The organism is Streptomyces sp. NPDC052114 (assembly GCF_040680155.1).
GTDB lineage: Bacteria > Actinomycetota > Actinomycetes > Streptomycetales > Streptomycetaceae > Streptomyces.
In genome coordinates this window covers 1-56,093 of sequence record NZ_JBFAWC010000032.1, presented here as the reverse complement: position 1 = coordinate 56,093, position 56,093 = coordinate 1, and the positions used below count along the sequence as shown (strand labels likewise).

The window sequence follows — 56,093 nt, the reverse complement described above, 5'->3', positions numbered from 1 at the left end:
ACACGACCTCGCCCAGCTCCAGACCGCGCAGCGCGCCGGTGACGACGTCGTCGGCGCTCATGCGCGGGACGCCGCTGAGGTCGAGCCCCTGGCGCTCGTGGAACTCGGTGGCCACGACGCCGGGGCAGACGACCTCGACCCGCACGCCGGTGCCTTCGAGTTCGGCGCTGAGCGCCTGCGACATGGCGACGAGGTGGGCGAGGGTGCCCGCGTAGACGGCACGGCGGGGCATCTGCTCATGCGGCGCGGGGCCGCTGAAGGCGATCATGCCCGCCACGTTGATGATGGCGCCCCGGCCGCGTTCGACCATCCCGCCCACCGCGGCGCGCATGAGCTGGGTGGGCGCGAGGACCTTCACGTCGACCAGCTCGCGGGCCTTGTCCGCAGGCAGGTCGGCGAGCGGCATGTAGTGGGACACGCCCGCGTTGTTGACCAGCAGGGTCAGCGGCTCGGTCGCGCAGATCCGGGCGAGCCCGTCGATGCCCTCGTCCGTGGACAGGTCGGCCACGACCGGCCGGACCTCGATCTCGGGGTGCGCGGCGGCGAACTCCGCCAGGCGCTCCTGACGCCGTCCGACGACGACCAGGTCGTACCCGTCGGCGGCCAGCCGCTGGGCGAACGCCTTGCCGATCCCGGAGGTTGCCCCGGTGACGAGGGCGAGGTTGCTCATGAGGGCTGCTCCCATGCGTCGAGGGCACCGGCGTGGGCCGCGGGACGCGGGGTGCGTCGGCGGTGGTGCCCGGGACCACGGTCACACCGGCTTCGCGCGCACGCTCCGCCATGGGCGCCGCGTCGTCGAGAATGCCCTCGTTCGTGCCCGCCCGGAGCAGCGTGGCGGGACCCCGGTCGGACCCGCGGGCGCGCGGGGCTGGCGGGACGGCCGGCGGTCACCCCCGGGCGGTGGCCTCGGCGCGCAGACGTTTCTTGTCGGGCTTGCCCGCGTCGGTGAGCGGCAGGGCGTCGGTGAAGTCGACGCGGTCGGGTTCGTACATCGGGCCCCTGCCCTCGCGTACCCAGGCGCGCAGGTCGTCCACGGAGACGGTGGCGTCGGGGGCGGTGACGACCGTGACGTGGATGCGCTCGAACCCGCCGTCGCCCTTGACGCCGTAGACCGCGCTCTGCCGTACGGCGGGGTGGGTGTGCAGGAAGTCCTCCAGTTCGGTGGTGTACACGTGGCCGCCCACCACCGCGATCATGTCCTTCACCCGGTCGACGACGGTGAGGTAACCGCGCTCGTCGAGGGTGCCGAGGTCGCCGGTGTACACCCAGCCGTCCCGTATGACCTGGGCGGTCAGTGCGGGATCCTTCCAGTAGCCCTCCATCGTCCCGTCCGAACGCACGCAGATCTCCCCGACCCCACCGGCGGGCAGCACCACGTCGTGGGGGTCGCGGATCTCGACCTCGACGCCCGGCACCGGGCGCCCGGCCGTGCGCAGGACGTCCGGGCGGTCGGGGTCGTGCTCGGCGGCGGGCAGCACGCTCACCGCCCCGGCCTCGAACTGGCCGTACCCCTGTTGCAGGACGCGGCCGAAGCGGCGCACCGCCTCGGCGATGCGGACCGGGGAGGAGGGTGTGCCGCCGTAGGTGATCTGCCGGAGGCTGGAGGTGTCGGTGCCCTCGGCGTCCGGGTGGTCGAGCACTTGGTACAGGAGCGGGGGCAGCAGCATCATGTTCGTGATCCGCTCGCGCGCGATCGTGGCCAGGATCTCGGCCGGGTCGAACGCGTAGTGCAGCACGACCGTGCCGCCCGCGGAGAGCGTGCCGTCCGCGATGAACCCGGCGGCGTGGGACAGGGGCGTGCACACGAGGTCCCGCCGCCCCGCCCCGCTGAACAGCTCCCGCGTCCGGGCGACGCTGTCCTGCATCCGGCCGAAGGTGCTCCGGACTCCCTTGGGATGCCCGGTCGTTCCCCCCGAGTGCCGGATGAAGCACAGGTCCTCGGGGCGCGCGGCACCGGCCAGTGGCGCGTCCTGCTGTTTCTCGGCCAGGGCGAGCAGGTCAGTGCCCAGCCCGCATGCCGTGCCCCCGTCCGGACTGTCCGCCGTGACCCCGTCGCGCGTCGTCGAGCCGTCCGGCGCGTCCCCGAGGACCAGGACGTGCTCCACCGGCGGCACTCTCCGCAGCAGCCGCGCGGCGCGCTCCGCGAGACGCGGATCGACGACGAAGGCGTACGTCTCGACGTCGGCCATCATCTGGGCCTGCACGTCCGCCGCGAGTCGGTTGTAGAGGTGGTTGAAGTGCGCGCCCAGCAGGTTGACCGCGTACCGCACGGCGATCGTCTCGGGCAGGTTCCCGCACAGCAGTGTCACCGTGCGGCCCGGACCGACGCCCCGCTCGCGCAGGGCGCGTGCCAGCCGGTACACCAGGGAGCGGAACTCCGCGGCCTCCAGCCGCCGTTCACCGCTGACCAGGATCTCCAGCCCGGGACCGTCGGCCAGACCGTCGAGAATGATCTCCACATAGTTGCGGAACCGTGGCTCGGACACCGGCATCGCGCTTCGTACCCCCTCGATCCGGACGCGCCCACGGGTCCGCGCGCCATGACGAACAGCCCGGCCGAGGATAGGGCGCCACCCTCACGGCACCGCAAGATCACAACGAGCCACGTCGGTCAGCCGGTCAAGGCCAGCAGAGCGCGCGCCAGTTCACGCGCCTCCAGGTCCGGGTGCGGTGTTCCGTCGCACGGGAAGCCGGACATGACGCGGCGGGGCGACTCGGCGATGCGTTCCACCGCGGGGCGGGCGGCCTCGGGGAGGAGCCGCATGGCCTTGAGCGTGCGCAGCGCCCCCAGGTGCGGCTCGTGCAACTCGCCGTGGCGGGCGAGCTGGTCGGCGACCACCGGTGCCAAGTCGTCGGCGCGTCCAGTGACGTGCCAGATGGCGGCGGCCGCGTCCGCGCGGCTCTCCCGCGCCGGCGCGCTGAGCCGCTCCTCCAGGAGAGGCATCAGATCCGCGGCGGGGGAGCCGAGTTCTCGTGCCACCCTGACGGCCGCGGTCCGTCGCGCCACGGCGTCGGGCGATGCCCTCACCGCCGCAAGCGCCGGCCCCGCGTCGCCGTCGACCCGGGCGAGCGCGAGCGCCGCCGTCAGATCACCGGCCCCGGCCCGTACGCGCAGGGCCCGCGCCGCGACCGGGCCCGCCGCGGGACCGAGTGCGGCCAGCACGTCGGCCGACGCGGGCAGCAGGCGTACGAGATCGTCGACGCGGTCGGCCGCGAGCGCGGGGAAGCGGCGGAGCACGTCCAGCCACTCCGTACGGAGCGGCCCGGTGGCCACGCGCAGGGCCACCGGCTCCGCGGCGGCGCCGAACGTCTCCACCGCGGCGGTCACGGCCACGCCGGGGGCGCCCAGCGGGACCAGTTGCAGGGAGGCCGCCTCTTCCGGCAGTTCGTCCATCAGCCGGAGGACGAGGTCGAGCGCGTCGGACAGGCGCAGCCGCACGGCCACGAGGGTGGCAGCGACGCGCAGGGCGGGAGTGCCGGACCGCAGATGGCCGGCGAGCCACGGGACGGAAGCGGAGTGCTCCGCGGCCTCCCCCGCAGGGATCGCGGCACCCACACGAGCCACCCGGCACAGGTCCTCGGCGTCCGTGGCGGCCCGCGCGAGCCAGGGCAGGACGGCGCGCTCGCGGTCGCGCCACGTCTGGGTGAGTTCCCAGGCCAGCGGCGCTCCCCGCGCGACGGCGCGCAGTGTCGCGTCCGGGTCGTCCAACAGGCGTTCCTGGAAAGGGATGTACGCGCTCGGCCAGGGGTGGGCGCAGTCGTCGTCGGACGACGCGGCGTGGGCGTCGAGCGCGGACTCCACGAGGGCGGGGGACAGCGGCAGCGGTGCCGTACGCAGCAGATCCGTGGCCGCGGCCCTGCGCACCGCCGGCTCCGCAGCGGTCAGCAGCGCCTGGTTGCGTGCCGTGCGGGGGCCGGGGGAGACGTCGAGCAACCCGAGCGCGGTCACGAGGTCGGCGCGTACGTCGGCGTCCTCCTCGGTCTCGAACCGGGCCCGCAGCAGCGGGAGCAGCGGCACCGACGCCTCCTCGCCTGCGGCGACGAGCCACACGAGCGTGCGCCGCACGGCCGGGTCGTCGTCGGCCGCGAGACCGAGCAGAGTGGGCAGTGTCCCGGCCACCGCGCGCCGCACCTGCCGGTACTCGCGGCCCGACCCGGTCGCCGCGCCGTGCAGCAGCCACAGCATCGACAGCCGGTCACCGGTCCCGTCCAGGGCGAGCCGCGCGACGAAGGGCACGGCGGCGACGGTCGCGGAGTAGACCGACCCCTGATGGCAGAGGGAGGAGAACAACTCCTCGACGGCGTCCTCCCGGACCCGCGCATCCGCCGAACCGGCCGCCCGCAGCAGCCCGGGCACGTCGTCCGCCGTCCCGTACGCGTGCTCCAGCGCGGCCCAGTCGATGTCGTCGATCTCCTCCACCATGCGGGCAACCCTATGGCCACGGATGCGGCTCCGAGTTGCCCCGCAAGCGCCCCGGCCTGCCCCGGCCCGCGCTCCTCAGGCGGTGCGCCGAAGGTGGGCCGTGAGGTGGTGCTGCAACGGCCGGCCGACGGCCGCGAGGTGGTGCTCGAAGGTGAGGGTGTCGGCGCCGGTCAGGGTGTAGCGACGGTGCGTGGCGTCGACGGTCTTGGCGGTGGGGGTGAGCGCCACCTGGTCGGTGGGGAGGTCGACGGTGTCCTGTGCGGCCTGCCCGACGGCGATCTCGGTGATGCCGGTGGGCTGCGTGATCAGGGCCTCCACCCGGCCGTCGGGCTGGAGCCGCCACCACCCGCTCTCGCGGGCCGACGGCCGCAGCGGCGCGCCGTCGGCGTCGAGCAGCCACGCCCGTGCCTCGTAGTGCAGGAAGGGGCGGCCGTCGTGGCTGAAGGTGACCTCCTGCGCGTAGTCGAAGTCGGCGTCCAGGGTCGGGTATCCGCCGTGTCCGGTGCCGTTCCAGGTGCCGAGGAACCCGAGCACGGGGGCGAGGAGCGGGTGCGGCGCGGGTGCCTGGTCGGGCCGACGGCTGTCGGGGAAGGGGAAGGGCTGCGACGGTACGGGGCTGAACACGGGGCGCGCTCCTGGCGGGTTCGGGTGAAGGGGCCGCAGGGCAGCCTAGGGACTTTCTGACGGAGTGTGGTGCGGGGCTGCCCCCCGGCTCTGTGGTGCGGGGCTGCCCCCCGGCTCTGTGGTGCGGGGCCGGCCCCCGGCTCCGCCGGAGCCACCTCCGGATCCGGTCGGCCGCGGCTCGGGGCGCGGCGTCGCGAACAGCGCGGCTCGGCTGACAGGCCGTTGTTCCAGCTGACAGGCCTTTGTTTTACTGGGGCGATCCGGACCCACGCGAGGAACACAAGGAACACAAGGAACAGGAGCCCCCGTGCCCGAGCAGGAGATTTCACGCGTCTCCATGACGACCGAGGAGATCCAGGCGGCCAACCTCGGCGCGGCCCCCAAGCTGAACGGCCAGGTCACCCTGCGCGAGCACGACCCGCGGTGGTCGCGGGTGTTCGAGGCGGAGGCCGCGTCGATGGGGGAGCGGCTCGGAGTCCTCGACCACCGCATCGAGCACGTCGGCTCGACCTCCGTCCCGGGGCTGCCCGCCAAGCCGGTCATCGACATGCTCCTGATCGTCCCCGACTCCGGTGACGAAGCCGCCTATGTCCCCGCCCTCGAACCGCTCGGCTTCACGCTCGCCATCCGCGAACCGGACTGGTACGAGCACCGCCTCCTGCGCAAGCGGTTCCCGGACGAACGTGCCCACAGCGCCGAGACCGTCAACCTGCACGTCCTGCCGGCGGGCTGCCCCGAGATCGACCGGATGCTGCTCTTCCGCGACCGGCTGCGCACCCACGACGGCGACCGCACGCTCTACGCCGACACCAAGCGCACCCTGTCCCGGCAGACCTGGGAGTACATGCAGAACTATGCCGACGCCAAGTCGGAGGTCGTCGCGGGCATTCTGGAGCGGGCCGCTGCCGCGGAGGCGGCTACCGCTGCCGCTGCGGATACCGCCGCCGGTACCGCCGCCGATTGACCCACGTCACGGCGCATGAGGCCCGGACGCCCGGCCCGCGACGGTGTCGGCCGGTCGTCAGCCAGGACGTCGGCCGGTAGTCGGCCGGTCGGCGGGCGGCCGTCGCGCGGCTCTCAGGGTGCCGTCCACGGCCGCAGCTTCTCCGGGTTCCGCACCGCCCACAGCCGCTTGATCCGGTCACCCGCGAAGTCGAACGCCACCACGGTCCTGGTGGCACCGGCCTGCTGGACCACCAGACCCGGCTGGCCGTTGACCGTGCGCTCCAGGAGCGTGAGGTCGGGGGCCAGCCCGATGACGGCGATCAGCCAGCGGGCGATCTCTTCGCCGCCTTCCGTGCGGGGCGCGGCGGCGACCAGGCCTCCGCCGTCGGAGAGACCGGTGGCGTCGGGGTCGAGGAGGCCGATCAGCGCCTCGATGTCCTTCGCCTCCCACGCCTGCTTGAAGTCCCTGACGAGCGAGGCGCGCCGGGCCGCCGGAGTCGCCGGCGTGGGCGATGCGCGGAGACGGCGACGGGCCGAGGAGGCCAACTGGCGGCAGGCCACCGGTGTCCGGCCGACGATCTCGGCGACCTCCGCGAAGGGGTAGCGGAACACGTCGTGCAGGATGAACGCCACGCGCTCGGCGGGCGTCATCGATTCCAGTACGACGAGGAACGCCATGTTGATCGACTCGTCGAGCGTGACGCGGTCCGCCGGGTCGGCCGCGCTGCCGCCCGCCTGCCCGGCTTCCCACTCCGCCTGGTCGGGCACCGGTTCCGGCAGCCATTCGCCCACGTAGCTCTCGCGCCGGACCCGCGCCGAGCCGAGCAGGTCGAGACAGATGCGGCTCGCCACCTTCCACAGCCAGCCGCCGGGTGAGGCGATGGCCTTCCGCTGGGCGCCGGACATCGCGTACCAGCGGGCGTACGTCTCCTGTACGACGTCCTCGGCGTCGGCCAGCGAACCGAGCATCCGGTACGCGAGGTTGATGAGCTGCCGCCGCTCGCTCATGATCGCGCCCAGGCCTTGGTCGCACCGGGTGTCACGTGGCTCGGGTCGGGTCGTCATGCTCTCGCTGCTCCCTCGGTCGCTTCCTGCCGGTCATGTCCCGCGACGCGCTCTCGCGTCACGTTCTTCCGTCACACATACGACGGGACAGCCCGCCGGAATGTGAGGTGACGTCACGACCTCACATTCCGGCGGGCTGCCCCGTCGTACTGGACGAACGCATCCCGTATCCACGGACACAGAGGAGATCCCCATGGATGCCCGTCTCGACTTCAAGAACAACCCCGTCGGAGCCAAGGGCCTGAAGCACCTCGTCTCCGCGGGCATGGTGCTCGCGGACGCGACACTGCCGGCCACGACACGGGAGCTGGTCCTGCTCCGCGCCAGCCAGATCAACGGCTGCGGATTCTGCGTCGACATGCACACCAAGGACGCCGCGCACGCGGGGGAGACCGCCCAGCGGCTCCACCTGGTGGCGGTGTGGCGGGAGGCCACGGTGTACACCGAGGCCGAACGGGCCGCCCTCGCGCTGGTGGAGGAGGGCACCCGCATCGCCGACACGGCCGGTGGCGTGCCCGACGACGTCTGGGCGGACGCGGCCAAGCACTACGACGAGGATCAGCTCTCCGCCCTGGTGCTGACCATCTCCGTCATCAACGCCCTCAACCGCGTGAACGTCCTCACGCAGCAGCCCGCGGGCGCCTACCAGCCCGGCCAGTTCGGCTGAACCGATCCAGCCGGCTCGATTCGCCCGACCCGATCCGGCGGAGCCGAGGAACACTGACGGACGCGAGCGACGACCGGTTCGGGGGTCCGGTCGTCGCTCGCGGCGCAGGCTCGGGGCGGGGGCCCACAGGCAACGAGGGGTGTCCCCGGCGCCGGGCCGGACCCGGGGGGTGTCGCCATGATCACTGATACGAGATCAACGGGTACGTGATCATGAAGATGGGCATGGATGGTGCGCCAATGATCATCTAGCAAGGAGCACGACCCCCACATGGCAGCCACCCCCAGCATCTCCACCACTACTGCCACCACCACGTCCCCCACATCCGCCCCGGCCTCGACCCCGCTCGCGCCCGGAGCCCTCCCGCTGATCGGCCACGGCCTCCAACTGTTCCGGCGACCAATGCCGTTCATGGACTCACTGCGCGAGCACGGACCCGTGGTGCGCATACGATTGGCCCGCACCCCGGCCTATGTGGTGACCGATCCGGCCCTCACCAAGGAGGTGCTGGTCACCGGCGCGGCGGACTACGCCAAGGGCGGGCGCATCATCGACGCGCTCCGCGTCTTCTTCGGCGACGGGCTCGCGACGGTCGCCGACGGCGACACGCACATGAAGAACCGCCGCCTGATGCAGCCCATGTTCAACCGCGCCCACATAGCCACCCGCGGCGACGTGATGATCGAGCAGGTGCGGGAGATCGTCGACTCCTGGCCGGAGGGCGGTCCCAGGGACACGCTCGCCGACATGACGGAGCTGACCCTCGCGGCCTTCCTCGGCGCCCTGTTCGGCGCGGACCTGCCCGCGCATCTGCAGGACGAGTTCCTCGCGCTCATGCCGCCGATCATGCGGGGTACCCTCCGGCAGACGATCCTGCCCGGCTGGGTCAACCGGCTCCCGCTGCCCGCCAACCGCGCCCACGCCGAGCGAGTGGCGCGGCTGCGCCGTCTCATCGACCAGGCCATCGACCACCGCACCGCGACGCTGGACGCACAGAAGTCCGCACCCGCGGCGGCGAACGGTCGGGGTGACGACCCGGCCGAGGCCCGCTGCCCGCACGCCGCCACCACGGAAACGGCCGAGGACACGGGCACCCGCACCGGCACGGACACGGGACTCTTCGACACCCTGCTCACGGCCCCCGAGCCCCTCTCCCGGCGCCAGCTCCAGGACGAGGCCATCACGCTGCTCACCGGGGCCATCGAGACCACCAGCACCACGCTGGCCTGGGCGCTGTACGAGATCGACAAGGATCCCGGGATCCGGCACCGCCTCCAGGAAGAGCTCGCGACCGTCTGCGGCGGTGAAGGGCCCCTCCGTCACGAGCACCTGGACCAACTCGCCTACACCCGCGCGATCCTGCAGGAGTCCATGCGCCAGTACGGACCGGCGTGGCTGGTCACCCGGACGGCGACCCGCACCCTCACCCTCGGAGGCCACCGCATACCCGAGGGCGCGGACGTGGTCTACAGCCCCTATCTCCACCAGCACGACCCCGCGGTCTTCCCCGATCCGGCCCGCTTCGACCCCGACCGCTGGAGCGACCGCCCCGACGCGGCCACACGCGGGTCCTTCCTGGCCTTCGGCGCCGGCCGCCGCAACTGCATCGGTGAGGCCTTCGCCTGGACGGAACTCCTGATCGTGCTCGCCACGATCGCCCGGAGCTGGCCCGGACTCACCCTCGCCCCGGGCTCCTCGGCGCCGCGACCGCAGGCGGTGGTGACCGTCAAGCCGGACAACCTGTCGATGGTTCCCCGCCGCTGAGGAGCGGGCCTCGCGTCAAGAGGTGGGCCCGGCACGCCGGTACATCCTCGCGACCGCCGCGCACTGCAGCGCCATGGACACCGCCATGGCGCCGCAGATGCCCGGCAGGCCCGAGCCCGACAGGACGTACGCGAGCGCCAGTTGCGCCACCACGCCGCACGCGGTGATGCGCGCGAGGGCGGGGGAGGCGCCGCTGCCCTCGAAGACTCCGCCCAGCGCGATGAAGCAGGAGAGGAGGACCAAGTACGGGCCCAGACAGCGGAGATAGAGCCCGCCCGCCTCGGCCACCTCGCCCGCGCCGCCGAAGGCCCGCATGATCCAGGGGCCTGCGGCGAGCAGGAGCAGCGTCGCCGCGAATCCGAGCGCGGCGGCGACGAGCAGCGCCTGCCGTCCGACGGCCCGTCGTTCGTCGCGCCCGGCGCCCAGCAGGTGGGCGGTGTGGATGGCCGCCGCCTGGCGTACCGCGTAGAAGGCCATGGTCGCGACGTACGTGGCCTTCGTCGCGATGCCGTACGCGGCGAGCTCGTCGACGCCGATCCGGGCGACCACGGCGACGAGGGCCAGCGAGCCCGCCATCCGCGCGAGGAAGTCGGCCGACATGGGGACGCCGGTCGCGGCGGTTCTGCGGGCGTCGGTGAGGAGAGATCCGCGCCGGTCAGGGGGAGCCCCGGCCGCCCGCTTCAGCGCGGTGTTGCCGCGCAGTGCCACGAGGCCGCAGGCGAGCGCCGCCGTCCGGCCCAGCACCGTGGCGATCGCCGCGCCCCGCACGCCGAGCCCGCACCCGAGGATGAGCACGGGGTCCAGCACGAGGATCAGCCCGTTCGCGAGCACCGCGAGCCGCATCGGGGTCCGGGTGTCGCCCGCGCCCTTGAGGATGCCGTCGACGACATGGGTCGCGAAGAACACCGCGATCCCCGGCAGCGCGATGGAGAAGTAGTCGATGGCGAGGGCCAGTTCGGCGCCGTCGCCGCCTCCGAGGACGAGGCGGGCGAGCGGCTCGCGGCACACGTGGCCGCCGATGGCGACGACCGGCGTGACCATCGCCCACAGGACCCAGCCGCCGCGCACGGCGGAGCGCACCGCCGCGCCGTCGCGTGCGCCGCTGGCCCGTGCGACCCGTACGGTCGTGCCTGCTCCCGCGACGAGGACGACGCCGAGCAGCAGGTTCTCGACGTTGGTGGCGACGGCGACCGCGGCGACGGCCGCGCCGCCCAGCCGGGCCACCCAGATCATGTTGATGATCCCGGCCATGACCCCCGAGAGCAGCTCGAAGTAGACCGGGCACGCGAGTGACACGAGTCTGCGCCGGTGATCCGCCCGCGTGGGGCGAGGGATGTCCGCCGGGCCGCGCGCGGATCCGACGCTCCCGTGTCCCGGATTCACGCGCCGCCGCCCGGGCTGGACGTGCCCCTGCCCGGGCTGGACGCCCCCGCGCCCCGGTTCCGCCCGCCCGCGCCGCCGCTCCGCTCGCCCGCGCCCATGTTCCGCTGCCCCCACAGCCGCCCCCTCGCCTGTCCCGCTTTTCGCTGTACCTCGAATCGAGGCACAGCGAAAAGAGATAGCATGGCGGCACAGGGCGGGCAAGGGCCCGATGGGGCGGGCGCGGGAAGGGGTGGTCCGGCACATGCTGGAGCTGTCGATTCTGGGATTCCTCCACGAGGAGCCCCTGCACGGATACGAGTTGAAGGCCCGCATCCAGAGCCTCAGCGGCCACATCCGCCCGGTCAGTGACGGGGCGCTCTATCCGGCGATCACGCGCCTGGTGAGGGCGGGCCTGGTCGACCAGCGCACCGAACCCGGCAGTGGCGCCGCGCCCCGCAGGACCCTGTCCCTCACCGAGGCGGGCCGCGGTGACCTGTACGCCAGGCTCCGCGACCCCAAGGACGCCGAAATCACCGACGGGCAGCGCTTCTTCGCCCTGCTGGCGTTCCTGCGCCACCTGCCCGACCGGACGGAACAGGCCGCGGTCCTGCGGCGCAGGCGGGACTTCCTCGATGCCCCGTCGAGCTTCTTCTACCGCGACGGCGAGCCGGTGCGGGCCGAGGAGGCGCCGGACCTCTTCCGCCAGGGCATGCTCCGCATCGCCCGTGCCACGACCGTCGAGGAGAAGGCGTGGCTGGACGAGGCGATCGGCAGCCTGGAGGGCCCGGACCGCACCGGAGCCGAGTGACTCAGTAGCCGATCGTGAAGCGGCGCTGGACGAAGCGCGGCAGTTCGACCTCGTCGAGCAGGGCCACGGCGGCGTCCTCCGTCGAGATGCGGCTGCGGCCCTCGGCGTCCAGGACCTGCTGGTCGCCGCCGATCCGGAAACGGCCGGTCCGCTCGCCGGGGAAGATCTCCTCGGCGGGGCTGAAGTAGGTCCACAGCCGGTCGGACAGGCGCAGGACGTCCAGCGCGTCACGGTGGCCGCGCACGGCCGCCGCGTACTCCCGGGGCAGTCCGAGTCCGTCGAGGCTCCGGTGGACGATCTCGTCCGAGTCCGCGTGCACGGTCCCCGGTTCGATCTCCAGACTGCCGGCGCCGCCGATCACGACGAGCCGGGTCCTGGGGCGGCTCTCCAGCGCCTTGAGCAGGGACCGCGCCGCGGTGGCGTAGACCGTGGGGTCGGCGATCGAGCGCGTGACGGTGTCCGTGAAGTCCTTGGCGGCGTTGCCGGGCTGGTACCCGCTGATCAGTACGTCGAGGCCGGGCAGGGCGGCGGCCACGGCCGCCGGGTCGAAGAGGTCGAGGCTCTCCCAAGTGATGCCGTCGCGCTGCTCGTCGGCCGCGGCCCGCGTGGCGTCACGGCTGAACGCCGTGACCCTGTGGCCCCGTTCGAGCGCTTCGGCGACGACCCTGCTGCCGATGGTCCCGGTGGCTCCGATGACTCCGATGTGCATGGTTCTCCCCTGTTCGTGCGGGCATGGGTGAGTGGCGTCGGCTCGACCCATGGGCGGCGAGCGACTTCACGGCCGTGACTATACGCCGTGAAGTTTGGTGCACGCCGTACAGTTCGGATACGGCGACCAAGGAAGGTGACGCTGTAGAGTGCTCGAATGGCGAGTACGGGAAGCACAGCGCGGCGCGAGCGGCTGCGGGCCGAGACGACGGCCGAGATCAAGGACGTGGCACTGAAGTTGATGGCCACGGGTGGCCCCGACGCCATCACCCTGCGGGCCATCGCCCGCGAGATGGGCATGACCGCCAACGCCCTCTACGGCTACTTCGCCACCCGCGACGACCTGGTCTCCGCGCTCGTCAAGGACGTGTACACCGCCCTCGCCGACGCCGTGGACGCCGCCTGGGAGGCCGCCCCCGCCAAGGACCCGGCCGCCCGCATCCGCGCCTGGGCCGACGCCTTCCGCGCCTGGGCGCTGGCCAACCCGGAGGGCTTCCGGCTGATCTACGGCGACCCCGTGCCCGGCTACCGCGCCCCCGCGGGCGGCGCCGCCCCGGACGCCGCGCGCCGCGTCTGCACGGGCCTCGCCGCACTCGCGGCCGCCGCCTGGCCCCACGCCGGACACCTCTACGAGGGCGAGGACTTCGACTGGTCCGACTTCGACGCCGGACTCCTCGACAAGGTGCGCACCGCGTTCCCGGAACTGCCGCCCGCCGCCGTCGCCCTCGCCCTGCGCATCTGGGGCCATCTGCACGGACTCGTGTCGCTGGAGGTCTACGGCCACCTGCGCACCCAGACGTCCAGCCCGGACAAGCTCTTCCACGCGGAACTCACCCAGCTCATCCGGGTGTGGGGCATCGGCCCGGGGACCTCCTCGTGAGCGGCGCCGCGCACGACCTGCGGATCAGGCCGGGCGGGCCGGCGGACGCCCCCGCGATCCTGGACCTGCTCGACGCGGCCGTGGCCTGGATGAACGGCCGCGGCAACACCGAACAGTGGGGCACCACACCGTTCTCCAGGACGCCGGACGGACCGGCACGCGTCGAGCGGTACACGACCGAGAACGCCCCGTACGTCGCGGAGCTGGACGGCACCCCGGCCGGCGCCCTCGTCCTCGACCACGGGCCGAGCCCCCAACTGCCGATCGCGCCGGCCGGGGAACCCGAGCGGTACGTCCGGCTGCTGGTCTCCGACCGTCGGCACACCGGCCTCGGCATCGGGGCGGCGCTGCTGGCCCACGCCGTCGAGGAGACCCGCCGGGCCGGCGTGCGGCTGTTGCGGGTCGACTGCTGGGCGGGCGGCGGGGGCGAACTGGTCCTGTTCTACGAGCGGAACGGCTTCACGCCCACCGAACGTTTCCTCTCCGGACAGTGGCCGGGCCAGGTGCTGGCCCGGCGCGTGGACGGACCGGTGGACGGGCCGATGGACCGTCCGGTGGCCTGACCGGTGGACTGACGCCGCGGAGAACAGCGGGCCGGGAGGCGCATGGCGCCCGGGATTTCCCCCGCGTTCGACCGTCTGACCGGCGCCACCGTGGGGCACGGTAGTACCCGATGATTCCCGGACCGGCCCAGCGGCGGTTCAGGACGGCACCGGACGACAGCACCGGACAACAGGGGAGAACGATGCGGACACCGATGACGGTCATGGACTTCCTCGACCGGGCGGAGCTGGGCTTCGCCGCCGACCCCGGCGTGATCGACGAGCCGCTGCAGCCCGGCCCCGCGGTACCGGAGTCGACGTACGGACGCCTCGGCGAGCGCGTCAGGGCCTGGCAGGCGGGCTTCGACGCGCTGGGCGTCGGCGAGGGCGAGCGGGTGGCGGTCGTGAGCCACAACTCCGCCCGCCTCCTCGAGCTGCTGTTCGCCGTGCCGATGAGCGGCCGGATCTGCGTGCCGGTCAACTTCCGGCTCTCCCCCGAGGAAGTCGCGTACGTGGTACGGCAGAGCGGCGCCTCGGTCCTGCTCGTCGACCCGGAACTGGACGACGCGCTGTCGGGCGTCAAGGCACCTCACCGCTTCGTGCTCGGCGAGCGGACCGAGACCGAACTGATGCGGTTCGGCGTCGAGCCGCGCCCCTGGGCGCACCCCGACGAGGACGCCACCGCGACGATCAACTACACCTCGGGAACCACCGCCCGCCCCAAGGGAGTCCAGCTCACCCACCGCAACATCTGGGTCAACGCGCTGACCATGGGCCTCCACACCCGCGCCTGGGAGCGCGACGTCTACCTGCACACGCTGCCGATGTTCCACTGCAACGGCTGGGGCATGCCGTACGCGATGGCCGGGCTCGGCGCGAAGCAGGTGGTGCTCCGCAAGGTCGACGGCACCGAGATCCTGCGCCGAGTGGAGGAGCACGGCGTCACGCTGATGTGCGGCGCTCCCGCGGTGTGGAACGCGGTGCTCGACGCGGCGACGGCCTGGCAGGGCGAGGTGCCGGGCCGTGACCGCGTCCGGATCGTCTGCGCGGGCGCGCCCCCGCCGAGCAGGATGATCCAGCGGGTGGAGGCCGAACTGGGCTGGGAGTTCACCCAGATCTACGGCCTCACCGAGACGTCGCCGCTGCTCACCTTCAACCGGACCAGGGCCGCGGACGCCGACCTGCCCGCCGAGGAGCGGGCGCGCAAGCTCTCCCGCGCCGGGCTGCCCGCGCTCGGGGTCACCCTGAAGGTCTCCGACGCGGGCGAGGTCCTGGCCCGCTCGAACGTCGTGCTCGACGGTTACTGGGAGAAGCCCGAGGAGACCGCGGCGGCGCTGGAGGACGGCTGGTTCCACACCGGGGACGGCGGCACGCTCGACGCGGCGGACGGGCGGCTGACCATCTCCGACCGCAAGAAGGACGTCATCATCACGGGCGGCGAGAACGTCTCGTCGATCGAGGTCGAGGACACGATCTTCAGCCACCCGGCGGTCGCCGAGGTCGCGGTCATCGGCGTGCCGCACGAGAAGTGGGGCGAGACGATCAAGGCCCTGGTGGTCCTCGTGGAGGGGGCGAGCGCAGGGGAGGCGGACATCATCGCCCACTGCAAGGAGCGGATGGCCGGGTACAAGGCGCCGACGAGCGTCGAGTTCCGCGACGCCATCCCGCGCACGGCCACCGGAAAGATCCAGAAGTTCAAGCTGCGGGAGCCGTACTGGAAGGGCCGGAGCCGGGGCGTCAACTGACGCCGGACCGGCCCCGTCGCTGCGTGCCTCCGCCCCGCGCGTACGTCAGACGGGCAGCCGCCCGAGCAGCGCCGTGAAGTCGCTGCCGGGCGGCAGCGTCCCGAAGGCGAGCCCCTGGTCCCCGGCGAGCCGCGAGGCGCAGAACGCGTCGGCCACCGCGGCGGGCGCGTGCCGTACGAGCAGCGAACCCTGGAGCACGAGCGCCGCGCGCTCGACCACCCGGCGGGCCCGCAGCGGCGCGTCCTCGGTCAGCACCAGCTCGCCGCTCAACTCCCGCCAGGCGGCGTCCAGTCGGCGATCGGCGCCGGTCGCCGCCTCGACCTCAGAACGGAACGCCTCCAACGACGCGGGCTCACGTGCCAGCGCCCGCAGCATGTCGAGGGCGTTCACGTTGCCTGCCCCCTCCCAGATGCCGTTGAGCGGCGCGTCGCGGTAGAGGCGGGGCATGCCGGACGCCTCGTCGTAGCCGTTGCCGCCGAGGCACTCCAGCGCCTCGGCCACCGCGGCGGGCTGGCGCTTGCACACCCAGTACTTGCCGACGGCCGTGGCGAGGCGGAGGAAGGCACGCTCCCCGTCGTCGCCGCGCTGTGCCCGGTCGGCCGCCCCCGCAAGGCGCAGCGCGAGCGTGGTCGCGGCCTCGGACTCCAGGGCGAGGTCGGCGAGCACATTGCGCATCAGCGGCTGGTCGATCAGCTCGGCGCCGAACACCGAACGGTGACGGGCGTGGTGGGCGGCCTGGGCGAGCGCGGCCCGGGTCCCCGAGGCGGAGCCGAGCACGCAGTCCAGACGCGTCATGGTGACCATCTCGATGATGGTGCGTACGCCCTTGCCCTCGGCGCCGACGAGCCAGGCGACGGTGTCGTCGAACTCGGGCTCGCTGCTGGCGTTCGAACGGTTGCCGAGCTTGTCCTTGAGCCGCTGGATGCGGAACGTGTTGCGGCTACCGTCGGGCAGTACGCGCGGGACGAGGAAGCAGGAGAGCCCGCCCGGCGCCTGCGCAAGGACCAGGAAGAGGTCGTTCATCGGCGCGCTGGTGAACCACTTGTGCCCGCGCAACCGCCAGGTCCCGTCGCCCTGTTCGACGGCCGCGGTGGTGTTGGCGCGCACATCCGTGCCGCCCTGCTTCTCCGTCATGCCCATCCCGGCGAGCAGACCGCGCTTGTCGCCGGGGGCGCGCAGTCCCGGATCGTAGACGCGGCTGGTGAGCAGCGGCTCGTACGCCTTGGCGAGGTCGGGGGAGTGGCGCAGGGCGGGGACCACGGCGTACGTCATCGAGACCGGGCAGCCGTGGCCGGACTCGGCGCTGCTCCAGACCATGAACCCGGCGGCTCGCGCCACGTGCGCGCCCGGCCGCTCGTCCGCCCAGGCGGCGCCCGCGAGCCCCTCGCTGATCGCCACGTCCATCAGCGCGTGGTACGCCGGGTGGAAGTCGACCTCGTCGACGCGGTGGCCGTAGCGGTCGTGGGTGCGCAGCTCCGGCTCGTGGCGGTTGGCCTCCTCGGCCCAGCGCTGCACTTCCTCGCTGCCCGTGCGGCGGCCTATGCGGTGCAGGTCGTCCAGGTACCAGGCGGCGCCCTCGCGGCGCACGCCCTCGATCAGGACCGGGTCGTCGGCGACGTCGTGGCCCGTCAACGGCGGTGCCTGGTTGGTGACGTGGTGCGTCTCGGCGGGGCGGCTGCTCGGTGCGGGAGCCGTGGGCGTCGTGGGAGGTGCGGGCGTCGCGGTCATCGGGTCTCCTCCGAGAGGGCGGTCGGGCGGTCAGGCGGGCGGTGCGCCCGCACAGCGCAGGGCCATGGCGGTGAGTTCGGCGAGCAGCTCGTCGGTGGTGCGCCCGTCGGCGGTGTCCGCCCCGTGGCCGCCCAGCGGGTCGACGAGGACCTCGCCGATCGCGCCGGTGAGCGCCGCCGCGGTGATCTCCCCGTCCTGGGCGGGGAGCAGTCCCGTCGCCATGCCCTCGTGGACGACCTCGGCGAACAGTGCGCGGTAGCGGCGCCGGAACTCCAGCCGCTCCGCGCCGACCGCGGGCTCGGCGGGGGCCGCGAGCAGCGCGTAGGCCAGGCCGCGGTTCTCCAGGGCGCGGCGCGCGAAGACCTCGACGCCGCGGCCGATCCGCTCGACCGGGGTGCCGGGGCCGTGCAGCACTTCGCCGAGCACCTCCACCTCACACCCGGCGGCCCGCCGGAACACCTCGACGGCGAGGGCCGCCTTGGAGGGGAAGTGCTGGTACACCGAACCGGCCGCGATCCCGGCCGAGTCCGCGACCGCGGTCACCGAGGCCTGCGCCCAGCCCACCTCGGCGACGACGTCGGTCGCGCAGGCGACGAGACGCTCGCGGGTCGCTTCGAGGCGCTGGAGCTCGGCGGGGGTCTTGCGGTAGGCCATGCAAGAAGTGAACCATCATTCAGATCATCGCACCAGAGCTGTGGTCGCGGCCGACCGCATCAGCCGGTCGAGGACGTCAGCCGGTCAAGGACGTCAGATAGTCGTCGAGCAGCTCGGCCTGGTGCTGGGGCGTGAAGGTCTCCGGAGCGAACAGGGACTGGACGACGAGGCCGAGCGCGAAGGACTGGGCCCCGGCCGCGATGCGCTCCGGGTCGCCGGCGGGCAGTTCCCCGAGCCGCTGGGCCGTGGCGACCAGGTCGCGCAGCTTCGCCCGGCTCTGCGCGTACTTGCCGGCGTAGTCGTCGCTCAGGGCGGGGTCCGCGAGCGCGGTGTCCCAGGAGGAGACCCAGATGCGGTTGCTCGCCGCGGCCTCGGCGGTCAGCGGCAGGATGCCGAGCAGGGCGGCCCGCACGGCGGACAGGCCGTCCGCGCCGGTCGGCCGGGGGCGGGCGGCGGTGCGCTCGGCCAGCAGGTCGAGCGCGTACCGGACCAGGTCCCGCTTGGCGGGGAAGTAGTGCGTGAGAAGGCCGGTGGTGGCGTCGAGCTCGGCGGCGACGGCCCGCAGCGTCAGCCCGCCGAAGCCGCGCGTGGCCATCACCCGCCAGACCGCCTCGGAGACGTCGCGGCGACGCGCCTCGTGATCACCCTTGGTACGTGGCATGCTGCTACCGTACATAGCCATAACAGTTGTTGTGTGAATGTGGGGTCACCTTGTTCTCCTTGCCGCTGCGGGACGACGCCTGTCTGCGCCCGCTGGAGCCCTGGCACGCCGAAGAGTTCGCCGCCCATCTGGACCGGGCGCGCGAGCACATCAGGCCGTGGGTCGGGGCGGGATTCGTCACCGAGGGCGTCGACGGCGCGCGCGGCACGCTGCGCCGGTACGCCGAGCGCCAGGCCGCGGACGGCGCGCGCCTCTACGGCATCTGGCTCGACGGCACGCTGGTCGGCGGAGTCATGTTCACGGACTTCGACGCCGCCCACGGCACCTGCGAGGTCGGCTGCTGGCTGGAGCCCGCGGCCGAGGGGCACGGGCTGGTCACGCGGGCGTGCCGCACCCTGCTGGACTGGGCGTTCACCGTACGGGGAGTGCATCGCGCGGAATGGCTCTGCCGTGCCGACAACGACCGCAGCTCCGCGGTGGCCGAGCGGCTCGGCATGACGCTCGAAGGCGTGCGTCGCGAGGCCTGGCCGTACGAGGGGGCCCGGCACGACAAGCAGATGTGGGCGGTGCTCGCCCACGAGTGGAAGACCGGTCAGGCCTGACGGACCCTCAGCGCGCCGCGCCCAGCCTGCGCTTGCGGGTGCTCTTGGCCGGCGCCTTCTCCTGGTCGCTCTCGGCCCACAGGGTGCGTACGTGGCCGAGATGGCGGGACATGCACTTCTCGGCGCCCTTGGCGTCCCCGGCCAGCATCAGGTCGAGCAGTTCCAGGTGCTCTTCCGCCGACGGCAGCAGTTCGCCGCGCTCGTCCAGGCCGGTCAGGCCGTACAGCCGCGAACGCTTGCGCAGATCGCCGACGGTCTCCACGAGCCGGTCGTTGCCGGACAGCGCGAGCAGCGAGAGGTGGAAGCGCCGGTCGGCCTCCAGGTAGCCGATCAGGTCGTGGGCGCGCGCGGCGCGCACGATTTCCTCGGCGACCGGCCGCAGCGCCTCCAGGTCCTCGCGGGCCGCGGTGCGGGCGACCAGGCCGATCATGGGGACTTCGATGAGGGCGCGGATCTGCGTGTACTGGTCGAGGTCGCGTTCGTTGACCTCGGTGACCCGGAAGCCCTTGTTGCGGACGGGCTCGACCATGCCCTCGCGGGCGAGGTCGAGCATCGCCTCGCGCACCGGCGTCGCCGAGACCCCGAGCTCCTCGGCGAGCGCGGGTGCCGAGTAGACCTCGCCGGGCTTGAGTTCACCGGAGATCAGGGCCGCGCGCAGGGCGTGGGCCACCTGGTCGCGCAGACGCTCGCGGGTCGTGATGAGGTCGCGCTGTGACAGGTGGCCCATGGCGGTGGTGTTCCCTTCGTGCCTGCGCCCCGCGCCGTCGTGGCCGAGCGGATCACCAGCGTACAATGTCACGTTGTCTTTGCAGGTGGGCGTGCAGGACACAAGGTATAGGTACGGCCCGCGGTGTAGAACTCCAAGGCGGCGCGGCCCTGTTCGCGCGGTCCGATGCTCGAGTTCTTGGCGCCTCCGAAGGGCAGATGGAAGTCGACGCCGGTCGTCGGGGCGTTGACACGGATCATGCCGGTGTCCAACCGGTCCAGGCCGTGCAGGGCACGGTCGAGCGAGGCGGTGTGCACGGACGTGACGAGGCCGTACGGAACGGAGTTGGTGATCCGCACCGCGTGCTCCAGGTCGTCGGCGGGGACCAGCGCGGCCAGCGGCCCGAAGACCTCCTCGCGCAGGAGCGGGTGTTCACGGGGCACCTTCTCCACGAGGGTTGGTGCCGCGTACCAGCCGCGACCACCGTCGGGGGCGGGGGCCTCGGCCACCTCGGGCAGGTCGGCCCGTGCCCGGCGCACCCGCTCGCGGGCCTGTTCGCCGATGAGCGGACCGCACGCCGTCGAGGGGTCGGACGGCTCGCCCACGGGCAGGGCGCGCACGGCCTCCGCGAGAGCCTCCCGCAGGGGGTCGTACGCGGCGCCGACCGCGATCACCCTGCTGGTGGCCGTGCACTTCTGCCCCGCGTAACCGCCGAGCGCCCCCGCGATGTGCGCGGCCGCCTGGGCCATGTCCGCGTCGGGCAGTACGACGGCCGCGTTCAGCCCGCCCATCTCGGCCTGGACGGGAACACCGCGCGCCATGGCGTCGCGGGCGACCGCACGGCCCACGTGCGTCGACCCGGTGAACGACACGGCGTCCGCGGTCGACACCACCGCCTCGCCCTCGCCCGCCCCGCCGGGCACGACGGTGAACACCCGGTCGGGCAGAGCCCGTTGGAGTATCTCGGCGAGGCGCAGGGCGCACGCTGTCGCCTCTGGCGCGGGCTTGAGGACGACCGTGTTGCCCGCCGCGAGGGCCGGGGCCGCCTTCCAGCTCGGAATCGCGTAAGGGAAGTTCCAGGGCGTGATCAGACCGGCGACGCCATGCGGTCTGCGCCGGGTGACGAGCAGCCCCGCCCCCGCGGCCGTCTCGTGGACGGAGCCGATCTCGTCGTAGGGCGCCTGGGCGTAGTACCGCCAGATGGCGACTGTCCGCGCCACCTCGGCGCGTGCCTCGGTGACCGGCTTGCCGACCTCGCGTACGGCCAGCGCGGTCAGCTCCTCGGCGGCGGCCTCGATGCCGTCCGCGACCGCGCCGAGAGCGGCGGCCCGCGCGGCGGCGCCGCCCTCCGACCAGGCCGCCTGGGCGACGCGGGCCTCCTCGACCGCGGCGACGGTGGCGAACGCGCCGGTCGGGGCGGTGTCCAGGACGACGTCGGAGGGGTCCGCCGGATTGCGCGAGACGACCCTGGAGTGGGCGGTGTTCACAGGACGAAGCCTCCGGGGAAGGGGTCGTCGGGGTCGAGGAAGTACTGCGCGGTGCCCGTGATCCAGGCGCGCCCGGTGACGCGGGGCACGACCGCCGGGGCCCCGCCCACCGTCGTCTCCTCGATCAGCCGGCCGGTGAACCGCGTCCCGATGAAGGACTCGTTGACGAAGTCGCGGCCCAGCGGCAGTTCGCCGCGGGCGTGCAGCTGCGCCATGCGCGCGGAGGTGCCGGTGCCGCACGGCGAGCGGTCGAACCAGCCGGGGTGGATGGCCATGGCGTGCCGCGAGTGGTGGGCGTCGGAGCCCGGCGCCGTCAGATGGACGTGCTTGAGGCCGGCGATCTCGGGCCTCTCCGGGTGCACGGGACGGTCCGGAGAGGCGTTGACGGCGTCCATGACCGCGAGGCCCGCCGCCAGCAGCTCGTCCTTGTGGCCGAGGTCGAACGGCAGCCCCAGAGCGTCGAGTTCGACGAACGCGTAGAAGTTCCCGCCGAACGCGAGGTCGTACGTCACCGTCCCGAGGTCCGGCACCGCCACCTTGCGGTCCAGGCCCACGCAGAACGCGGGCACGTTGGTGAAGGACGCGGACTCGGCGACGCCGTCGGTGACCTGGACGTCGACGGCGACCAGGCCCGCCGGGGTGTCCAGGGTGACCCGCGTGACGGGTTCCGTCACGGCGACCATTCCCGTCTCGACGAGGACGGTGGCCACCCCGATCGTGCCGTGCCCGCACATCGGGAGCAGGCCGGAGACCTCGATGTACAGGACGCCGTAGTCGGCGTCGGGGCGGGTGGGGGGCTGGAGGATGGCGCCGCTCATCGCGGAGTGGCCGCGCGGTTCGTGCATGAGCAGCGTGCGGAGGGGGTCCGAGTGCTCCATGAAGTGCAGCCTGCGCTCGGCCATCGTGGCCCCGGGTATCACCCCGACGCCGCCGGTGACGACCCGCGTCGGCATGCCCTCGGTGTGGGAGTCGACGGCGTGGAAGACGTGGCGCGTACGCATCGTGTGATTCCGTCCCCTCAGCGGTGGCCGTCGGCGACGGCCTTCTCGGACGCGGACCGCACGGCCTGTTCCGCCGCCCCGGTCAGGGGCAGCCGCGGCGGCCGGGTCGGTCCGCCGTGGCGCCCGGCGAGGTCCATGGACACCTTGATGGCCTGCACGAACTCGATCCTGGAGTCCCAGCGCAGCAGCGAGTGCAGCGACTTGTACAGCGGCAGGGCCCGCTCCAGGTCGCCGGAGGTCGCCGCGCGGTACAGCTCGGCGCACGAGACGGGGAAGGCGTTCGGATAGCCGGCCACCCAGCCGACCGCTCCCGCGACCGCGAGTTCGAGCAGCACGTCGTCGGCGCCGACCAGCAGGTCCAACTCGGGTGCCAGCTCGGCGAGTTCGTAGGCGCGGCGGACGTCGCCGCTGAACTCCTTGACGGCCACGATGTGCCCGGCGGCGTGCAGCTCGGCCAGGAGCGGGGGCACCAGGTCGACCTTGGTGTCGATCGGGTTGTTGTACGCGACCACCGGCAGCCCCACCGAGGCGACCTCGGCGTAGTGGGCGCGCACCGCCGCGTGGTCGGCCCGGTACGCGTTGGGCGGCAGGAGCAGCACGCTGCCGCAGCCCGCCTCGGCGGCCAGCTCGGTCCACCGCGCGGACTCGGCGCTGCCGTACGCGGCGACGCCCGGCATGACACGGGCGCCGTCGCCCGCCGCCTCGACCGCGGTCCGCATCACTTGGACGCGTTCCTCGGGCGTGAGCGTCTGGTACTCGCCGAGCGAGCCGTTGGGGACGACGCCGTCGCAGCCGCCGTCGATCAGGAAGCGCACGTGCTCGGCGTAGGCGTCGTGGTCGACGGAGAGGTCGTCGCGCAGGGGCAGCGCGGTGGCGACCATGATGCCGCGCCACGGGCGGGCGGTGCTCCAGGAGGCGGTGCTGTTCATGAGTGCTCCAACGGGTGCGGTGGTGGGCGGGTGTGGACGTGCGGGGGTCAGTTCGGGTCGGCGGATGTGCCGGGCCGGGGCGGTGGTTCGGTCTCCGCGGGGAGAGCGGCCAGGGCCGACAGGGGGACCGGCGCGGCGAGGGGGCGGCGGTCGGGGGCGGGCGCGGCGCCGGGCGCTCCCGGCGCGGAGGCCAGGCACGAGACGGCCGTCGAGCAGATCCGGCCCTGGCACCAGCCCATCCCGGCGCGGGTGAGCAGCTTGACCGTGCGGTTGTCGCGCGCGCCGAGCTCCGCGACGGCCTCGCGGACGTGGTCCGCGGTGACCTCCTCGCACCGGCACACCTCGGTGTCGCCGGTGAGCCAGTCGGTCCAGCCGGGACCCGGGGCGTGCACGGCGGCCATCGCGTCGGCGAAGGACCGCATGCGGGTGACGCGGCGGCGCAGCCGGGCCGTGCGGGCGGGCGGAACGGCTCCGGCCCCGAGCCGGGCCGCGGCCATCAGGCCCGCCAGCTCGCCCTCGGCCAGGGCGAGTGCCGCGCCGCCCACGCCACGGCTCTCGCCGGCCGCCCACACCGTGGGCACCGAGGTCCGCAGATTCCGGTCGGTGGCGAGCGCGTACGCGCCGTCGACGGAACGTCGCACCTCGCACCCGAGGCCGGTGGCCAGGTCGAGCTGCGGCACCAGACCGTGCCCGACGGCCACGGCGTCGCAGGCGACGCGGCGCGCGGTGCCCGGAATCGGCCGCCAGTGCGCGTCGACACGGGAGACGGTGACGGCCTCGACGCGGTCCGTGCCGTGGGCCTCGGTGACCGCGCTGCGGGTGAGCAGCGGTACCCGGTGGCGCAGCAGCGCCGAGCCGTGGGTGACGGCCTCCGCGGCCTTGCCCGGGTTGGCGGCCAGGGCGCCGACGTGGCGGGCGTAGCCGAGGTATCCGGTGGCCTCGACGACCGCGGGGACGTCGGCTCCCGCCGTGGTCAGCGAGGTCGCGGCGGCCAGCAGGAGCGGGCCGCTGCCCGCGACGACGATCCGCCGCCCCGGCAGGACGAGCCCCGACTTGAGCATGGCCTGGGCGCCACCGGCACTGATCACGCCGGGCAACGTCCATCCAGGGAAGGGCAGTTGGCGCTCCACGGCGCCCGCGGCGATCAGCAGACCACGGGCCGTCAGCCGTACCGGAGTGCGGTCCGTGCCGTCCGGTCCGGTGAGGGCATGGACGGTCCACCCTGCGCTGTCGCCCGAGCCGACCACGCTCCACACGTGGTGCCGGGACAGGTGGGTGACGTTCGGGCAGCGGGCCAGCCGGCCGAGGAGCCGGGTGTACGCGGCCCAGGCGTGGTGCAGGGCCTGGGGCCTGCGGGCGCCGAGGCCGGGCGCGGGGGTGCGGTAGAACTGCCCGCCGGTCAGCTCGGCCGAGTCCACCAGGGCGACGCGCAGCCCCAGTTCGCCGCAGGCCACGGCCCCGGCCAGGCCCGCGGGGCCCGCGCCGACGACGACGAGGTCGAAGGCGCGCGCGGCTGCCACGGGTTCAGACGGCGAGGTCGGCATGGCCGGAGCCCTCCTGGGTGGTGACCGCGTCGCCGGGCCGGGCGGGCAGAAGGCAGGCGCGGCGGTTGGGCGTGCCGTTCACCGTCGCCAGGCAGTCGTGGCACTGCCCGATGCCGCAGAACGCGCCGCGAGGGCGGCCCTGTCGCCGGGTGGTGCGCCAGGCGAGGATGCCGGCGGCCCACAGGGCGGCGGCGATGGACTGGCCGGGCAGGGCGGGGACGGTCCGGCCGTCGAAGGTGATCTCGAAGGCGGGCCCTGGGGAGGCGTCGACCACGTCACGGGGTGTGCGTCGGCGAACCCTGGGGGATGCCGTGGCGTCGGTCGTGCGGCGCGACCTCACCTGTTCCACCCGCCCTCGGGCTCACGCGTCAGAGGTGTCATCAGGCTCAGGCTCCAGGGGAGTCGGGACAGGGGGAGACGGGGAAGCGTTCGGGACGGAAGGGGTGTGCGTCCACCGGGGGCTTCTTGCCCGTGAGCGCGGCGGCGATCAGCGCCCCCGTCGCGGGCGCGAGACCGATGCCGGCGCCCTCGTGCCCGCAGGCGTGCAGCAGGCCCGGGACGCGGGGGTCGGGGCCGATGGCGGGCAGGTGATCGGGGAGATACGGGCGGAAACCCGCGTACGTACGCATCGCCCGCACCCCGGCGAGCACCGGGAAGAGGGCGGTCGCCTGGGCGGCGAGGCGCCGCAGGACCTCCACGGAAAGGGTGCGGTCGAACCCGACGCGCTCGCGGCTCGCGCCGATCAGCACCGGCCCGGCCGGGGTGCCCTCGACCACTCCGGAGGTCTGGAGTGCCGCGGAACCGCTGGCGACGTCGGCGACGTAGTCCGCCGCGTAGACCTTGTGGCGGACGACGCGCGGCAGGGGCTCGGTGACCAGGACGTAGCCGCGCCGGGGGAGGACCGGCAGGTGGACCCCCGCCAGACGGGCCACGTCACCGCCCCAGGTCCCCGCCGCGTTCACCACCTGCGGTGCGTCGAGGCGGGTGCCGGACGCGGTGGTCACGCCGCGCACCGATCCGTCCGCGGCCGTGCGCACGGCGGTGATCTCTTCGCCGCAGTGGAGCCCGGCGCCCGACGCGCGCAGCAAGTGGGCGGCAGCGAGGGCGGGTTGGACCTGGGCGTCCTGGGGATAGTGGAAGCCGCCTGCCATGCCGTCGGCCAGGTGCGGCTCCAGGTCGCGCAGCCGGTCCGAGGGGACCTCGCGGGCGTCCACCCCGGCGTCGGCCTGTGCGGCGGCGAACGTGCGCAGGGCGGCCAGGCGGGTCTCGTCGGAGGCGACGACGACACCGCCCTTGGTCTCGAACTCGACGGCCGACGGCAGCTCTTCGGCGAGTTCGCACCACAGCGCGTTCGAATGGAGCGCGAGGTGCAGCTCGGCGCCCGGTTCCTTGTCGGAGACCAGGAGATTGCCCTCGCCCGCGCCGGTGGTGCCGCCCGCCACGGGGCCGCGGTCCACGACGGTGACGGACAGGCCCGCGCGAGCGGCGTAGTAGGCGCAGGCCGCGCCTACTACGCCGGCTCCGATGACGATCACGTCCGGGGTGCGGCTGCCCGGCGTGCGGTTGACGAGCGAGGGGGTTCTCGTGGGCACGTCAGTAATATTTCACATGGCACTCGGACTGCCAAGGGGGCGGTGGGAGTTGCCTTCCCTCAAAGCTGCGGGAGTTGCCTTCCCCCAGATGGGAACTCCCGGCTCTTCGGCCGCTCCGGTCGCTCCGGACTGTGTGAAAGGTTCATCACGCCGTGGGGCGGACCTCCCGGCCCAGCCAGGCCGCCAACTCGTCGTACGCGTCCGACCCTTCGGGGGCCGGGCGCACCGGCGCGAAGGGCGCCGGGCCGCCGCGACGCTCGGGCGGCAGGGCCCGGCGCGCGAAGGCGAGGGAGAACTCGGCGGGTTCCGGGGCGAGGTCGGGCTTGGCGTCGAGGGCCCGGCGCAGGTCCCAGGTGTGGGCGGCGATCTCCATGATGACCGCGCTCAGCGCGCCGTGCAGCGGCATGGCCGCGAAGCCGGGGTCGACCGTGCGCTCCAGGGCCTCGTCGTCCAGGTCCTGCCCGGCCGCGACGAGGCGCTCCGCGGCCGCCGCGGCCGCAGCCGCCCAGTCGTCGCCCGGGACCTCCGTGAAGTCCTCCAGTTTCGGGTCGGCGGACGCGCCCTCGGCGAGCTCCGCGTAGGCGTGCGTGCCGGTCAGCACGTGGCCGATGAGGGCGCGTACGTCGAACTCGCCACAGGGCGTGGGGTCGCCGAGGCGGCCGGGCTCGACGGTGGCGACGAGCGCGGTGAACTGATCGGCCGTGCGGCGCAGCAGGGGGCGGGGGTCGATGGCGGTGTTCATCAGGGCTTGCTCCTGTCCGTGGGCGTTCCGCTGGATGCGGGTGCAGAGGGAGCATCGCGCCATAACCTGACAACTACCGTCAGGTTTTGTGGAGGCCGTCAGGTGACGGGACGGGACTCCACTGCGGCGGGAGATCTCCTCTTCCGGGCGGGGCGGGGCGGGGCCGGGCCGGGGCGTGTCCGGGGCGGATTCCGGGCGAAGACGGGGTCGGGCCGCTCTTCCGCCTCCACATTTTCTGAGAGGGCGTCATGATGAGGTGTGGCAACGGTAGTTGAGGCCTTGAGGATGCGGGACAGCCCGAGGGGGACGAGTGGGCGAGGGTGAGGAAGGCGGCGGTGTCCTGGGGCTGCGGGCCTGGGTGGCCGCCGCCACGGAGCGGGCGGTGCGGCTGTTCCCGTTCACGGGAGGAGCGACGCCGACCGCCACGGAGTACGACGAATCCGTGGCCGAACTGACCGCGCTCGTCGACCTGCTGGACCACGATCCGGTGTTGCGCGGCGCCGTGACCGTGCGACTCGGCTCCGTGCTGACCATGCGGTACCTCGCGGGGGAGGGCGCCGCGGCGGACCGGGAGCGCGCGCGGCACCTGCTGAAGGACGCGCGGGATCCGGGTTCGACGGTCGGGGCGGGCACGCAGGCGCAGGACCGGAGGTGGGCGGCGCTCTTCCTCCTGCTGCTGATCATGCCCGTACGGGAGATGGGAGGCGGCGTCGACAAGGCGCCGTCGTTCTCGGCCCTGTTCGACTGGCACACGCGGCAGGGGGCCGGGGGAGCGGTCGGCGCCGCGGCCGAGATGCGGGAGCTGACGGCGGAGGTCGCCGAGCTGCCGCTGCCGCCGGAGGCGCTGCGGCAGATCCAGCAGGTGGGCGCGGTGATGTCCGCGTTCTCGGGGACCGGTGACCTCAGTGGCATGGGCGACCTCGTCGGCAGCCTTCCGGACGGGTTTCCGTACGCGGACGAACTACGGCTGATGATGGACATGGTGGGGGGACCGGGACCGGGGTCCGCGTCGCCGCCGACGCCGACGCCCGCACCCGCTCCCACGTCCGCCCCGGCCGTCCCCGCCCCCGGAGCCGAGGCCGCGGACGCCGACACCGCGACCGACTCCGAATCCGCCGCCGTCACCACCGCGCTCAACGCCATCGTCCCCACGGTCTTCTCCGCGATGGAGGCCGCCCGGAGCGGCGCCCCCGAAGTCCTCAACGAGGCCATCGCGCGGCTGCGCGCCGCGCACGGGGAACTGCCGCCCGGACACGAGATGGCCTCGCTCACCGAGGCCCTCATCGGATCCCTGCTGCATCTGGGGCAAGGCGTCGGCGGCAACCTTCAGGACCAGTCCGTGGCCCGCGCGTACACACGGGAGATGGTCGAGAAGTTCGCCGGGCTCACCGGGTCGCCGGACGCCGCGACCGCCGAGTTCAGCATGCTGACCGAGCTTTTCACCCTCATCGACCAGGTGCGCCAGGCGGACGAGACGGGTGACGCGGAACTCGCGCGCGAGCTGGTCGTCACACTGGAAGCCCTCGTCGACGCCACCCCGCAGGACCACGACTTCCGCCTCCAGGTCCTGCTGGGCGCCGGGCAGGCCTGCACCACGCTCGGCAGTCTCACCGGCGACACCGACATGCTGCTGCGTGGCGTCGCCCACCAGGAGCAGGCGGCAGCGGCGGGCGGGACGGGGGCCGCCATCGCCAAGGAGTGGCTCACCTCGCTCGCGACCAGTCAGGGCGCGATCCGCGCCGCCCTCACCCGGGACCCGTCCCTCATCCAGGACCGGCCCCCGCCGCCCGGCGCACCGACGGGTGACCACTGGACCTTCGCGCTCGCTCTGGTCACCCGGCACGGCCTCACACAGGACCCGGCCGACCTGGACGCGGCCCTCGCGGCGCTGGAGCGGGTCCGCGACGGCGTACGGAAAGGCGATATGCCGCACTTCGCCGCGGACGCCCTGTGGAAGTTGGCGGAGGGGTACCGCACCCGCTGGGCCCGTACCGAGGACCCCGCGGACCTCACCGCGGCGACGGACGCAGCCATGGAGGCCCTGCACTCACTCGCTGCCGACGTCGCTCTTCAACTCGGCGCGGAACACGGACTGTTGGCGGCTCGTTCCGGCGCCGAGCGCGGCGTGCAGGCCGCGATCTGGGCGGCTTCGCAGGGGCGGGTCGAGGAGGCGGTGGCCGCGCTGGAGCTGGGGCGCGCCCTGGTGTTGCGGGCGGCGTCCGCGTCGCGCGCCGTCCCGGAACTGCTCCGGGCGCGCGGCCACCACGACCTCGCCGAGGCCTGGCGCGCGGCCTCCCGCGACGGCCGCGCGGGCGATTCCCGCGCGGAGCTCCCCGCCGAACTCCCCAGCACCCTGCGCCGCCGCGCCCTCGAAGCGCTCGGCTACCGGAGCCAAGGCCTGTTCACCACACCCACGGTGGGCGAGCTGCGGGACGGCGTCCGAGTAGGCGACGCGGACGCGCTGGTCTACCTGCTCGCGGGCGAGGGCGAGACACCCGGCATGGCGGTCGTCGTGGGCCCGGACACCGGGTCCGGCGTGCGCGCGCTGCCGCTCCTCTCAAAGAGCGGGAGCGGCCCGCTGGAGCGCTACCTCACCGCGGCCGCCGCGCGCTCCGAGAGCCCGCGCGACCCGGTCGCCCACCAGGCATGGGAGGAGGCCCTGTCCGCCCTGTGCGACTGGGCGTACCCCGCGGTCCTGGTGCCCGTCCTGACCGGCGTCGCCGAACGGCTCGCCGCCAACGACCGGCGCCGCAGGGGCCGTCCGGGTCCGCCCCGCATCGTGCTCGTGCCGTGCGGCCGCCTCGGCGTCGTCCCCTGGCACGCGGCGCGCCTGCCCGCCGCCGCGCCCGCCGACTACGCCTGCCAGATCGTGGCCGTCACCTACGCCGCGTCAGGCGGCCAGTTCCTGCGCACCGTGCGCCGCGCGCGCCGCGATCCCGCAACTGCCCCGGCCGCGCTGGTCGCGGACCCGCGCCAGGAGCTGACGCGCGCCGAACAGGAGGCCACCGCGCTGTACGAGGCGTTCTACCCGCAGGCCCGGCTGTACGGCGAGTTCTACGAACCGCCCGCGGAACCGGCCGCCACCGGCACCCCCGACGACCTCCTCGCGTTCCTGCGGGAGTCACCCGCACTGCTGCACGTGGCCTCGCACGGTTCGGCCGGCGTCCGGCCCACCGTCTCGGCCCTGCACCTCGCCTTCCCCGACGGTGCCGAGGACCCACCGGCCGGGGACGGCCCGGGGAGGAGCGACCCCGACGCCGGGATGCTGACCGTGACCCGGCTGCTCGACGCGACCACCGGAGAACAGGACGCCACGGACGGGCCGTTGGTGGTCCTCAGTGCCTGCGAGACGGACCTGAGCACCCGCGACCACGACGAGGCGCTGACCCTGACGACGGCCTTCGTTTCGGGCGGCGCCCGGGATGTGGTGGGCTCGCGGTGGACCACCCAGGACGCCGCGTCCGCGCTGATGATGGCCGTGTTCCACCACTACCTCCACGTCGAGGGGCACAGCCCCGCCGACGCGCTGCGGGCGGCGCAGATGTGGATGCTCGACCCGGACCGCAAGAACCCGGGTTCGCTGCGCGGGGCGCTGCTGCGCGAGATGGACCGGCCTGGCCTGGAACGCCTGCCGGTCTGGGCGGCGTTCATCCACCAAGGGCACCCGGGCCCGGAAAGGCGGACGGCGTGAGCGCCCAGCGGCACCTCCTCGATCTGGTCGCCGAGCACCGCGACACCATCCGCGCGCACCTCGGGGAGCAGCCGCACGCGCTGCTGCTCGCCCGCGTGCGGGCGCTCGCCGAGACGGCCCCGGACGACAACAGGGCGGTCCGCAGGGCCCTCCAGGGTGTCCGACTCGCCCTCCTCCCGCTGCCGTTCGACCATCCGGTACGGCTCGCGGTGGACTCCGAGCGCCTCGCGGGGCCGCCGGTCGGTCCGGCCGCGGTGGGGGAGGCGCGCAAACTCCTCGCACGGCTCGCCGGTCCGCCCGACACCTCCGTCACCACGACGGAGATCGTCGAGACGTCGCGGCGCGCCCTGCTCACGGCGCCCTCCCTCTCCGAGGGCGAGGCGCGCGCCCGCTGCGACGGTGCCGTGCCGTCCGAGCTGATCCGGCTGCCCGATCCCGAACGGGGGCCGCGCTACCCGGACTTCCAGTTCGTCCGCGACGGCAGGCCGTACGCCGTCGTCCTCAGGGTCAACCGCACCCTCCTCGCCGACATCGACCCCTGGGGCGCCGCCGCGTGGTGGCTCGGCGGCAACACCTGGCTCGGCGGACCACCGGCCTCCTTCGTCGGCGAGCTCCCGGACGAGGAGCTGTGCGGCGCCGCCCGCGCGCTGGTGGAGGGCGACGGATGACCGGCACCGTGGCGCCGTCCGCATACGCGATGTCCCCTCGCCGCCGCACGCTCCCTGCCGGTACGCGGCTGTGGCGGATGCACCGCGCCAAGCGGCCGGCCGAGCAGTTCAACCCGGTGTCCGTGGACCCGCACTTCGGCGGCAACCGCTTCGACGGCACGTCCTACGACCCGTACTCCTACCTGTACGTCGCCGAGGGCCCGACCACGGCGCTCGCCGAAACGCTCCTGCGCTCCCTGGAGTTCGACGTCGCGACCCGCATGCGTCTGATCCCCTACGCGGCCGTGCACGGCAAGTCGCTGAGCCTGCTGACGATCCGGCGCGAGCTCCCCCTGGTCTCGCTGATCACCGAGGCCGACCTGGCCGCCGTCTGCCAGGACTCCTGGCTCCTGGAGGCGGAGGGGGACCGGTACGCGAAGACCCGGCGGTGGGCGAGCGAGATCCGCGCGCAGGCCCCCGACACCGCCGGACTCGTCTGGCAGTCGCGGCGCAACCGGCCCTGCCTGGCACTGGTCCTCTTCGGTGACCGCTGCGGCGACGACATGCTCGCGGAAGAGCCGGGCGGTCGCGTGGCGGACCTGGGTTCGCCCGCGGGCGTCGCGGAGGCCAACCGCCTGCTCGCGCCCCTGCGGGCGGCGATCGTGCCGCCGCCGGGCTTCGAACAGTCCTTGACCGCGGCGAAGACGCCTCCTTCGTGACGAGTCCGCCCGTCAGGGCTCCCCGGCGCGGGTGTGCGGCGGGGAGTGTTCCGCGGTCGCCCGGCTATGGGGAGGGAGTAGGGAGCGGGCGCGCGGCCGTGCTCGGGAGCCGGCCGGTGCGGCGGGCCCATACGTCGAAGGCCATGGTCATGAAGGGCAGTACGGAGGCCAGCAAGGCGTAGAGCGTCGTCCGGCCCAGCCGCCACTTGAGCCGGACCGCCACCAGGACGGTCAGGAGTACGTAGGCGATGAAGGCGGCGCCGTGGAGCGCACCGAAGATCCTTACGCCGAGTTCGGTGGTCCTGGGGACGTACTTGACGTACATCCCGATCAGCAGTCCGGCCCAGGTGCAGGCTTCGACGACCGCGACCCAGGTGAAGGCGCGCAGCAGGCGCCCCGTCCGGACGGCGGGGCCCGTCCTTGGTCCGGCAGGAGGTCGCGCGGCGTTGGCGGAAAGGGCCCTCGTGCGCGTGGGCCACAAGGCGTGGTCGCCGAGGAGGCGGACGAGGGCGGGGACCAGGAGGGGACGGATGACAAAGGTGTCCAGCAGGATGCCGAACGCCATGGCGAAGCCGAACTGGAAGAGTTCGCGGATCGGCTGGGTCATCAGGACCGCGAAGGTCGCCGCGAGAATGAGACCCGCGGAGGAGACGACGCCACCGGTGCGTGTGAGGGCGGCGCTGATGGCCTCGGCCGGGGGCAGGGCGCGCAGTTCCTGCTTGAACCGGCTCATGATGAAGATGTTGTAGTCGACGCCGAGCGCGACGAGGAAGACGAAGATGTAGGCGGTGACGCGGTTGCCGATGCCTTCGTCGCCGAGGACGGTCAGGGTGAAGAAGGTGGTGGCGCCCAGGGTGGCCAGGAACGACAGGATGAGGGTCGCGGCCAGGTAGAGCGGCGCGAGGAGTGAGCGCAGCAGGAGGGCGAGGACCGCTGTCACGATCGCCAGGACCAGGAGCACGATGAGCCTCGTGTCCCGGTCGAGGGCGGAGCGGATGTCGGCGTTCTGCGCCGTCTCCCCGCCCACGAGCACCGTGGCGTCCTTCACGTCGGCGGCGTCGGCCGCGTGCCGCGTGGCCTCCTTGAGGGGACCGATCGCGTCGAGTGCCTCCGAGCTGTACGGGTCGAAGCCGAGGACGACGTCGTAGAAGAGCGTCCTGCCGTCCTCGCCGAAGCGGGGTTCTCCGATGCGGCTGACGCCGTCCGTGTCGGCCAGTGCGGCCGCGATGTCGGCGGGGCCGGAGCCGGCGCGCAGGTCGTCCCGGGAGCGGACGACGACGGTGCCGGGTGCGATCTCGCCGGGGCCGAATTCCTGCTGGATGATGTGCTGTCCGCGCTCCGACTCGGTGGTGGTCCGGAAGCCGCTGAGGGTGTTGAAGGTTTCCTGATAGCCCAGCAGTCCGGCGCTCATCGCGACCAGCAGGACCACCACCGCCGAGGCGACCCGGGCCGGGGCCCGGGTGACGAGCGCGGCGACGCGGTGCCAGACGCCCGCACCGCGACTGCGTTCGGCGGCCTTGGCCACGCCTCCCGGCCAGAAGACGCCCTTGCCCAGCAGGACGATCAGGGCGGGGATGAAGGTGAACGCGACCAGCGCCATGACCGCGACGCCGAGTGCCAGGTAGGGGCCGAAGCCGCGCAGCGCGGGGGAGGCGGCCACCAGCAGGGCGAACATGGCGAGCACGATGGTCGAGGCGCCGGCGAGGACGGATTCGGCGGTCCGGCGCACCGCGGTGCGCATCGCGCGCGGACGGTCCGGCTCCTGGAGGAGGACCTCACGGTAGCGGGCGGTGATGATCAGCGCGTAGTCCGTGCCCACTCCGAACAGCAGCACGGTCATGATCGAAGCGGTCTGGGAACTGACCGTGATCATTCCGGCGTCCGCGAGGAGCGCGCCGATCGTCTCCGACACACGCATCGCCACCCCGACGGCGAGGAGGGGCACCAGGGCCATCAGGGGCGAGCGGTAGATGGCCAGGAGGATGACGAGGACGAGCAGAACGGTGGCCAGGAGCATGAGCTTGTCGCCACCGCTGAAGACCTTCACGGTGTCGGTGGCGATGCCGGCGGGGCCTGTCACGGCGACGTCGGCGGAGCCCGCACGGTCGGACGCCAGGGACCGTACGTCGTCGACGGCTCTCTGGAAGGACTCGTCCGAGGGGCTTCCCGTCATGCGTACGACGATCAGCTGGGCGCGGCGGTCCGGCGAGACCAGCTCTGCCGCGGCGTCGGGAGCGGTGACCGTGGAGACCACGTCCGCGACCTGGTCGGGCCGGGGGGTACCGGACAGGGCCGAGGTGATGCGGGCGGCCGCCTTCGCGGCGCTCGCCGCGGCGTCGGCCCCCTGACCGCGCACCACGATCACGGCCGGTGTCCCGTCCTGGCCCGGAAGCTGCGTACGGATGAGTTCGCGGGCCTTCATCGAATCGGCGGCGGCGGGCGGGAGGTTGGCGGAGGCATTGTCCTCGACGGATTCCAGGGTCGGGGCGGCTCCGGCGAGGAGGCCCGCGATCAACACCCAGAAAGCCACCACCACGGCAGCGCGTTTTCTCGATCCCAGAAGACATCGGAGCATGCGGGAGTACATCGGTTGCACCAGGGAGCCTTCGGCAGAAGGGGCAGGGACAGATCTTAGAGACAGGGGTGTCGCTAAGATGGCGTCAAGCTAGCACGGGGTTCCTGGGTGCTCCGGGCGCGGGGATAGATTGGAGGGAAACGGCGCAGCGCCCGAGGCGGAGCGGAGAGAATGCCCAGAATCGAAGCCGACAGTGTCCGCGAGCACCGAGCCCAGCGACTCGCTCAACTGATCGACGCGGCCGAGGCGGTCCTGAACGAGGGCGGCGTGGAGAGCCTCACCGCCGGCGCTGTCGCAGCACGGGCCGGCATCGCCCGTAACAGCATCTACCGCTACTTCGACTCCATCGAGGATCTGCTCGAACTCGTCGTCACCCGTGAGTTCCCCGCGTGGATCGAGGCCGTGGACCGTGCCATCGAGAGGGAAACCTCCCCCCAGGGGAAAGCGGCCGCCTATGTCAGGGCCAACCTCGAACAAGCCGCGCGCGGCACTCACGGCTGGCGGGCCTCGCTCTCCCGCGGCTCGCTCTCCCCGTCGGCGCGGGAACGCGTCAGAGATCTGCACACCTCGTTGCACGAGGCCCTCGGCCGGATCGTCCGCGAACTGGGAGACCCCCAGCCGGAGCTGACCGTCGCCGTGCTGCAGGCCGTCGTCGACGCCTGTATCCGCAGAATCGACCAAGGCGACGAACTGGCGACCGTGTCCGACTTCGCGACAGGAGCCGTACAGCGGCTGCTGTCACACGACCGTCCTTGATCCCGGTCGAGCGCGCATCGACCCCGGTCGAGTGCGCGTCGAGGGCGATCACCCGGACGGATATTCATTGGCACGTCCGACACCGTGTGATTACCCTTGGCGTCATGGCACGAGGTATCTGGTCGCAGAAGGTCCGCTCCGCCCGCTGACGGCGGCGCCTTCTCCCTGTTGATTCAGCGCTCGCCGTCCCGCTTCCCGCCGGGCGGCCACTGACCGCTGCCCGGCTCCCTGCGAGCTGCGGAGCACCCGTTGAACCCCACCACCTCCACCCACCCGGCCACGCCCCTGCCCACCGAAGCGGGCGGCAGCGCACACCTCCGTGCCGAGGACGTCACCGTCACCCGAGGGTCCCGGCGCGTCCTGGACGGCGTCTCCCTCACCGTGTCCCCCCGGTCGCGGATCGCCGTCGTCGGAGAGAACGGCCGCGGCAAGACGACCCTCCTGCACGTACTCGCCGGCCTGCTCACGCCCGACGAGGGCGTCGTCCACCGCGTCGGCACGATCGGCCTGGCCCGCCAGGAGCTGTCCGTGCGCGACGGCGAGACCGTCGGCGCCCTCACCTCCGAGGCGCTGGCCGCGTCGCTCACCGCCCTGGCCGCGCTGGACGAGGCGACGCTCGGCCTGGCCGAGGGCGACCCCGCCGCCGACGACCGCTACGCCGCCGCGCTCGACGCCGCCACCCGGCTCGACGCCTGGGACGCCGAACGCCGCGTCGACGTGGCCCTCGCGTCGCTCGGCGCCTGCACCGACCGCGACCGGCCGCTGTCGACGCTGTCGGTCGGACAGCGCTACCGCGTCCGGCTCGCGTGCCTGCTCGGCGCGCACCACGACGTCCTGCTGCTCGACGAGCCGACCAACCACCTCGACGCGGGCGGCCTGGCCTTCCTGACCCGCAGACTGCGCGAACACGCGGGCGGCCTCGCGGTCGTCAGCCACGACCGGGCGCTGCTGCGCGACGTCGCGGACCGGTTCCTCGATCTCGACCCGACCCGCGACGCCAAGCCACGCCTGTACGCCGGTGGTTACGACGCCTGGCAGGACGCCCGGCGCCGTGAACGGGAACGCTGGGAACAGGACCACGAGGAGCAGCAGGCCGAATACCGGCGCCTGCAGGACGCGGTGTCCAGGGCCCGCGACCGCCTCTCCACCGGCTGGCGCCCCGAGAAGGGCACCGGCAAGCACCAGCGCCAGTCCCGCGCACCCGGTGTCGTCCAGGCCCTGCACCGACAGCGCGAAGCCCTGGAGGCGCACCGCATCGACGTACCGCAGCCGCCGCCCGTGCTGCGGTGGCCCGACCCGGGTGTCCGGCCGGGCGCCCCGCAGCTGCGGGGCCACGGCGTCGCCGTCGAGGGACGCCTCGCGGGACCGGTCGACCTCACCCTCGACGGCGGCGACCGGCTGCTGGTCACCGGCCCGAACGGCGCCGGGAAGTCCACGCTCCTCGCGGTTCTCGCGGGAGCCCTCGAGCCCACGCGCGGGCACGTCCGGCGGGCGAACGGCACACGGGTCGTCCGGCTCACGCAGGAGACCGCCGAGCAGGACCCGTCGCTCACCGCCCGCGAGGCGCACGCCCGCCACGTGGGGCGGCTGGTGGCCCGCGGAGTGCTCCGGGACGCCGACGCCGTGCCGCTCGGCGCGTTCGGACTGCTGGACTCCGAGGCGCTGCGCACCCCCGTCGGGCGGATGTCGCAGGGGCAGCTGCGGCGCCTCGACCTGGCGCTCGCGCTGGCCGGACGGCCCGGGCTCGTCCTCCTCGACGAGCCGACCAACCACCTGTCGTCGACGCTGGTCGACGAGCTGACCGAGGCGATCCGCGCCACCAGCGCCGCGGTCGTCGTCGCGACGCACGACCGGCAACTGCTGCGGGACCTCGCGGACTGGCCGCGTCTGGACGTGGGCGACGCGACGGCGGCGGAACGGACGGACGGAGGTGCGCGGATGTCCTGAGGCTCCCCGGACGCGCCGCGTCGCTCAGGAGGGCCGGACGGAGGACAACTGCACCAGCAGCAGGAGCAGTCGGTACGCGTCTGTGAAGTCGGCGGTCGTGAAGGTGATCGTGCGCCCGCCCTCGGTACGCGAGACACCCGGCACGAGCGTCGCGAGGTCGACCATGTGTGGGCCCGCGAGGTCGACCTCGACGTCGAGCGGACCGGCGAGGACCAGCGGGGGAACCCGCCGGTAACGGGTGATGGCGTCGGCGGCCGCCCTGCGCAGGCGGTCCCGCGCCTCGGCCGGATGCAGGGCCAGGGCGGCTGTCTGCCCGAGCGCCTCCTTCACCGCGGCGGTGACCGCGTCGGGCACCAGCTCGGCCAGTTCGGCGCAGGCGGCGTCGTCGCCGCTCAGCAGCACGACGGGTACGCCCAGTTGCCCGGCCATCGCGGCGTTCAGGCCGATCTCGCCCAGGGAACGCCCTGCCACGCGTACGTCGAGGATGGCGTCGCTCATGGTGTGCGCGAGGACGCCGGGGCCCTGACCGGCGCGGGCGTGGTAGCCGACGAAGAGCGCCGCGTCGGTGTCCTCGTCGAGCCCGCCGAGCATGCCCAGCGGGCGGGGCTTGCCGCGCACCAGGCGGGCCCGCCGGTCGAGTTCCTCCGGCAGGAGGTTGCGGAAGGGCCCGTGCGCGTCGGCGACCCGGACGTCCGCCGTGGGCTCGGCGTCGAGGACACCGGCGATCACCGCGTTGGCCTCGGCGGTCATCAATGCCCGGCCGCGCTCGTAGTCGTAGCGGTCAGGGTTCGTCTCGGTGGAATGCGCGATTCCCGAGATGCCCTCCATGTCGACAGAGATCAACACCTTCATGCCGGGGGAGTCTACGTACCAGGGGGCCGGGGTGGCCTGCCGCCAGGAGCACGGTCCCGTTTCCCTCCCGCCCTGCTGAGCCCGGACGCTGCGAGCGTGAGGAAGGCCGCCTCGGTGCCCACGGCAGCCCGGGGCGCTGACGATTTCCGCGGGGGCGACACCGGGGCGCCCGCCGACGATAGGTTCGACGCCATGACCGAACTACCGTGCGTCGCCTGGCCGCCTGCCCCCATCAAGACGGAACGGCTCGTGCTCCGCGAGCCCGAGGCCCGGGACCGCGCGGCCTTCGTCGACCTGTTCGCCTCGCCGGAGGTGGGCACCTACTTGGGCGGCCATCGACCGCGCGCCGAGTGCGAGCGCACGTTGCCCGAGATACCCGGCAGGCGCCCCGGCCATTTCGTGGTCGAGCTCGACGGAGAGATGATCGGCACCATCGAACTCAACCGGCGCGACGCCGAGCGTCGGAGCCACGCCCGCCCGGACGCCGGGGAGGTCGAACTCGGCTACCTGCTCCTGCCGGAGGCATGGGGACACGGGTACGCGGCGGAAGCGTGCGCGGCGGTGCTCGACTGGTACGCCGACGCGCGCCCCGGCGAGCCGGTGGTGCTGTGCACCCAGACCGCCAACGCCCGCTCGATGCGCCTCGCGGCGAAGCTGGGATTCACCGAGGCGCACCGGTTCGAGGCATGGGGCGCCGCACAGTGGATGGGCGTGCGGTCCGCCGGGTGAGCGCGCATTCGCCGAACCGCGTTGCGCTCACGGCGACGTCGGGCGGGATTTCACTTCCCCGGGTGCTCGTGCCGGTCCTGGCGGCCTACGGCAACGATCAACACCTTCGAGCGGCCCGCCACTTCCTGGTTGTCGGCACAGACCCGTACGCCCTCGTGGCGGGCGGACAACTCCGCTGCCGTGCCCCGACCGGTCGGCGCCACGGTCAAAGAGGCCCCCGGCCGCTGATAGCGTGCCCCTTTCCGGTGGATGGATCATGGGGAGGGCGACAGCCGTGCAGGAAGCCGTGGGGGACGTGGCACGCCACGAGGTGGACCGGCGGCACATCGACCGCGCCCTGGAGGACATCGCGGGGCGGGCGTTCAGCCGCTGGCACTCCCTGCGCTACGACGCCCTGTCCCTGGCGAAGATCCGGGCGATGCAGGACGAGCTCCTCGACCACGTCGCCGCGCGGACCGCGCGCGGCGCCGCCCTCGACGTCTCCGGACGCTCGGTCCTGCGGACCGCGGCGGAGTGCGCGCTCGGCGCGCTGAGCGTCGGGTGCTTCCCGGACGGGGACCAGGAGATCCCCTTCCCGGTCATAGGCGAAGTGCTGAGCAGCGAGAGCGTCTCGTTCGGGGACCACGTGGTGGAACAGGCCCCCACCGCCAGGACGTGGGTCGACACCTTCGCGATCTGCGTGGTCAGCGGCGCGGTCTGGGAGTGGCAGCGCGTCATGGGGCTGCTGCTGCGGGGGGATTACGCGTCCGAGATCCGCGACGGCGTCCCGTACTCGAAGCGGGAGTCGGTGTCACGGCCCGCCGATCTCGCGGAGATGGACGCCCTGTGCGGCTACCTGACCGAGGCGCGCGGTCATCTGCCCCGTCACTGGCCCAAGGTGCCGCTGTGCAGGCCGGACGCCGAACAGCGTGCCGCGGCCGCCGGGGCGCTGGACGCCGCGGGCCCGCTGACGCCGGATCAGCGTCTGCTGCGCGTACTTCTCGACGACGATCGGCAGGCCTTCGAAGAGGCCCTCGTGGCCCGGCTCGTCGCCCACCGGGAGAGCGCGGGCGCCGACGCGGCACCCCGAAGTCTGCTGCCGATCGGCACGCTCGCCCTGGCCGCCCTCGCGGTCCAGGTCCACGGCTGGGAACTGGGCGTCAGGTCCGGCTATCTGCCGCCCGACCTGCTGGGCACCCCCGACGCGCTGGAGCGCGCGGCCGACGGGCGCGAGAACTGAGGTCCTAGCGCGCGTCGCGCTCCGCCGCGGCGTGCCAGCACCGGGGCGGCGAGGGGCCGTTGACGGTCGCGGTGGGCTGGTCGGGGTGGAGACCGAGCCTGCGCAGCGCCTCGGCGTCCACGCGGACGTCGAACCAGCCGTGCCAGTGACCGTCGGCGCCGATGCCGCACGCCAGACTCCAGCGGACCTCGTCCCGGCCGAACGGCATCCAGTCGATGCCGCGGTCACGCAGCCACGCGCGGGCGGCCGCCATCGGTGGTGGGCGTCCCGGCAGGTTCTCGTAGGCGGCGATGGAGACCCACTCGGCGCTCGGTGAGTGCATGACAGCCATGATGCCCGCGCCGTGGTCCGCCCGTCGGCGCGGAGTCGACGGGCCGATGACCTTTCACGGTCGGGGCGGCAAAGGGAGCCTGCCACCGTCGGGGCGGCGCCGGGGACGGATCACCGTCGGGGCGGCAGAGGGAACTTGGCGACGTACGCGTCGAAGGGCTCGATGCCGACCTCCGCCCGCAGCTCGTCCATCCGCTGCGGCTCCGCGCACGGCCACGGCAGCGGCACTCCGTCCCGTACGCCCGCGATCTGCGTGCCGTAGACCTGCTTGCGGCCTTCGTTGACCAGTGTGCGGTCCCGCAGGAACGCCAACTCCCGCGCGCTTGAAGCCCCTTGGGCGACGGCCTGCTCCATCAACCGCAGCGCGCGCCGCTGCACGTCGAGCTGACGGTCCGCGTGCTGGGCGATCAGCCAGGCCGCGCTCGCGGCTTCCTCGCCGACCAGCTCCGCCGTCGGCCAGCCGTGGACCGTCATGATCTCGTCGAGCCGGTCGCCGTGCCGCGCGGTGAGCCGGCGCCAGGCCAACTGCTCGGCGGGCTCCTCGCTGTTCGCGTGGACCGCGGCCCGGTGATCGGCCGCGGCCATGTCCTTGAGCTCATCGGCGAGCCCTGCGATGTCGTTCTTCACTGTGAACTCCTCCGCGAAATGTGCCGGTTACGCCTCTCCTGCTGCGTCTGTAACCCTAGGCGCGCGCACGGCTCACAAGATCATTCCTGAGAACGGTGACAGGAGCCTCCGTGGACCTGGAGAATGGATCTACGCCCCGCGGCCTTCACCTGTGAGGGCGGCGCTCGGTCGTCCGAGGGGCGGCTGTTCCGGGCTGCTGGCGGCCCGGCGCGGGAATCATGCCGAGTAACCAGTTCAGTTCGTTGACGGAGATGCCGACCTCGGCCGCGACGGCGGCGGGCCGGACGCCCGCCGCCCGCAGCGCGTGGGTGATGCGGGCGGCGGGGAGTGCGGGCGAGGGCAGGGGCGACCGGCCGCCCGGCGCGGCGGGCCGGGCCTCGTGGAGGGCCAGTTCGCGGCAGAGTCGCCGGTGGTGGGTGTCGTCGAGCAGGCCGAGGCCGAGCATGCGGGTGGCCACGGCCTCCGGCGGTACGCCCCAGGTCCGCGCCGCCGCGACGACGTCGGCGAGGCGAGGGCCGCGCGGGAGTGGGAGTGCCTGCTCCTGTGCCTGCGCGCACGCAGTGCTCGCGGGGGCGGCCTCGGCGCCGGGCATGTCGACATCCGGCATGAGGAAGGCCGCGGCGAAGGCGTCGGCGTCCCTGTCCGCGAGCGGGCCCGTGCACGGCCGGCCGTCCCGGTGCAGGAGCAGGTGGCCCAATTCGTGGGCGGCGTCGAGACGCGCGTGGGCCGGGGCCTTCGCGGTGTTCAGGAAGAGATACGGGAACCCGCGATGCCACACGGAGAACGTCCCCACGCGCGCATGCTCGGCCGCCAGCGCGAAGACCCGCACGCCACGGGACTCCAGCAGTCGCACCATGTCCGGCACCGGGCCGGTCCCGAGCCCCCAGGCGTCGCGCAGCTCCCCTGCCGCGACCAGCGGATCCACCCCGACCGCCGGGGGGAGGTCGACGGGCGGGAGCCGGAACCGTCGGCCGATCCAGTCGTACACCTCCGCGCCCAGCAGCGCGGAGACCCGGGCGGCCTCCCTGGCCCGCGCGTGCGTGCGGTCGAAGTCCCGCCACGAGACCGACTCCGCCGGTACCTCCGGCAGCGGCGGCCCGTGGAAGAACGACTCGGGGAAGTCGAGGACCTCGGCCAGCCGCGTCAGCGTGGCCGGGCGCGGTGCGGTGCGCCCGGTCTCGTAGTTCGACAGGCTCTGGACGGACACCTTCACCCGGGCGGAGAGGCCGGCCAGTGTCAGGGCCCGGCGTCTGCGGGCGAGCGTGATCCGGGCGGGGGTCACCATGGGGTCCAACTGCCTCTACTCGTACGAAGGTTGTGCGGGCCCGGGCCATGGGGTGCGGGCGCACGGACCGGGCGGTGGAGAGGCCTCAGGGGCGCGGCGGAGCCACGGACTCGCTGGGCGTGGCACATCGTGCCAGGTGTGCGCGATGTGCACCAGGGGGTGCGGGGATCTGCGGTGAATGTCGGGTGCGGGTGGTCTGGGGGGGGCGCGGGTGACGCGGGTGGTCCGGGCAGCGCGAGCGGTGCGTGCGGTGCGTGTGGTGCCCGAGGTGAGGGCTGGGCGGCGGGGGCGCATGCCCCATTCGGCACAGCCCGACCCCGTCGGCCCCGCCGCGAAAGGGACGAAGGGCACAGGATGGCAGCATGAACAGCCTTCCGGTCATCACCGCCGTCGACGGTTCCGAGGACAGCTTCAGGGCGATGGAGTGGGCGCTCGGCGCCGCCCGCTCGCGCGGCGCGGAACTGTCCGTCGTCCATGTGGGGCACGCGCCCGCGAAGGCCCTTCCGGTCCCCGGGGTCCCGCCCGTCATGCCCCGCTCGGACGGGGACCGGCCCCCGGCGCTCGCGCGGGCGCGCGAGCTGCTGGAAGGCCGTGCGGACCTGCCGCCCGTGACGTTCTCCTCGCCCGAGGGGCACGCGAAGTCCGTGCTGGTAGAGCTCAGCGCCCATGCCGGGCTGCTCGTGCTGGGCTCACGCGGCCGGGGCGGCTTCGCGAGCCTGCTGCTGGGGTCGGTCAGCCGTGCCTGCGCCGCGCGGGCGGCCTGTCCGGTCGTCGTCGTGCCGCACGCGGCACGCAGCGACGGGGCCGGGGTGCGCGGCGAGTGGCGGAGGGTGGTGCTCGGCTTCGAGCCCGAGGAAACCGGGGACGACACCGTCGAGTTCGCGTTCGCCGAGGCGGAACGGCGCGGCGCACGGCTCCAGGTGGTCACCGCGTACCCCGATCCGCTGGCCACCATGGCGCTCATGGGCGGGTACGCGGGCGGCATGGCGGACGTGGCGAGCTTCGCCGTGCAGAAGGACATGCGGGACGCGCAGGAACAGCGGCTGCTGGCCGAGCAGCGGGACCGCCTGCGCCCCGGTATCGAGCGTCACCCCGACGTGGCCGTCGACCACGTGGTCGCTCCGGCCGACGCGGCCGGCCGTCTCGTGGACGCCTCGGAGGAGGCGGACCTGCTCGTCGTCGGCCGCCACCGCCGCCGCTTGAACCCCGACACCCTGCTCGTCGGCTCGGCCGCCAACGCCGTCCTGCTGCACGCCCATTGCCCGGTCGCGGTGGTACCGACCGAGGCGGCGGATCAGGGCTGAGCCCGACGGCTCCCGGAGCGGCGAGGCGGACACGCAGGACAGGCCCTCACGCCTCCGGGAGCGCGCCGTCGCTCCGCTGACGTGCCATCTCGTGCGCGAGCCCCCGCCGTTCCTGCGCGGTGCGGCCGCCCCAGATGCCCTCGGGCACACCGGCCTCCATCGCCCAGCGCAGACAGATCTGCGCCACCGGGCAGGCGGCGCAGATGTCCTTGGCCGACCGTGCCTGGTCCTGGGCGGGATGCGACGTGCCCACGGGAAAGAAGAGATCCGGATCCGCCCTCGCGCACAGGGCACGCCTGCGCCAGTCGTGTGCCTCGCCGCGCACGACGGCCCGTTCGGAGCGGCTGGGACGAGGGCGGCTGGGACGAGGGTGGCGCTTCATGGGATCCCTCTCCGGTGGCGGAATGATCGGGTCCGGCTCCCTCAGCCTCGTGAGGATCGAAGTGGGCGTCCAGGAACGAAAGTCCCCTCCGGGCGGGGCTTGCGGCCCGTCCCGCCCGGAGCGGGAGCCTTCGCTGTCACAGGTCGTCCGGCGTGCGGCCCTTGACGACCGTGTCCCCCTCGGGCACCCGGAGGTCGACGAGGTACTTCAGGACGGTGTCCTGCTCGGCGCCGGCGTTGAAGATCTTCGCGGCGTGGCCCCAGCCGTCGACCTCGACCAGAGCCGCCTTGTCGCCCAGCTGATCCCGCACGGAACGCGCCCAGTCGATCGGAGTGGCGTTGTCGTGGCGGGTGCCCATCAGGAGCAGGGGCGTCTCTGCCGTGCTGGATGCGGTCCGCCCGCCACCGGTGCCCGCGGAGTCACCCGCACCCGCGCAGAGATTGGTGTACTTGACGGCGTTGGGGGAGTAGCCGAAGCGCGGGGCCTTGTCGCGCGCGGCCCGCACGTCGTCCTGGTGCGCGGCGAAGTCCGGAGTGCCGAGGGCGAAGTCGGAGCACACGGCGAGGTCCGCGAAGGGGACCACGCCGGACGCGCCGTCGGCCGGGACCTCGGCGGGCACGTCGTCGGTCTTCTCGCCGGAGTCGAGCGCCTTGAGGTTCTCGGCGAGCGGGCGCCAGGACGGGGTGAGGAGCATGCCGTCGACGGTCGCGTCGAGTTCGGCGCGTGTGATCGGGCCGTCGGTGACGTCGCTCTTCGGGAGCTTCCCGTCCTCGGCCTTGCGCGCCACCCGCTCGTACGTCTTCCAGGCGCCGTCGTCCTTCAACGCGCAGGCGTCGTCCTTCGCGCACCACCGCGCGAACTGGTCGTACGCGTCCTCAAGGGACGCGGCGGCGGTGGCGCCGAACTCCCGGCGGCCGACGGACTGGTCCATCACGCCGTCCAGGACGGCGGCACGGACGTTCCCGCCGTACGCCGCCGCGTACCGCTGGGCGTACACCGTCCCGTAGGAATGGCTGTACAGAGACAACTGCTTCTCGCCCAGCGCGACGCGGATCGCCTCGATGTCGTGGGTGACGCTGTCCGCGTCGACGTGCCGCAGCACCTCGCCGTTGCGCCGGGCACAGTCGTCCGCGAGATCCCTGGCGGTCGCGGTGCGACGCTCGAACTCCTCGCGGGTGGCGGAGGGCGCGCTGTCGAGGGCGGACGCCATCGCCTTCTTCTCGGAACACCGCACGGGCCTGCTCGCGCCGACACCGCGCGGGTCGAAGCTCACCACGTCGAACCGCTTCTCCGCGCCGCCCCACTCGGGCAGCTGCCGTACCTGCTCCACCCCGGACATGCCCGGCCCACCCGGCAGGAACATGAGGGAGCCGACGCGCCGCGCCCCCTCCGGCGCGGTGCGCCGCGCCACGGCGATGTCGATCTGCTCGCCGCCGGGCTCGGACCAGTCGAGCGGCACCTTCACCGTGCCGCACTCGACGCCCCGGGGGCCGCCTTCCGACTCCGGGCAGGGCTTCCACCGCACGGACCGTTGAGTAGGAGAGACCTGCTGCGGTACCGCCCCCGCGCGGTCCGACGCCGATGCGCCGGCCTTCTCGCCGCCGGGGCCCGGCGAACAGGCGACGATTCCGGTGACCCCGAGCGCGACGACGACGGACCCGAGGACGAAGTTCTTCCTGTGCATGGCCCCAGCGTCACAAGCCGCCACCGCGCATACCGTCAGCCGATGAGCGGAGAACGCGCCCCGGCATCAGCCGAATGGCTGGTACGCGGCTCGGCACCGGCCGGGGTCGAAGCAGGGCCCCGCCACGAGAAGCCGCTCGCCCCGGGAACACGTAGGACAGCTCGCCACGGAAACACATGGAACCGCTCGCCCCGGAAGCACATGGAACCGCTCCCCACGGAAACACGTGGAACCGCTCGCCACGGAAAGCGGCAGCCGCCGGGCAGGCGGCCGTGATGGGATGGCTCGGCATGGAGCCCATGAAGGAATCGGCGACGGACGAGCGCGCCCTGCTGGTCGCGATGGAGCGGAACCTCGCCGAACACGCCTGCCACCTCCACCGGCAGATGAAGGGCGCGACCGTCACGGCGACCGACGACCTCCTCGTCGCCGACAGCGGCCTCGACGACGACACCTTCAACATCGTCGCCACGGCGCGCTTCACGCCCGGCACCGCCCCGGCGCGGATCATGGAGACGGTCCGCACGCTGGCCGCCACCGGCCGCCCCTTCTCGTGGTGGGTGGGTCCCGCCTCCACTCCGACGGATCTGAGCGCACGTCTGTCGGCCACGGGCCTGCCGGAGTCCGAGCACGAGGCGGCCATGTGGGCCGATCTGACGGAGACCCCGCTCCGGCCGGTCCCGACGAGCGCATCCGATGCCGTCGCCCTGGACATTCGCCCGGTGACCACACCCGAGCAGCTCGCCGACTACGCCATGGTCCTGGCCGCCAACTGGGACCCGCCCGCCGACACCGTCCGCCGCTTCTTCGACCGGGCCGCACCGCAGGCACTGGCCGCCGACTGCCCGGCCCGCTACCTGGTCGGCTACGAGGCAGGCCGCCCGGTCTGCTCGGCCGAGGTCTTCATGTACGCGGGCGTCGCGGGGATCTACAACATCTGCACGTTGGCCGCCCACCGCCGCCGCGGCCACGGCGGCGCCGTCACACGCGCCGCGCTCGGCGCGGCCCGCGACCGGGGCTCGCGCATCGCGGTCCTCCAGGCGTCGGCGGACGGCGAGCCGGTCTACCGCCGCCTCGGGTTCCGCACCTGCGGCCGGTTCACCGAACACGCCATCGCGCCATGACACCGCACCGGGCCGTGCCGCCGCTCCCGGCGATGGCACCGGACCGACCCGTGGCGCCGGAGCAAGGAGACCCAGCATGACGATTCAGCGGATGGACCACGTCGGCGTCGTCGTCGACGACCTCGACGCGGCCGTCGCGTTCTTCCTCGAACTCGGCATGGAGCTGGAGGGCAGAGGTCCGGCCGAGGGCGCCTGGGTGGACCGTGTCGTCGGGCTCGACGGCGTACGGGTCGAGTTCGCCATGGTGCGGACCCCGGACGGCCACAGCAAACTCGAACTGACGAAGTTCCACACGCCGCCGGTCATCGACACCGACCCGAAGGTCGCACCGGCGAACACGCTGGGCCTGCGCCGCATCATGTTCGCCGTCGACGACATCGACGACACCGTGGCCCGGCTGCGTGCCCACGGTGCCGAACTCGTCGGGGAGATCGCCCGGTTCGAGGAGATCTTCCGGCTCTGTTATGTCCGGGGCCCCGCGGGCATCATCGTCGCGCTGGCGGAGCAGATCGGCTGCCGTCCGCCGAAGGGACCGCGTCCAGCCCCCGAGGAGCCGCGACCGTAGCCGGAGGAGCCGCGTCCAGGATCGACGGACGCGAGAAGTCGGTGCGCCAGACGTCGATCACCTCGCCGCCGCCGTCGGTGACCAGGTAGGCGGGCCACCGGTCGAACGCGGAGCACGGGTGGGAGAGCCCGAACTCCACGACGTCCGTCACGGCCAGGTGTCCGGCGTCGGCCAGCACGGCATGGTGGTCGTACAGCGCGCGCACGGTCGCCGTGCCGACGGGCTTGCGCCGCCCGTCCGCGGTGGCGGAGGACACGAGCACCGGAGCCTCCGCGTCGTACGGCAGGTCGCGCTTGCCCGCGCCGACGACGGCGGTGCCGTCCCCGGGTACGGACACGACGACCGCGCGCACCGTCAGCGCCGGGACGAGGCCGGGGATCGGGCTGACGCGGGCGTAGACGCCGTGATCGTGCGTGACGTAGCAGCCGGACCGGAGCAGGCGGACCGTGCCCGGCACGTCGGCCTCCGTGGGGAGGTGGGCCACGACACGGTCGGGGAAGGCCGACCCGCCCATCGAGAACACGGGGCGGTCGGTCTCGAAGAACTCGGCGACGTCGAGGTAGATGTCGCGCACGCGCCCGCAGTGCGCGTCCACCGCCGCGATCGTCCCGGCGTCCCGGGTGTTCGGCGCGACCCCTTCGTACCCGGCGACTCCCACCAGCCGCAGCCCCGGAGCCGCACGGACCAGCTCCGCGAGGCGGCGGGCCTGCCGGACGTCCCGCACACCGGTGCGACCCCCGGGCGTCCCGACGTCCAGCAGCACCTCCAGCACGGGACCGTGCGAACCGCCATCGAAGACGTGATGTGCCGCGACGACGCCCGCCGCGGAATCGATGAAACACCTCACCTGCCGATTCCCGGGGCCCTCGGCGAGCAACGTGCGCAGCCGTGCCAGTCCGTACGGGTCGACCACCTCGTTCGCGATGAGGACGCTCCCGTGCCCCCAGCCGAGCACGGTCGCGGCCTGGTCGACCGTGGCCACGGTGACGCCGACGGCCCCCGCGGCCAGCTGACGCGCGACGACGGGGGCGGACATCGTCGTCTTGACGTGCGGAGCGAGGGCCACGTCGTGGTCCTCGCACCAGCCGGCCATGGCGCGGATGTTGCGGTCGAGGGCGTCGGCGTCGAGGCGCAGGTGGGGGTAGGTGGCGGGGGCCACGGCTGGTGCTCCTTGGGTGTTTCGGGCTGGGATGCGGCGCTGTGCCGCGGCCTGCCGCCGCCATGCGGGCGGCGCCGCACCTCAGTGTGGTGCGCGAGTGCGAGCAGGGCATGGTGCGGATTGACCGATCAAGAGGTGGGATTCGGTGCGGATTCACGAACCGGCGTAGAGTGCCGAGCAGCTACGACGAGTGGACGGTGCCCATGACGACCAGCCCCGGAGCCAGACTCGACACCGTCGTGAGCCGGTTCGCCGGCACCCTGCTGGAGGTGCTCGCCGGTACGGTCGACCCGGCGGCCGCCATCACTGACGTCGTCATCGACGACCCGCGCGAGCAGGCGCCCGGCCGACCGGGCGCCCTGCTGCTGTGCACCACCGCCGGTGTCGACGACGTCCCCGCGCTGCTCGCCCGCGCGGCCGGCTGCGGGGCGCCCGCCCTCGTGGTCCGCGCGCCACTGGACGTGGGGCCGGAGCTGCGCACCCGCGTCGAACACAGCGGCGTGGTCGTGCTCGGCCTGACCGCCGGAGCGACGTGGGCGCAACTGGTCGTCCTGCTCCGCACGCTGCTCTCCTCCGGCCCCGGCGGGGAGGAGCTGTCCGCCGGTATCCCCACGGAGGACTCGTTCGCGCTGGCCAACGCGATCGGGGCGCTCCTGGACGCGCCGATCACCATCGAGGACCGCGACTCACAGATCCTGGCGTTCTCCGACCGCCAGAGCGACACCGACCGGACGCGGGTCGAGACGATCCTCGGCCGTGGCGTACCTGCGTACGCCCGCCGCGCACAGGAGCGCGCGGGCGTCTTCAAACGGCTCTACGCCAGCGAGAAACCCCTCTTCATCGACACACCGCAGATCGAAGGAGCGCCGGGCCTGCCCCGGGTGGCGATGGCCATCCGTGCGGGCGACCAGGTGCTCGGCTCGATCTGGGCGGCGGTCTCCGAGCCGCTGAGCGAGGAGAAGGAGCGCGTACTCGTCGACGCCGCGAAGGTCGTCGCGCTGCACCTGTTGCGGCGGCGCATCGGTGTCGACGTCGACCGGCAGGTGCGGGCCGACCTCGTCGCGACCGCCCTGGGCGGCACCCCGTCGGCCCAGGGCGCGGTCGAACGGCTGCGGCTCGCGGGCCGGACGGTGGCCGTGGCCGTGGTGGGGCTGTCCCTGCCGGGCGCTGACGAGGGCCCGGCGGACGGGACGGCAGGCGCCGGCGGCCCGTCACAGGCACTGGAGCGCACGGCCGACGCGTTCGCCTTCCACCTCTCCGTCGCGGCACCCGGCGCGGTGGCCGCGCTCGTCGGCGACGCGTGCTGCGCGCTCATTCCCGGGTCGGTGCGCAAGGCCCCGGAGGACGCCGCCGCCCTGGCACGGCGCGTGGCCGACGACTTCCTCGACCGGGCACGGTCGCGGCCCGAGGGCGTGTCCATCGGCATCGGCCGGGCGGTCGACGCGTCCGATCCGGCCGGCCTCGCCCGCTCGCGCCGCGACGCGGACCGGGCCCTGCGTGTCCTGCGGCACCGCGCCCCGGGCCGCGAAGAGGACGGCGGCGCCGCGCTGTTCGCCGATGTCCAGGTCGACGCGCTGCTCCTGGACACCGGCGACCGGCTGCGCGACGAGGGCGGACTGTTGGCCAGCCCCGTGGTCCGGCTGCGCCACCACGACCGGGACCACGGGACGGCGCTCACGGAGACCGTGGCGCACTGGCTCGACCAGCTGGGCAACACCCTGAACGCGGCGGCGGCCATGGGCGTCCACCCCAACACCTTCCGCTATCGCCTGCGCCGGGCGGTGGACGTCGCCGGGCTGGACCTGTCGGATTCCGACGAACGCTTCGCGGCGATGCTGGAGCTGAGGCTGGGGCGGCCGTAGTCCCCTGCGCCCGTCGTCACTCCTCGAACGCCTGGGCCACCGCGAGGCTGTCCTCGTAGACGTGGTGCCGCGTGACCAGGCCGTTCTCGACCGTGAGGTGCATGGCGAAGCGCGCGCGGTAGGCGCGTCCGGTGAGCCGGGCGGTCTGGCGGATCTCGCCGAGCACGACCGCGTCGTCCCCGTCGACGAGTACGCGCTCGATCTGCGTGGCCGCCTCCCCGGCCACGTGGTGCTCGGCGAGCTCGCGGTAGTGGGCGGCTGCGTCGGCGCGGGTGGAGCGGTGGCGGATCCACGGGGTGGAGGCGCGGCCGTGCTCGGCCTCCGGCCAGTCGAGCTTCCAGTCGGCGCCCTCCGCGTAGAGCTCGGCGATGCGGTCGGGGTCGCCCTCGCCGATGCGACGCAGCAGTTCCTCGATCACGGCACGGGTGCCGGCGACCGCGGATCCGGACGTGGGAGTCGATGCCATGGTGAAGGCGGGTGACGTCATGAGCTGGTTCCTCCCCTGCGAACTCGCGTCCCTTGACGCGGAGATCGCCATTCTTGACGGCCGCGGCGGCACATGGCGATGACGTCGCAGGTAATGGTGGTGCGACCGCGAAATATTCCTTGACACGAATATGCGTCGATGAGAATAATGGGATCCATGGACGCACTCCTCTCCGCACTGGCCGATCCGGCGCGCTGGCGGCTGGTGAGCCTGCTGGCCGAGCGGCCCCGCTCGGTCGGTGTCCTCGCCCAGCTCGCCGAGGCACGCCAGCCGCAGACGACCAAGCACCTGCAGACCCTCGAGCGCGCGGGGGTCGTCACCTCGCGGCGCACCGGCCAGCGCCGTGTCTACGCGCTCCGGTCCCAACCGCTGCGCGACCTCGCGGCGGCACTCGTCGCACTCGCCGACACCGTGGAACAGGCCGGGGGCCCGCGCGAGACGTACGACCGTTACGGGCAGAGCGTCGACGCGGAGCGGCTCGCCGCACGGGAGTCGGGCTGGGCCGACGGACGCGCCTTCACGTTCGTCCGCTCGCTGGCGGCGCGGCCCGATGCGGTCTGGCGCCACCTGACCGACACGTCGCTGCTCGCCCGCTGGTGGACGCCCGACGACCTGCGCGTCTCCGAGCTGGTCTTCGAGGCGCACCCGGGCGGGCGGATCGTCCACGAGTACCGCGACGCCGAGGACGTCGACGGCTCGGACCCGGTCGTCGGTCGCGCGGAGGGCGTCGTCGTGGACGTACGCCCCGGCGAACGCCTCGCCTACCGCAACTCCCCGCAACTCCCGGACGGCAGAGCGGCCTTCACCGCCCACGTGGCCCTGGTGCTCCGGCCCACCGACACCGGCACGGACCTCGACGTCGACTTCCGGATCGCCGACAGCGCGGTCGACTCCGCGGACTTCGTCGCGGGCATCGAGATCGGCTTCGGCCAGAGCCTCGACAAGCTGGCGGCGACGCTCGCGGCGGAGTCGTCGTAGCCGTCGTAGAGCAAGGACGGCCGAGACCGGCGCACCGACATCACCCACCCGCACATCACCGACACAGGGAGCACGAAATGACCGAGCAGACCGGCGGCCGCAGGGTCGTCACCAACATGTGCCTCTCCCTCGACGGCCACTACGCACGGCTCGGCGACCCGCTCGACATGGGCTGGGTGATGCCGTACGCGGTCACCGACGTCGCACGCGACCACCTGACCGGCCTGTGGGAGTCGGCGACGACGGCCCTCCTCGGCCGGGTCAACGCGGAGGGGTTCCTCGGCTTCTGGCCCACCGTCATCGGCATGGAGGGTGCCGATCCGCGCGACGAGGCCTTCGCGCGATGGCTCGTCGACACCGACAAGGTGGTGCTGTCCTCCACCCTCGACAAGGCGCCGTGGGAGCGGACGGCGATCGTCGACGGGCCGACCGCCGACGTGGTCGCCGATCTCCGGGCGACCGAGGGAGGCGACATCCTCGTGCTCTCCAGCGCGAGCGTCATCAAGGACCTGCTGGCGGCGGATCAGGTGGACCGTCTCGCGCTCGTGATCTTCCCGGTGTTCCTCGGCGGCGGCCCGCGTCTCTTCGAGGACGGCCTGCCCGAGGGGCAGTGGACACTGACGTCCCAGTCGGCCGGTGAACACGGCACGTTGTCCCTCGTCTACGACCGGGTCCGCTGAGCGGGGGACCCGGCGCGGAGCTAAGATCTCCCGAGGTTTACGGACGGGCAAGGGGCCCGTTCCGGGTTGGGGGTTGTTGTGACGGTCGTCGGTCGAGTGGTGCGGTTCGACAGCGCGCGGGGTTACGGGTTCATCGCTCCGGAGAGCGGTGGCGAGGACGTGTTCCTGCACGTGAACGACATGTTGTTCCCCGAGGAGCAGGTGCGTCCCGGTCTGTCCGTGGAGTTCGAGATCGAGGAGGGGGACCGCGGCCCCAAGGCGTCGTCCGTCCAGCTGCCTCTGGGGGGTGGTGGGAAGGGGCCGGCGGTGCTGCCGCTGGCGTCCGTGCCGCCGAGACCGTTGCCGGACGGCGACGTGATGTGCGACGTGCTGAGCGCGGAGGAGTACCTCCGGGAGGTGACCGAGGCGCTGCTGCAGTCGGTGCCGTCGCTCACCGGCGAGCAGATTCTGAACGTCCGGGCGACCCTCGCGCAGGGCGCGAAGCGGCACGGGTGGATCGAAGGCTGACCCGCTAGCCAGCGGGTGTCCCGACCGGCGGGTGTCCCGACCGGTGGCGGTCAGGGACCGCCACCGGCTGCCGCCGGTCAAAGACTGGCCAGCAGGTCGTCCAGAGGCGTGGGTACGCGATCGGGGGCGAGCGCCTCGACGAGGACGTGACCGTAACGGATCTTGCGCCCCTTCTTCGTCCCCAGGAAACGCCGCAGCTGCTGATGCGAGCTGCGGCCCTGCTGGGCGGGCTGACGGCGGAAGGTCTGCAGGGCGCGCAAGTCGCCCTCCTCCTCGACGAGTTCCGCCACCCGTGTCACGCCGAGCGCGCGGATCAGCTCGTCCTCCAGGTCCGCCGCGCAGACGTAGATGCCGTGCCGCGGTGCGTCGGCGCGCTCCAGGCCGCGTTCGTAGAAGCCGAGTTCGGCCTCGTCGCACAGGCCCGTCAGACGGAGCCCCAGGCCGGGCGGCCCGAGCAACTGGGCGAACCGCGCGATGCTCATCGCGCCGCCCATCGGCAGGACGCACACGTCCTCGGCCGCCAGATCCCGGTCGCGGCGCGCGGCAAGCGCGTTGACCGCGGCGGCGTCGCTCGGACCTTCGAGCAGGACGACCGCCCGGACGGACAGCCGCGTGGCCAGTTCGCGCGCGGGGTCGCCGGGGCCACCGGCCGCCCACGCCGTGACCGCGTCCCGGAACGCCCCCATGTCAGCCATGAGGCGAGTCTGCGCCCTCTCCGGCCGGAGCGGTAGCGATTTTTCGATCAAGGAGAGAACCGAGGAAGCGACCGAGGAGAGAGCCAGGATCAAGGGCAGAGCGACGCGGGAACACGGGAAGAACGCGATCAACGGCCTCGGCGGTGGACTCTCCCACCGTGGGAGAGTCCACCATGAAGGCGTGCGCGACGAACTTCTCCCCATCGGCCGCTTCGCCCGCCTGTGCCGGCTCAGCGTCAAGCAGCTGCGGCACTACGACGAGGTGGGGCTCCTGGCCCCGGCCCACGTGGACGCCGCCTCCGGCTACCGGTACTACGCGGCCGACCAGGCCCGCGACGCCCTGACCATCGCCCTCCTGCGCGACATGGACCTGCCCCTGGCGGTGATCGCCCGCATGCTGGCGGCCGCGCCCGGGACCAGGGCACGGATCCTGCGCGCCGAGCGGGACCGGCTGGCCGAGCGGATCAGCAGGGACCAGGCACGGCTGGGAATGCTGGAGCGGCTCGCGGACAGCGGCCTGCCCGGCTACGAGGTGACGGCGGGCCGTGAACCGGAGCGACGACTGGCCGTGGTCCGCGCCGACTGCGCCCCCGCGCGGATCGGGGAGACGGTCGGGGCGTGCGTCGGCCGGCTGTCGGCCTCGCTCGGCGCGGCGGGCATCGCGTGGGAGCCGCCGCTGTGGGGGCTGTACCCGCTGGATCTGGACGACCGGATGGAGATCGCCGTGGGCGCGGCGGTGCCCGGGTCCGCAGGCGCGCCCGGCGTGGAGACCGAGACGCTGCCCGGCGGCGCCGTCGTCGAGACCGTGCACGCCGGCCCCTACGACCAGCTGCCCCTGGCCTACAACGCGCTCTTCGCCGCCCTCCACGAGTGCGGGCTCCGCCCGAAAGCACCCGTGCGCGAGGTCTATCTCGTCGGACCGACGGAGGCACCGCAGCAAGGCCTCGTGACCCGGCTGATCATCCCCGTCGAGGAGCGTGCGGCATGACCACAGTGAAGAACATCGATGCCCGTGGCGCGCTGCACTGCGAGACGACGGCCGTGGGCGTGCTGCTGCGCCACGAAGGACTCGACCTGTCCGAGCCCATGCTCTTCGGCCTCGGATCCGCCCTGTCCTTCGTCTACTGGGACAGCAAGAACATGGACTTCCCCTTCCTCGGGGGCCGCGTCAAGCCCTTCGAGCTGACGCGGAATCTCGCCGCCAACCTCGGTCTCGAGCTCCTCGTCCAGGAGACGGCCTCTGCCCGCAGGGCGTGGGAGAACGTGGTGGCGCCCATCGGCGCGGGGCGCCCTGTGGGGCTCCAGCTCGACAGCTACCACCTGGAGTACTTCGGGTCGAAGGTGCACTTCGGCGGTCATGTCGTCGCCATGTACGGCTACGACGACCACGACGCCCAGCTGGTGGACACCGACCAGCAGGGCGGCGCGGTGACGACGAGTCTGGCCGCCCTCACCCGTGCGCGAGCCGAACGGGGCCCGATGGCCGCCAAGAACCGTTCCTTCACCCTCACCGTGCCGAAGAACGCGCCCTGCCCACGGGACCGGATCGTGCCCGCCGTCACCGCCTGCGCCGACGCCTTCCTCCACCCGCCCATCGCCAACCTGGGCCATCGTGGGATCGAGAAGGCCGGCAAACTGGCGCCCACCTGGCTCCAGCGTGCCGGCGCCCCGTCACGGGACCTGCCCCGGGCGGCCCTCCTCATGGAGAAGGCGGGCACCGGCGGGGCCCTGTTCCGCAATCTCTACCGCGATTTCCTCGCGGAATGCGTCGAGTCGATCGACAGCGACCACCTGCGCACCGGACACGGGCTGTACGCCGAGGCCGCCGCTCTCTGGACGGAGACCTCGGCGCTGATCGCCAGGGCCGGTGAGTCGGGCGATGCGCAGTGGCTCACGCAGGCGGGCACGGTCCTGTCCGACCTGGCGCGCATCGAGCGCGAGGCCATGCGGACGCTGAGGCGCTTGGGCGACGAGTTCCCGGGCGCGATCACCCGTCGGCCCCGTGGATGACGTCAGCTCAGTGGATGACGTCGAAGATCTGCTTCTGGAGGCCGTTGGGGTAGGTCTGGTGTTCGGTGAGCTTGAGGTGCTGGGTGTCTTTGTCGGTGGT

At 73.3% G+C, this 56,093-nt stretch carries 52 protein-coding genes (1 of these 52 running past the window's edge); 24 read left to right on the top strand and 28 right to left on the bottom strand.

Annotated features, from left to right (window positions below; genetic code table 11):
- From AB0L89_RS39725 to AB0L89_RS39710, 4 genes are all read right to left on the bottom strand, one after another.
- A protein-coding gene (locus AB0L89_RS39725) for an SDR family NAD(P)-dependent oxidoreductase (protein ID WP_365152611.1) crosses the window boundary here: on the bottom strand, positions 1–670 show its 5' portion. 110 nt of this gene lie to the left of the window's left edge; 670 of the gene's 780 nt are visible here — the first part of the coding sequence; it begins with the start codon at positions 668–670; its stop codon lies beyond the left edge, outside the window.
- 217 nt (positions 671–887) lie between these two features.
- On the bottom strand, positions 888–2,492 hold the full coding sequence (locus AB0L89_RS39720) for an AMP-binding protein (RefSeq protein WP_365152609.1): 1,605 nt from the start codon (positions 2,490–2,492) through the stop codon (positions 888–890).
- 119 nt (positions 2,493–2,611) lie between these two features.
- A complete protein-coding gene (locus tag AB0L89_RS39715; protein WP_365152607.1) occupies positions 2,612–4,423 on the bottom strand; it encodes a hypothetical protein in 1,812 nt (603 codons plus the stop codon).
- 75 nt (positions 4,424–4,498) lie between these two features.
- Positions 4,499–5,047, bottom strand: coding sequence for an FABP family protein (locus tag AB0L89_RS39710; RefSeq protein ID WP_365152605.1), 549 nt, complete (start codon positions 5,045–5,047; stop codon positions 4,499–4,501).
- Between the two features lie 307 nt (positions 5,048–5,354).
- Here AB0L89_RS39710 and AB0L89_RS39705 point away from each other — a divergent pair, with 307 nt between their 5' ends.
- Positions 5,355–6,011, top strand: coding sequence for a GrpB family protein (locus AB0L89_RS39705; protein ID WP_365152603.1), 657 nt, complete (start codon positions 5,355–5,357; stop codon positions 6,009–6,011).
- A 113-nt stretch (positions 6,012–6,124) separates the two neighbouring features.
- Here AB0L89_RS39705 and sigJ read toward each other — a convergent pair whose 3' ends face one another.
- Positions 6,125–7,057, bottom strand: a complete 933-nt coding sequence (sigJ, locus tag AB0L89_RS39700) for an RNA polymerase sigma factor SigJ (RefSeq protein ID WP_365152601.1) — start codon at positions 7,055–7,057, stop codon at positions 6,125–6,127.
- Positions 7,058–7,250: 193 nt separating this feature from the next.
- On the opposite strand from sigJ, the gene AB0L89_RS39695 reads away from it, so the two are divergent.
- Together AB0L89_RS39695 and AB0L89_RS39690 are read left to right on the top strand one after the other, a co-directional pair.
- A complete protein-coding gene (locus AB0L89_RS39695; RefSeq protein WP_365152599.1) occupies positions 7,251–7,724 on the top strand; it encodes a carboxymuconolactone decarboxylase family protein in 474 nt (157 codons plus the stop codon).
- A gap of 270 nt (positions 7,725–7,994) precedes the next feature.
- The gene (locus AB0L89_RS39690) at positions 7,995–9,488 is read left to right on the top strand and encodes a cytochrome P450 (protein WP_365152597.1); all 1,494 of its coding nucleotides are present in this window, start codon (positions 7,995–7,997) and stop codon (positions 9,486–9,488) included.
- A gap of 15 nt (positions 9,489–9,503) precedes the next feature.
- On the opposite strand, the gene AB0L89_RS39685 is transcribed toward AB0L89_RS39690, so the two are convergent.
- A complete protein-coding gene (locus AB0L89_RS39685) occupies positions 9,504–10,784 on the bottom strand; it encodes an MATE family efflux transporter (RefSeq protein ID WP_365152595.1) in 1,281 nt (426 codons plus the stop codon).
- Positions 10,785–11,112: 328 nt separating this feature from the next.
- Here AB0L89_RS39685 and AB0L89_RS39680 point away from each other — a divergent pair, with 328 nt between their 5' ends.
- Positions 11,113–11,658, top strand: coding sequence for a PadR family transcriptional regulator (locus AB0L89_RS39680; protein ID WP_365152593.1), 546 nt, complete (start codon positions 11,113–11,115; stop codon positions 11,656–11,658).
- A 1-nt stretch (position 11,659) separates the two neighbouring features.
- Here AB0L89_RS39680 and AB0L89_RS39675 read toward each other — a convergent pair whose 3' ends face one another.
- Entirely contained in the window at positions 11,660–12,367 is a 708-nt protein-coding gene (locus AB0L89_RS39675; RefSeq protein WP_365152591.1) for an NAD(P)H-binding protein, read from the bottom strand.
- A gap of 156 nt (positions 12,368–12,523) precedes the next feature.
- Here AB0L89_RS39675 and AB0L89_RS39670 point away from each other — a divergent pair, with 156 nt between their 5' ends.
- The 3 genes from AB0L89_RS39670 (at position 12,524) to AB0L89_RS39660 (ending at position 15,533) form a co-directional block, all read left to right on the top strand.
- On the top strand, positions 12,524–13,246 hold the full coding sequence (locus AB0L89_RS39670; protein ID WP_365152589.1) for a TetR/AcrR family transcriptional regulator: 723 nt from the start codon (positions 12,524–12,526) through the stop codon (positions 13,244–13,246).
- Positions 13,243–13,809 carry a GNAT family N-acetyltransferase gene (locus tag AB0L89_RS39665; RefSeq protein ID WP_365152587.1) on the top strand — a complete coding sequence of 189 codons (567 nt, stop codon included), beginning with the start codon at positions 13,243–13,245 and terminating at the stop codon, positions 13,807–13,809. Before AB0L89_RS39670 ends, AB0L89_RS39665 begins: the two co-directional genes overlap by 4 nt.
- Positions 13,810–13,991: 182 nt before the next feature.
- A complete protein-coding gene (locus AB0L89_RS39660) occupies positions 13,992–15,533 on the top strand; it encodes an AMP-binding protein (RefSeq protein ID WP_365152585.1) in 1,542 nt (513 codons plus the stop codon).
- Between the two features lie 45 nt (positions 15,534–15,578).
- On the opposite strand, the gene AB0L89_RS39655 is transcribed toward AB0L89_RS39660, so the two are convergent.
- The 3 genes from AB0L89_RS39655 to AB0L89_RS39645 form a co-directional block, all read right to left on the bottom strand.
- Entirely contained in the window at positions 15,579–17,261 is a 1,683-nt protein-coding gene (locus AB0L89_RS39655; protein WP_365152583.1) for an acyl-CoA dehydrogenase family protein, read from the bottom strand.
- A 30-nt stretch (positions 17,262–17,291) separates the two neighbouring features.
- Positions 17,292–17,915, bottom strand: coding sequence for a TetR/AcrR family transcriptional regulator (locus AB0L89_RS39650; RefSeq protein ID WP_365152581.1), 624 nt, complete (start codon positions 17,913–17,915; stop codon positions 17,292–17,294).
- Positions 17,916–17,991: 76 nt separating this feature from the next.
- The gene (locus AB0L89_RS39645; protein ID WP_365152579.1) at positions 17,992–18,576 is read right to left on the bottom strand and encodes a TetR/AcrR family transcriptional regulator; all 585 of its coding nucleotides are present in this window, start codon (positions 18,574–18,576) and stop codon (positions 17,992–17,994) included.
- Positions 18,577–18,626: 50 nt separating this feature from the next.
- Here AB0L89_RS39645 and AB0L89_RS39640 point away from each other — a divergent pair, with 50 nt between their 5' ends.
- Positions 18,627–19,178: a GNAT family protein gene (locus tag AB0L89_RS39640; protein ID WP_365152577.1), complete on the top strand. Its 552-nt coding sequence runs from the start codon at positions 18,627–18,629 to the stop codon at positions 19,176–19,178.
- A gap of 7 nt (positions 19,179–19,185) precedes the next feature.
- Here the strand turns inward: AB0L89_RS39640 and AB0L89_RS39635 are convergent, their stop codons facing one another.
- From AB0L89_RS39635 to AB0L89_RS39600, 8 genes are all read right to left on the bottom strand, one after another.
- Entirely contained in the window at positions 19,186–19,905 is a 720-nt protein-coding gene (locus tag AB0L89_RS39635) for a GntR family transcriptional regulator (protein ID WP_365152633.1), read from the bottom strand.
- 68 nt (positions 19,906–19,973) lie between these two features.
- Positions 19,974–21,371, bottom strand: coding sequence for an aldehyde dehydrogenase family protein (locus tag AB0L89_RS39630; protein ID WP_365152575.1), 1,398 nt, complete (start codon positions 21,369–21,371; stop codon positions 19,974–19,976).
- A complete protein-coding gene (locus AB0L89_RS39625) occupies positions 21,368–22,372 on the bottom strand; it encodes a proline racemase family protein (RefSeq protein WP_365152573.1) in 1,005 nt (334 codons plus the stop codon). The genes AB0L89_RS39630 and AB0L89_RS39625 overlap by 4 nt, the downstream gene beginning before the upstream one ends.
- A gap of 17 nt (positions 22,373–22,389) precedes the next feature.
- Positions 22,390–23,301: a dihydrodipicolinate synthase family protein gene (locus AB0L89_RS39620; protein ID WP_365152571.1), complete on the bottom strand. Its 912-nt coding sequence runs from the start codon at positions 23,299–23,301 to the stop codon at positions 22,390–22,392.
- Positions 23,302–23,348: 47 nt separating this feature from the next.
- Positions 23,349–24,845: an NAD(P)/FAD-dependent oxidoreductase gene (locus tag AB0L89_RS39615; RefSeq protein WP_365152569.1), complete on the bottom strand. Its 1,497-nt coding sequence runs from the start codon at positions 24,843–24,845 to the stop codon at positions 23,349–23,351.
- Positions 24,826–25,119, bottom strand: coding sequence for a (2Fe-2S)-binding protein (locus AB0L89_RS39610; RefSeq protein WP_365152567.1), 294 nt, complete (start codon positions 25,117–25,119; stop codon positions 24,826–24,828). Before AB0L89_RS39610 ends, AB0L89_RS39615 begins: the two co-directional genes overlap by 20 nt.
- Positions 25,120–25,231: 112 nt before the next feature.
- Positions 25,232–26,437 (bottom strand): FAD-dependent oxidoreductase, encoded by a 1,206-nt coding sequence (locus AB0L89_RS39605; RefSeq protein ID WP_365152565.1) that lies wholly within the window; start codon positions 26,435–26,437, stop codon positions 25,232–25,234.
- Positions 26,438–26,582: 145 nt separating this feature from the next.
- Complete coding sequence (locus tag AB0L89_RS39600) at positions 26,583–27,179, bottom strand: TIGR03086 family metal-binding protein (protein ID WP_365152563.1); 597 nt, start codon at positions 27,177–27,179, stop codon at positions 26,583–26,585.
- Between the two features lie 310 nt (positions 27,180–27,489).
- Here AB0L89_RS39600 and AB0L89_RS39595 point away from each other — a divergent pair, with 310 nt between their 5' ends.
- Genes AB0L89_RS39595 through AB0L89_RS39585 form a run of 3 tightly spaced genes read left to right on the top strand, consistent with a single transcriptional unit; the run spans position 27,490 to position 32,236 of the window.
- Complete coding sequence (locus AB0L89_RS39595) at positions 27,490–30,870, top strand: CHAT domain-containing protein (RefSeq protein WP_365152561.1); 3,381 nt, start codon at positions 27,490–27,492, stop codon at positions 30,868–30,870.
- Entirely contained in the window at positions 30,867–31,538 is a 672-nt protein-coding gene (locus tag AB0L89_RS39590) for a hypothetical protein (RefSeq protein WP_365152559.1), read from the top strand. The genes AB0L89_RS39595 and AB0L89_RS39590 overlap by 4 nt, the downstream gene beginning before the upstream one ends.
- Positions 31,535–32,236, top strand: a complete 702-nt coding sequence (locus AB0L89_RS39585) for an RES family NAD+ phosphorylase (protein ID WP_365152557.1) — start codon at positions 31,535–31,537, stop codon at positions 32,234–32,236. Before AB0L89_RS39590 ends, AB0L89_RS39585 begins: the two co-directional genes overlap by 4 nt.
- A 64-nt stretch (positions 32,237–32,300) precedes the next feature.
- On the opposite strand, the gene AB0L89_RS39580 is transcribed toward AB0L89_RS39585, so the two are convergent.
- Positions 32,301–34,772, bottom strand: a complete 2,472-nt coding sequence (locus AB0L89_RS39580) for an MMPL family transporter (protein WP_365152555.1) — start codon at positions 34,770–34,772, stop codon at positions 32,301–32,303.
- Positions 34,773–34,982: 210 nt separating this feature from the next.
- On the opposite strand from AB0L89_RS39580, the gene AB0L89_RS39575 reads away from it, so the two are divergent.
- Both AB0L89_RS39575 and AB0L89_RS39570 read left to right on the top strand, forming a co-directional pair.
- Complete coding sequence (locus tag AB0L89_RS39575) at positions 34,983–35,567, top strand: helix-turn-helix domain-containing protein (RefSeq protein WP_365152553.1); 585 nt, start codon at positions 34,983–34,985, stop codon at positions 35,565–35,567.
- Positions 35,568–35,816: 249 nt separating this feature from the next.
- A complete protein-coding gene (locus AB0L89_RS39570) occupies positions 35,817–37,514 on the top strand; it encodes an ABC-F family ATP-binding cassette domain-containing protein (protein WP_365152551.1) in 1,698 nt (565 codons plus the stop codon).
- A 24-nt stretch (positions 37,515–37,538) separates the two neighbouring features.
- On the opposite strand, the gene AB0L89_RS39565 is transcribed toward AB0L89_RS39570, so the two are convergent.
- Entirely contained in the window at positions 37,539–38,366 is an 828-nt protein-coding gene (locus tag AB0L89_RS39565) for a M55 family metallopeptidase (protein ID WP_365152549.1), read from the bottom strand.
- A gap of 192 nt (positions 38,367–38,558) precedes the next feature.
- On the opposite strand from AB0L89_RS39565, the gene AB0L89_RS39560 reads away from it, so the two are divergent.
- The gene (locus AB0L89_RS39560) at positions 38,559–39,095 is read left to right on the top strand and encodes a GNAT family N-acetyltransferase (protein ID WP_365152547.1); all 537 of its coding nucleotides are present in this window, start codon (positions 38,559–38,561) and stop codon (positions 39,093–39,095) included.
- Positions 39,096–39,381: 286 nt separating this feature from the next.
- Complete coding sequence (locus tag AB0L89_RS39555) at positions 39,382–40,314, top strand: immunity 49 family protein (RefSeq protein WP_365152631.1); 933 nt, start codon at positions 39,382–39,384, stop codon at positions 40,312–40,314.
- Between the two features lie 4 nt (positions 40,315–40,318).
- On the opposite strand, the gene AB0L89_RS39550 is transcribed toward AB0L89_RS39555, so the two are convergent.
- The 3 genes from AB0L89_RS39550 to AB0L89_RS39540 all read right to left on the bottom strand — a co-directional run bounded on the left by AB0L89_RS39550 (position 40,319) and on the right by AB0L89_RS39540 (position 42,556).
- Positions 40,319–40,522: a hypothetical protein gene (locus tag AB0L89_RS39550; protein WP_365152629.1), complete on the bottom strand. Its 204-nt coding sequence runs from the start codon at positions 40,520–40,522 to the stop codon at positions 40,319–40,321.
- A gap of 233 nt (positions 40,523–40,755) precedes the next feature.
- Complete coding sequence (locus AB0L89_RS39545; RefSeq protein WP_365152545.1) at positions 40,756–41,271, bottom strand: DUF6624 domain-containing protein; 516 nt, start codon at positions 41,269–41,271, stop codon at positions 40,756–40,758.
- A gap of 145 nt (positions 41,272–41,416) precedes the next feature.
- Positions 41,417–42,556, bottom strand: coding sequence for an XRE family transcriptional regulator (locus AB0L89_RS39540; RefSeq protein WP_365152543.1), 1,140 nt, complete (start codon positions 42,554–42,556; stop codon positions 41,417–41,419).
- Between the two features lie 362 nt (positions 42,557–42,918).
- On the opposite strand from AB0L89_RS39540, the gene AB0L89_RS39535 reads away from it, so the two are divergent.
- Positions 42,919–43,860 (top strand): universal stress protein, encoded by a 942-nt coding sequence (locus AB0L89_RS39535; protein ID WP_365152541.1) that lies wholly within the window; start codon positions 42,919–42,921, stop codon positions 43,858–43,860.
- 46 nt (positions 43,861–43,906) lie between these two features.
- Here the strand turns inward: AB0L89_RS39535 and AB0L89_RS39530 are convergent, their stop codons facing one another.
- Positions 43,907–44,185, bottom strand: a complete 279-nt coding sequence (locus AB0L89_RS39530) for a WhiB family transcriptional regulator (RefSeq protein WP_365152627.1) — start codon at positions 44,183–44,185, stop codon at positions 43,907–43,909.
- A gap of 193 nt (positions 44,186–44,378) precedes the next feature.
- Positions 44,379–45,926, bottom strand: a complete 1,548-nt coding sequence (locus tag AB0L89_RS39525; protein ID WP_365152539.1) for an alpha/beta fold hydrolase — start codon at positions 45,924–45,926, stop codon at positions 44,379–44,381.
- 341 nt (positions 45,927–46,267) lie between these two features.
- Between AB0L89_RS39525 and AB0L89_RS39520 the strand changes: the two genes are divergently transcribed.
- Both AB0L89_RS39520 and AB0L89_RS39515 read left to right on the top strand, forming a co-directional pair.
- Positions 46,268–47,050 (top strand): GNAT family N-acetyltransferase, encoded by a 783-nt coding sequence (locus tag AB0L89_RS39520; RefSeq protein ID WP_365152625.1) that lies wholly within the window; start codon positions 46,268–46,270, stop codon positions 47,048–47,050.
- Between the two features lie 76 nt (positions 47,051–47,126).
- A complete protein-coding gene (locus tag AB0L89_RS39515; protein WP_365152537.1) occupies positions 47,127–47,615 on the top strand; it encodes a VOC family protein in 489 nt (162 codons plus the stop codon).
- On the opposite strand, the gene AB0L89_RS39510 is transcribed toward AB0L89_RS39515, so the two are convergent.
- Complete coding sequence (locus tag AB0L89_RS39510; RefSeq protein ID WP_365152535.1) at positions 47,536–48,774, bottom strand: alanine racemase; 1,239 nt, start codon at positions 48,772–48,774, stop codon at positions 47,536–47,538. The two genes, AB0L89_RS39515 and AB0L89_RS39510, sit on opposite strands and share 80 nt — an antisense overlap.
- Positions 48,775–48,977: 203 nt before the next feature.
- Here AB0L89_RS39510 and AB0L89_RS39505 point away from each other — a divergent pair, with 203 nt between their 5' ends.
- Positions 48,978–50,636, top strand: a complete 1,659-nt coding sequence (locus tag AB0L89_RS39505; RefSeq protein ID WP_365152533.1) for a helix-turn-helix domain-containing protein — start codon at positions 48,978–48,980, stop codon at positions 50,634–50,636.
- Between the two features lie 16 nt (positions 50,637–50,652).
- Here AB0L89_RS39505 and AB0L89_RS39500 read toward each other — a convergent pair whose 3' ends face one another.
- The gene (locus tag AB0L89_RS39500; RefSeq protein WP_365152623.1) at positions 50,653–51,102 is read right to left on the bottom strand and encodes a nuclear transport factor 2 family protein; all 450 of its coding nucleotides are present in this window, start codon (positions 51,100–51,102) and stop codon (positions 50,653–50,655) included.
- Positions 51,103–51,279: 177 nt separating this feature from the next.
- Between AB0L89_RS39500 and AB0L89_RS39495 the strand changes: the two genes are divergently transcribed.
- From AB0L89_RS39495 to AB0L89_RS39485, 3 genes are all read left to right on the top strand, one after another.
- Complete coding sequence (locus tag AB0L89_RS39495; protein WP_365152531.1) at positions 51,280–52,101, top strand: metalloregulator ArsR/SmtB family transcription factor; 822 nt, start codon at positions 51,280–51,282, stop codon at positions 52,099–52,101.
- 77 nt (positions 52,102–52,178) lie between these two features.
- Positions 52,179–52,781, top strand: coding sequence for a dihydrofolate reductase family protein (locus tag AB0L89_RS39490; RefSeq protein ID WP_365152529.1), 603 nt, complete (start codon positions 52,179–52,181; stop codon positions 52,779–52,781).
- A 96-nt stretch (positions 52,782–52,877) separates the two neighbouring features.
- The gene (locus AB0L89_RS39485) at positions 52,878–53,288 is read left to right on the top strand and encodes a cold shock domain-containing protein (RefSeq protein ID WP_365152621.1); all 411 of its coding nucleotides are present in this window, start codon (positions 52,878–52,880) and stop codon (positions 53,286–53,288) included.
- Between the two features lie 77 nt (positions 53,289–53,365).
- On the opposite strand, the gene AB0L89_RS39480 is transcribed toward AB0L89_RS39485, so the two are convergent.
- Positions 53,366–53,983: a TOPRIM nucleotidyl transferase/hydrolase domain-containing protein gene (locus AB0L89_RS39480; RefSeq protein ID WP_365152527.1), complete on the bottom strand. Its 618-nt coding sequence runs from the start codon at positions 53,981–53,983 to the stop codon at positions 53,366–53,368.
- 181 nt (positions 53,984–54,164) lie between these two features.
- Here AB0L89_RS39480 and AB0L89_RS39475 point away from each other — a divergent pair, with 181 nt between their 5' ends.
- Together AB0L89_RS39475 and AB0L89_RS39470 are read left to right on the top strand one after the other, a co-directional pair.
- Complete coding sequence (locus AB0L89_RS39475; protein WP_365152525.1) at positions 54,165–54,971, top strand: MerR family transcriptional regulator; 807 nt, start codon at positions 54,165–54,167, stop codon at positions 54,969–54,971.
- Positions 54,968–55,993: a BtrH N-terminal domain-containing protein gene (locus AB0L89_RS39470; RefSeq protein ID WP_365152523.1), complete on the top strand. Its 1,026-nt coding sequence runs from the start codon at positions 54,968–54,970 to the stop codon at positions 55,991–55,993. The genes AB0L89_RS39475 and AB0L89_RS39470 overlap by 4 nt, the downstream gene beginning before the upstream one ends.
- Positions 55,994–56,093 lie beyond the last annotated feature (100 nt).

Excerpts from the sequence above, each read along its gene's own strand:
- AB0L89_RS39720 (WP_365152609.1), bottom strand. The coding sequence starts at position 2,492 with ATGCCGGTGTCCGAGCCACGGTTCCGCAACTATGTGGAGATCATTCTC.
- AB0L89_RS39715 (WP_365152607.1), bottom strand. The coding sequence starts at position 4,423 with ATGGTGGAGGAGATCGACGACATCGACTGGGCCGCGCTGGAGCACGCG.
- sigJ (WP_365152601.1), bottom strand. The coding sequence starts at position 7,057 with ATGACGACCCGACCCGAGCCACGTGACACCCGGTGCGACCAAGGCCTG.
- AB0L89_RS39695 (WP_365152599.1), top strand. The coding sequence starts at position 7,251 with ATGGATGCCCGTCTCGACTTCAAGAACAACCCCGTCGGAGCCAAGGGC.
- AB0L89_RS39690 (WP_365152597.1), top strand. The coding sequence starts at position 7,995 with ATGGCAGCCACCCCCAGCATCTCCACCACTACTGCCACCACCACGTCC.
- AB0L89_RS39680 (WP_365152593.1), top strand. The coding sequence starts at position 11,113 with ATGCTGGAGCTGTCGATTCTGGGATTCCTCCACGAGGAGCCCCTGCAC.
- AB0L89_RS39675 (WP_365152591.1), bottom strand. The coding sequence starts at position 12,367 with ATGCACATCGGAGTCATCGGAGCCACCGGGACCATCGGCAGCAGGGTC.
- AB0L89_RS39670 (WP_365152589.1), top strand. The coding sequence starts at position 12,524 with ATGGCGAGTACGGGAAGCACAGCGCGGCGCGAGCGGCTGCGGGCCGAG.
- AB0L89_RS39660 (WP_365152585.1), top strand. The coding sequence starts at position 13,992 with ATGCGGACACCGATGACGGTCATGGACTTCCTCGACCGGGCGGAGCTG.
- AB0L89_RS39655 (WP_365152583.1), bottom strand. The coding sequence starts at position 17,261 with ATGACCGCGACGCCCGCACCTCCCACGACGCCCACGGCTCCCGCACCG.
- AB0L89_RS39650 (WP_365152581.1), bottom strand. The coding sequence starts at position 17,915 with ATGGCCTACCGCAAGACCCCCGCCGAGCTCCAGCGCCTCGAAGCGACC.
- AB0L89_RS39645 (WP_365152579.1), bottom strand. The coding sequence starts at position 18,576 with ATGCCACGTACCAAGGGTGATCACGAGGCGCGTCGCCGCGACGTCTCC.
- AB0L89_RS39635 (WP_365152633.1), bottom strand. The coding sequence starts at position 19,905 with ATGGGCCACCTGTCACAGCGCGACCTCATCACGACCCGCGAGCGTCTG.
- AB0L89_RS39625 (WP_365152573.1), bottom strand. The coding sequence starts at position 22,372 with ATGCGTACGCGCCACGTCTTCCACGCCGTCGACTCCCACACCGAGGGC.
- AB0L89_RS39620 (WP_365152571.1), bottom strand. The coding sequence starts at position 23,301 with ATGAACAGCACCGCCTCCTGGAGCACCGCCCGCCCGTGGCGCGGCATC.
- AB0L89_RS39615 (WP_365152569.1), bottom strand. The coding sequence starts at position 24,845 with ATGCCGACCTCGCCGTCTGAACCCGTGGCAGCCGCGCGCGCCTTCGAC.
- AB0L89_RS39600 (WP_365152563.1), bottom strand. The coding sequence starts at position 27,179 with ATGAACACCGCCATCGACCCCCGCCCCCTGCTGCGCCGCACGGCCGAT.
- AB0L89_RS39585 (WP_365152557.1), top strand. The coding sequence starts at position 31,535 with ATGACCGGCACCGTGGCGCCGTCCGCATACGCGATGTCCCCTCGCCGC.
- AB0L89_RS39575 (WP_365152553.1), top strand. The coding sequence starts at position 34,983 with ATGCCCAGAATCGAAGCCGACAGTGTCCGCGAGCACCGAGCCCAGCGA.
- AB0L89_RS39565 (WP_365152549.1), bottom strand. The coding sequence starts at position 38,366 with ATGAAGGTGTTGATCTCTGTCGACATGGAGGGCATCTCGGGAATCGCG.
- AB0L89_RS39560 (WP_365152547.1), top strand. The coding sequence starts at position 38,559 with ATGACCGAACTACCGTGCGTCGCCTGGCCGCCTGCCCCCATCAAGACG.
- AB0L89_RS39550 (WP_365152629.1), bottom strand. The coding sequence starts at position 40,522 with ATGCCGTTCGGCCGGGACGAGGTCCGCTGGAGTCTGGCGTGCGGCATC.
- AB0L89_RS39540 (WP_365152543.1), bottom strand. The coding sequence starts at position 42,556 with ATGGTGACCCCCGCCCGGATCACGCTCGCCCGCAGACGCCGGGCCCTG.
- AB0L89_RS39535 (WP_365152541.1), top strand. The coding sequence starts at position 42,919 with ATGAACAGCCTTCCGGTCATCACCGCCGTCGACGGTTCCGAGGACAGC.
- AB0L89_RS39525 (WP_365152539.1), bottom strand. The coding sequence starts at position 45,926 with ATGCACAGGAAGAACTTCGTCCTCGGGTCCGTCGTCGTCGCGCTCGGG.
- AB0L89_RS39520 (WP_365152625.1), top strand. The coding sequence starts at position 46,268 with ATGGAGCGGAACCTCGCCGAACACGCCTGCCACCTCCACCGGCAGATG.
- AB0L89_RS39515 (WP_365152537.1), top strand. The coding sequence starts at position 47,127 with ATGACGATTCAGCGGATGGACCACGTCGGCGTCGTCGTCGACGACCTC.
- AB0L89_RS39505 (WP_365152533.1), top strand. The coding sequence starts at position 48,978 with ATGACGACCAGCCCCGGAGCCAGACTCGACACCGTCGTGAGCCGGTTC.
- AB0L89_RS39500 (WP_365152623.1), bottom strand. The coding sequence starts at position 51,102 with ATGGCATCGACTCCCACGTCCGGATCCGCGGTCGCCGGCACCCGTGCC.
- AB0L89_RS39495 (WP_365152531.1), top strand. The coding sequence starts at position 51,280 with ATGGACGCACTCCTCTCCGCACTGGCCGATCCGGCGCGCTGGCGGCTG.
- AB0L89_RS39490 (WP_365152529.1), top strand. The coding sequence starts at position 52,179 with ATGACCGAGCAGACCGGCGGCCGCAGGGTCGTCACCAACATGTGCCTC.
- AB0L89_RS39480 (WP_365152527.1), bottom strand. The coding sequence starts at position 53,983 with ATGGCTGACATGGGGGCGTTCCGGGACGCGGTCACGGCGTGGGCGGCC.
- AB0L89_RS39470 (WP_365152523.1), top strand. The coding sequence starts at position 54,968 with ATGACCACAGTGAAGAACATCGATGCCCGTGGCGCGCTGCACTGCGAG.